This window comes from Streptomyces sp. NPDC001933 (genome assembly GCF_042890955.1).
In the GTDB taxonomy this organism is placed as follows: domain Bacteria; phylum Actinomycetota; class Actinomycetes; order Streptomycetales; family Streptomycetaceae; genus Streptomyces.
In genome coordinates this window covers 57,330-112,669 of sequence record NZ_JBIASS010000009.1, presented here as the reverse complement: position 1 = coordinate 112,669, position 55,340 = coordinate 57,330, and the positions used below count along the sequence as shown (strand labels likewise).

General features: G+C 68.0%; 57 protein-coding genes and 9 pseudogenes (1 of these 66 only partly in view). 37 read left to right on the top strand and 29 right to left on the bottom strand.

The window, feature by feature from the left end:
• From ACFYY7_RS22765 to ACFYY7_RS22755, 3 genes are all read right to left on the bottom strand, one after another.
• Positions 1-698: the 5' portion of a septum formation family protein gene (locus ACFYY7_RS22765; RefSeq protein ID WP_388663914.1), read on the bottom strand. 190 nt of this gene lie to the left of the window's left edge; 698 of the gene's 888 nt are visible here — the first part of the coding sequence; its start codon is at positions 696-698; the stop codon falls past the left edge of the window.
• Positions 699-1,083: 385 nt separating this feature from the next.
• Positions 1,084-1,341, bottom strand: a complete 258-nt coding sequence (locus ACFYY7_RS22760) for a hypothetical protein (RefSeq protein ID WP_388663912.1) — start codon at positions 1,339-1,341, stop codon at positions 1,084-1,086.
• Complete coding sequence (locus ACFYY7_RS22755) at positions 1,338-2,873, bottom strand: bifunctional phosphatase PAP2/diacylglycerol kinase family protein (protein ID WP_388663910.1); 1,536 nt, start codon at positions 2,871-2,873, stop codon at positions 1,338-1,340. The genes ACFYY7_RS22760 and ACFYY7_RS22755 overlap by 4 nt, the downstream gene beginning before the upstream one ends.
• Positions 2,874-3,946: 1,073 nt before the next feature.
• Here ACFYY7_RS22755 and ACFYY7_RS22750 point away from each other — a divergent pair.
• From ACFYY7_RS22750 to ACFYY7_RS22710, 9 genes are all read left to right on the top strand, one after another.
• On the top strand, positions 3,947-5,347 hold the full coding sequence (locus ACFYY7_RS22750; protein ID WP_388663909.1) for a sensor histidine kinase: 1,401 nt from the start codon (positions 3,947-3,949) through the stop codon (positions 5,345-5,347).
• Between the two features lie 2 nt (positions 5,348-5,349).
• A complete protein-coding gene (locus ACFYY7_RS22745) occupies positions 5,350-5,781 on the top strand; it encodes a roadblock/LC7 domain-containing protein (RefSeq protein ID WP_388663907.1) in 432 nt (143 codons plus the stop codon).
• Positions 5,778-6,161 (top strand): DUF742 domain-containing protein, encoded by a 384-nt coding sequence (locus tag ACFYY7_RS22740; RefSeq protein ID WP_356086005.1) that lies wholly within the window; start codon positions 5,778-5,780, stop codon positions 6,159-6,161. The genes ACFYY7_RS22745 and ACFYY7_RS22740 overlap by 4 nt, the downstream gene beginning before the upstream one ends.
• Positions 6,133-6,753 carry an ATP/GTP-binding protein gene (locus ACFYY7_RS22735; RefSeq protein WP_383722193.1) on the top strand — a complete coding sequence of 207 codons (621 nt, stop codon included), beginning with the start codon at positions 6,133-6,135 and terminating at the stop codon, positions 6,751-6,753. The genes ACFYY7_RS22740 and ACFYY7_RS22735 overlap by 29 nt, the downstream gene beginning before the upstream one ends.
• Positions 6,750-8,042, top strand: coding sequence for a cytochrome P450 (locus tag ACFYY7_RS22730; RefSeq protein ID WP_388663904.1), 1,293 nt, complete (start codon positions 6,750-6,752; stop codon positions 8,040-8,042). The genes ACFYY7_RS22735 and ACFYY7_RS22730 overlap by 4 nt, the downstream gene beginning before the upstream one ends.
• Positions 8,043-8,206: 164 nt before the next feature.
• Positions 8,207-9,286: a polyprenyl synthetase family protein gene (locus ACFYY7_RS22725; protein ID WP_388663902.1), complete on the top strand. Its 1,080-nt coding sequence runs from the start codon at positions 8,207-8,209 to the stop codon at positions 9,284-9,286.
• A 50-nt stretch (positions 9,287-9,336) separates the two neighbouring features.
• Complete coding sequence (locus ACFYY7_RS22720) at positions 9,337-10,935, top strand: prenyltransferase/squalene oxidase repeat-containing protein (protein WP_388663900.1); 1,599 nt, start codon at positions 9,337-9,339, stop codon at positions 10,933-10,935.
• The gene (locus ACFYY7_RS22715) at positions 10,932-12,311 is read left to right on the top strand and encodes a cytochrome P450 (protein WP_388663898.1); all 1,380 of its coding nucleotides are present in this window, start codon (positions 10,932-10,934) and stop codon (positions 12,309-12,311) included. Before ACFYY7_RS22720 ends, ACFYY7_RS22715 begins: the two co-directional genes overlap by 4 nt.
• A complete protein-coding gene (locus tag ACFYY7_RS22710; RefSeq protein ID WP_388663896.1) occupies positions 12,308-13,273 on the top strand; it encodes a terpene synthase family protein in 966 nt (321 codons plus the stop codon). The genes ACFYY7_RS22715 and ACFYY7_RS22710 overlap by 4 nt, the downstream gene beginning before the upstream one ends.
• A 162-nt stretch (positions 13,274-13,435) precedes the next feature.
• Here the strand turns inward: ACFYY7_RS22710 and ACFYY7_RS22705 are convergent, their stop codons facing one another.
• Positions 13,436-14,194, bottom strand: a complete 759-nt coding sequence (locus ACFYY7_RS22705) for a DeoR/GlpR family DNA-binding transcription regulator (RefSeq protein WP_388663894.1) — start codon at positions 14,192-14,194, stop codon at positions 13,436-13,438.
• 125 nt (positions 14,195-14,319) lie between these two features.
• Here ACFYY7_RS22705 and ACFYY7_RS22700 point away from each other — a divergent pair, with 125 nt between their 5' ends.
• Positions 14,320-14,994, top strand: a complete 675-nt coding sequence (locus ACFYY7_RS22700) for an NUDIX domain-containing protein (protein WP_388663893.1) — start codon at positions 14,320-14,322, stop codon at positions 14,992-14,994.
• A gap of 195 nt (positions 14,995-15,189) precedes the next feature.
• Positions 15,190-15,696: a GNAT family N-acetyltransferase gene (locus tag ACFYY7_RS22695; RefSeq protein ID WP_388663891.1), complete on the top strand. Its 507-nt coding sequence runs from the start codon at positions 15,190-15,192 to the stop codon at positions 15,694-15,696.
• 28 nt (positions 15,697-15,724) lie between these two features.
• On the opposite strand, the gene ACFYY7_RS22690 is transcribed toward ACFYY7_RS22695, so the two are convergent.
• The 4 genes and pseudogenes from ACFYY7_RS22690 to ACFYY7_RS22675 form a co-directional block, all read right to left on the bottom strand.
• Positions 15,725-15,949, bottom strand: coding sequence for a hypothetical protein (locus ACFYY7_RS22690; protein WP_388663890.1), 225 nt, complete (start codon positions 15,947-15,949; stop codon positions 15,725-15,727).
• A complete protein-coding gene (locus ACFYY7_RS22685; RefSeq protein WP_388664235.1) occupies positions 15,933-16,070 on the bottom strand; it encodes a hypothetical protein in 138 nt (45 codons plus the stop codon). The genes ACFYY7_RS22690 and ACFYY7_RS22685 overlap by 17 nt, the downstream gene beginning before the upstream one ends.
• An 80-nt stretch (positions 16,071-16,150) precedes the next feature.
• Positions 16,151-16,696 (bottom strand): annotated as a pseudogene (locus tag ACFYY7_RS22680) (helix-turn-helix domain-containing protein); the annotation flags it as partial.
• A gap of 71 nt (positions 16,697-16,767) precedes the next feature.
• Positions 16,768-17,631, bottom strand: a complete 864-nt coding sequence (locus ACFYY7_RS22675; RefSeq protein WP_388663888.1) for an NAD(P)-dependent oxidoreductase — start codon at positions 17,629-17,631, stop codon at positions 16,768-16,770.
• 117 nt (positions 17,632-17,748) lie between these two features.
• Between ACFYY7_RS22675 and ACFYY7_RS22670 the strand changes: the two genes are divergently transcribed.
• From ACFYY7_RS22670 to ACFYY7_RS22655, 4 genes and pseudogenes are all read left to right on the top strand, one after another.
• Positions 17,749-18,303 carry a CGNR zinc finger domain-containing protein gene (locus ACFYY7_RS22670; protein WP_388663886.1) on the top strand — a complete coding sequence of 185 codons (555 nt, stop codon included), beginning with the start codon at positions 17,749-17,751 and terminating at the stop codon, positions 18,301-18,303.
• Positions 18,304-18,468: 165 nt separating this feature from the next.
• A pseudogene (locus ACFYY7_RS22665) lies at positions 18,469-18,603 on the top strand (IS481 family transposase); the annotation flags it as partial.
• A gap of 248 nt (positions 18,604-18,851) precedes the next feature.
• Complete coding sequence (locus ACFYY7_RS22660) at positions 18,852-19,220, top strand: hypothetical protein (RefSeq protein WP_388663884.1); 369 nt, start codon at positions 18,852-18,854, stop codon at positions 19,218-19,220.
• Positions 19,221-19,299: 79 nt separating this feature from the next.
• A pseudogene (locus ACFYY7_RS22655) lies at positions 19,300-19,464 on the top strand (IS6 family transposase); the annotation flags it as partial.
• A 49-nt stretch (positions 19,465-19,513) separates the two neighbouring features.
• On the opposite strand, the gene ACFYY7_RS22650 reads toward ACFYY7_RS22655, so the two are convergent.
• Positions 19,514-19,882 (bottom strand): VOC family protein, encoded by a 369-nt coding sequence (locus ACFYY7_RS22650; protein WP_388663883.1) that lies wholly within the window; start codon positions 19,880-19,882, stop codon positions 19,514-19,516.
• A gap of 62 nt (positions 19,883-19,944) precedes the next feature.
• Here ACFYY7_RS22650 and ACFYY7_RS22645 point away from each other — a divergent pair, with 62 nt between their 5' ends.
• Positions 19,945-20,403 (top strand): MarR family winged helix-turn-helix transcriptional regulator, encoded by a 459-nt coding sequence (locus ACFYY7_RS22645; protein ID WP_388663881.1) that lies wholly within the window; start codon positions 19,945-19,947, stop codon positions 20,401-20,403.
• 51 nt (positions 20,404-20,454) lie between these two features.
• The gene (locus ACFYY7_RS22640) at positions 20,455-20,706 is read left to right on the top strand and encodes a hypothetical protein (protein WP_388663879.1); all 252 of its coding nucleotides are present in this window, start codon (positions 20,455-20,457) and stop codon (positions 20,704-20,706) included.
• A 155-nt stretch (positions 20,707-20,861) separates the two neighbouring features.
• Here ACFYY7_RS22640 and ACFYY7_RS22635 read toward each other — a convergent pair.
• The 4 genes and pseudogenes from ACFYY7_RS22635 to ACFYY7_RS22620 all read right to left on the bottom strand — a co-directional run bounded on the left by ACFYY7_RS22635 (position 20,862) and on the right by ACFYY7_RS22620 (position 23,943).
• Positions 20,862-21,675: pseudogene (locus ACFYY7_RS22635) on the bottom strand (IS5 family transposase).
• Between the two features lie 43 nt (positions 21,676-21,718).
• Positions 21,719-21,973, bottom strand: coding sequence for a DUF6332 family protein (locus ACFYY7_RS22630; protein WP_388663877.1), 255 nt, complete (start codon positions 21,971-21,973; stop codon positions 21,719-21,721).
• A gap of 263 nt (positions 21,974-22,236) precedes the next feature.
• Complete coding sequence (locus ACFYY7_RS22625) at positions 22,237-22,902, bottom strand: nitroreductase (RefSeq protein ID WP_388663875.1); 666 nt, start codon at positions 22,900-22,902, stop codon at positions 22,237-22,239.
• A gap of 312 nt (positions 22,903-23,214) precedes the next feature.
• On the bottom strand, positions 23,215-23,943 hold the full coding sequence (locus ACFYY7_RS22620) for an SDR family oxidoreductase (protein ID WP_388663874.1): 729 nt from the start codon (positions 23,941-23,943) through the stop codon (positions 23,215-23,217).
• A 361-nt stretch (positions 23,944-24,304) separates the two neighbouring features.
• On the opposite strand from ACFYY7_RS22620, the gene ACFYY7_RS22615 reads away from it, so the two are divergent.
• Positions 24,305-24,598, top strand: coding sequence for a hypothetical protein (locus ACFYY7_RS22615; RefSeq protein WP_388663872.1), 294 nt, complete (start codon positions 24,305-24,307; stop codon positions 24,596-24,598).
• Between the two features lie 73 nt (positions 24,599-24,671).
• Positions 24,672-25,070 (top strand): hypothetical protein, encoded by a 399-nt coding sequence (locus ACFYY7_RS22610; protein ID WP_388663871.1) that lies wholly within the window; start codon positions 24,672-24,674, stop codon positions 25,068-25,070.
• 111 nt (positions 25,071-25,181) lie between these two features.
• On the opposite strand, the gene ACFYY7_RS22605 is transcribed toward ACFYY7_RS22610, so the two are convergent.
• A complete protein-coding gene (locus ACFYY7_RS22605) occupies positions 25,182-25,898 on the bottom strand; it encodes a TetR/AcrR family transcriptional regulator C-terminal domain-containing protein (protein ID WP_388663869.1) in 717 nt (238 codons plus the stop codon).
• Between the two features lie 99 nt (positions 25,899-25,997).
• Between ACFYY7_RS22605 and ACFYY7_RS22600 the strand changes: the two genes are divergently transcribed.
• The 4 genes and pseudogenes from ACFYY7_RS22600 to ACFYY7_RS22585 all read left to right on the top strand — a co-directional run bounded on the left by ACFYY7_RS22600 (position 25,998) and on the right by ACFYY7_RS22585 (position 30,820).
• Positions 25,998-27,683 (top strand): CocE/NonD family hydrolase, encoded by a 1,686-nt coding sequence (locus ACFYY7_RS22600; protein WP_388663867.1) that lies wholly within the window; start codon positions 25,998-26,000, stop codon positions 27,681-27,683.
• 323 nt (positions 27,684-28,006) lie between these two features.
• Positions 28,007-28,204, top strand: a pseudogene (locus ACFYY7_RS22595) (MFS transporter); the annotation flags it as partial.
• A 334-nt stretch (positions 28,205-28,538) separates the two neighbouring features.
• Positions 28,539-29,147: an ATP-binding cassette domain-containing protein gene (locus ACFYY7_RS22590; protein WP_388663865.1), complete on the top strand. Its 609-nt coding sequence runs from the start codon at positions 28,539-28,541 to the stop codon at positions 29,145-29,147.
• Positions 29,144-30,820, top strand: a complete 1,677-nt coding sequence (locus tag ACFYY7_RS22585) for a hypothetical protein (protein ID WP_388663863.1) — start codon at positions 29,144-29,146, stop codon at positions 30,818-30,820. Before ACFYY7_RS22590 ends, ACFYY7_RS22585 begins: the two co-directional genes overlap by 4 nt.
• A 166-nt stretch (positions 30,821-30,986) precedes the next feature.
• Here the strand turns inward: ACFYY7_RS22585 and ACFYY7_RS22580 are convergent.
• Positions 30,987-31,196: pseudogene (locus ACFYY7_RS22580) on the bottom strand (Tn3 family transposase); the annotation flags it as partial.
• A gap of 147 nt (positions 31,197-31,343) precedes the next feature.
• Here ACFYY7_RS22580 and ACFYY7_RS22575 point away from each other — a divergent pair.
• Positions 31,344-31,540, top strand: a pseudogene (locus ACFYY7_RS22575) (IS3 family transposase); the annotation flags it as partial.
• A 371-nt stretch (positions 31,541-31,911) separates the two neighbouring features.
• Positions 31,912-32,871 carry a DUF5996 family protein gene (locus tag ACFYY7_RS22570; protein ID WP_388664214.1) on the top strand — a complete coding sequence of 320 codons (960 nt, stop codon included), beginning with the start codon at positions 31,912-31,914 and terminating at the stop codon, positions 32,869-32,871.
• Positions 32,872-32,927: 56 nt separating this feature from the next.
• Here ACFYY7_RS22570 and ACFYY7_RS22565 read toward each other — a convergent pair whose 3' ends face one another.
• From ACFYY7_RS22565 to ACFYY7_RS22540, 6 genes and pseudogenes are all read right to left on the bottom strand, one after another.
• On the bottom strand, positions 32,928-33,161 hold the full coding sequence (locus ACFYY7_RS22565; RefSeq protein WP_388664233.1) for a hypothetical protein: 234 nt from the start codon (positions 33,159-33,161) through the stop codon (positions 32,928-32,930).
• Between the two features lie 205 nt (positions 33,162-33,366).
• The gene (locus tag ACFYY7_RS22560; RefSeq protein WP_388663861.1) at positions 33,367-35,508 is read right to left on the bottom strand and encodes a PQQ-binding-like beta-propeller repeat protein; all 2,142 of its coding nucleotides are present in this window, start codon (positions 35,506-35,508) and stop codon (positions 33,367-33,369) included.
• Between the two features lie 124 nt (positions 35,509-35,632).
• Positions 35,633-35,934, bottom strand: a pseudogene (locus ACFYY7_RS22555) (response regulator transcription factor); the annotation flags it as partial.
• Between the two features lie 431 nt (positions 35,935-36,365).
• Positions 36,366-36,629: a hypothetical protein gene (locus ACFYY7_RS22550; protein ID WP_388664212.1), complete on the bottom strand. Its 264-nt coding sequence runs from the start codon at positions 36,627-36,629 to the stop codon at positions 36,366-36,368.
• Between the two features lie 96 nt (positions 36,630-36,725).
• Positions 36,726-36,962 (bottom strand): hypothetical protein, encoded by a 237-nt coding sequence (locus ACFYY7_RS22545; RefSeq protein WP_388663860.1) that lies wholly within the window; start codon positions 36,960-36,962, stop codon positions 36,726-36,728.
• The gene (locus tag ACFYY7_RS22540; RefSeq protein WP_388664211.1) at positions 36,904-37,236 is read right to left on the bottom strand and encodes a helicase associated domain-containing protein; all 333 of its coding nucleotides are present in this window, start codon (positions 37,234-37,236) and stop codon (positions 36,904-36,906) included. Before ACFYY7_RS22540 ends, ACFYY7_RS22545 begins: the two co-directional genes overlap by 59 nt.
• 155 nt (positions 37,237-37,391) lie before the next feature.
• On the opposite strand from ACFYY7_RS22540, the gene ACFYY7_RS22535 reads away from it, so the two are divergent.
• The 9 genes and pseudogenes from ACFYY7_RS22535 to ACFYY7_RS22495 all read left to right on the top strand — a co-directional run.
• Positions 37,392-37,562, top strand: a complete 171-nt coding sequence (locus ACFYY7_RS22535) for a hypothetical protein (RefSeq protein ID WP_177328114.1) — start codon at positions 37,392-37,394, stop codon at positions 37,560-37,562.
• 96 nt (positions 37,563-37,658) lie between these two features.
• Positions 37,659-40,724: a lantibiotic dehydratase gene (locus tag ACFYY7_RS22530; RefSeq protein WP_388663858.1), complete on the top strand. Its 3,066-nt coding sequence runs from the start codon at positions 37,659-37,661 to the stop codon at positions 40,722-40,724.
• Positions 40,721-42,022: a lanthionine synthetase C family protein gene (locus tag ACFYY7_RS22525; protein ID WP_388663856.1), complete on the top strand. Its 1,302-nt coding sequence runs from the start codon at positions 40,721-40,723 to the stop codon at positions 42,020-42,022. Before ACFYY7_RS22530 ends, ACFYY7_RS22525 begins: the two co-directional genes overlap by 4 nt.
• A 66-nt stretch (positions 42,023-42,088) precedes the next feature.
• Entirely contained in the window at positions 42,089-42,934 is an 846-nt protein-coding gene (locus ACFYY7_RS22520) for an HTTM domain-containing protein (RefSeq protein WP_351264509.1), read from the top strand.
• Positions 42,918-43,907, top strand: a complete 990-nt coding sequence (locus ACFYY7_RS22515) for an alpha/beta fold hydrolase (protein ID WP_388663854.1) — start codon at positions 42,918-42,920, stop codon at positions 43,905-43,907. Before ACFYY7_RS22520 ends, ACFYY7_RS22515 begins: the two co-directional genes overlap by 17 nt.
• Positions 43,904-44,437 carry a hypothetical protein gene (locus tag ACFYY7_RS22510; RefSeq protein WP_376631077.1) on the top strand — a complete coding sequence of 178 codons (534 nt, stop codon included), beginning with the start codon at positions 43,904-43,906 and terminating at the stop codon, positions 44,435-44,437. Before ACFYY7_RS22515 ends, ACFYY7_RS22510 begins: the two co-directional genes overlap by 4 nt.
• Positions 44,438-44,492: 55 nt before the next feature.
• Positions 44,493-45,467, top strand: coding sequence for an LLM class flavin-dependent oxidoreductase (locus tag ACFYY7_RS22505; protein WP_388663853.1), 975 nt, complete (start codon positions 44,493-44,495; stop codon positions 45,465-45,467).
• A gap of 207 nt (positions 45,468-45,674) precedes the next feature.
• Positions 45,675-46,361, top strand: coding sequence for a GNAT family N-acetyltransferase (locus ACFYY7_RS22500; protein WP_388663851.1), 687 nt, complete (start codon positions 45,675-45,677; stop codon positions 46,359-46,361).
• 176 nt (positions 46,362-46,537) lie between these two features.
• Positions 46,538-46,834, top strand: a pseudogene (locus ACFYY7_RS22495) (transposase); the annotation flags it as partial.
• A gap of 154 nt (positions 46,835-46,988) precedes the next feature.
• On the opposite strand, the gene ACFYY7_RS22490 reads toward ACFYY7_RS22495, so the two are convergent.
• Complete coding sequence (locus ACFYY7_RS22490; RefSeq protein WP_388663849.1) at positions 46,989-47,624, bottom strand: TetR/AcrR family transcriptional regulator; 636 nt, start codon at positions 47,622-47,624, stop codon at positions 46,989-46,991.
• Between the two features lie 128 nt (positions 47,625-47,752).
• Here ACFYY7_RS22490 and ACFYY7_RS22485 point away from each other — a divergent pair, with 128 nt between their 5' ends.
• Positions 47,753-48,691 (top strand): alpha/beta fold hydrolase, encoded by a 939-nt coding sequence (locus ACFYY7_RS22485; RefSeq protein WP_388663847.1) that lies wholly within the window; start codon positions 47,753-47,755, stop codon positions 48,689-48,691.
• A 43-nt stretch (positions 48,692-48,734) separates the two neighbouring features.
• Here ACFYY7_RS22485 and ACFYY7_RS22480 read toward each other — a convergent pair whose 3' ends face one another.
• From ACFYY7_RS22480 to ACFYY7_RS22455, 6 genes are all read right to left on the bottom strand, one after another.
• Positions 48,735-49,007: a hypothetical protein gene (locus ACFYY7_RS22480; protein ID WP_388663845.1), complete on the bottom strand. Its 273-nt coding sequence runs from the start codon at positions 49,005-49,007 to the stop codon at positions 48,735-48,737.
• Positions 49,008-49,191: 184 nt separating this feature from the next.
• Entirely contained in the window at positions 49,192-49,422 is a 231-nt protein-coding gene (locus tag ACFYY7_RS22475) for a hypothetical protein (protein WP_388663843.1), read from the bottom strand.
• A gap of 258 nt (positions 49,423-49,680) precedes the next feature.
• The gene (locus ACFYY7_RS22470; protein ID WP_388663841.1) at positions 49,681-51,024 is read right to left on the bottom strand and encodes an endonuclease domain-containing protein; all 1,344 of its coding nucleotides are present in this window, start codon (positions 51,022-51,024) and stop codon (positions 49,681-49,683) included.
• A 470-nt stretch (positions 51,025-51,494) separates the two neighbouring features.
• Positions 51,495-51,725 carry a DUF6480 family protein gene (locus tag ACFYY7_RS22465; RefSeq protein WP_388663839.1) on the bottom strand — a complete coding sequence of 77 codons (231 nt, stop codon included), beginning with the start codon at positions 51,723-51,725 and terminating at the stop codon, positions 51,495-51,497.
• Positions 51,726-52,315: 590 nt separating this feature from the next.
• Entirely contained in the window at positions 52,316-52,660 is a 345-nt protein-coding gene (locus tag ACFYY7_RS22460) for a hypothetical protein (protein ID WP_388663837.1), read from the bottom strand.
• Entirely contained in the window at positions 52,615-52,917 is a 303-nt protein-coding gene (locus tag ACFYY7_RS22455) for a protein kinase (RefSeq protein ID WP_388663835.1), read from the bottom strand. Before ACFYY7_RS22455 ends, ACFYY7_RS22460 begins: the two co-directional genes overlap by 46 nt.
• 467 nt (positions 52,918-53,384) lie before the next feature.
• On the opposite strand from ACFYY7_RS22455, the gene ACFYY7_RS22450 reads away from it, so the two are divergent.
• Positions 53,385-53,996: a tetratricopeptide repeat protein gene (locus tag ACFYY7_RS22450; RefSeq protein ID WP_388663833.1), complete on the top strand. Its 612-nt coding sequence runs from the start codon at positions 53,385-53,387 to the stop codon at positions 53,994-53,996.
• A gap of 267 nt (positions 53,997-54,263) precedes the next feature.
• Here the strand turns inward: ACFYY7_RS22450 and ACFYY7_RS22445 are convergent, their stop codons facing one another.
• Positions 54,264-54,347, bottom strand: coding sequence for a hypothetical protein (locus tag ACFYY7_RS22445; protein WP_388664209.1), 84 nt, complete (start codon positions 54,345-54,347; stop codon positions 54,264-54,266).
• Positions 54,348-54,633: 286 nt separating this feature from the next.
• On the opposite strand from ACFYY7_RS22445, the gene ACFYY7_RS22440 reads away from it, so the two are divergent.
• Positions 54,634-55,311 carry a hypothetical protein gene (locus tag ACFYY7_RS22440; protein ID WP_388664207.1) on the top strand — a complete coding sequence of 226 codons (678 nt, stop codon included), beginning with the start codon at positions 54,634-54,636 and terminating at the stop codon, positions 55,309-55,311.
• Positions 55,312-55,340: the final 29 nt, after the last annotated feature.

The following is a 55,340-nucleotide window of genomic DNA, read 5'->3' as shown; positions in this document are numbered from 1 at the left end:
AGCTTTCCGACCTCGGTGCCCTCGATGCCGTCCAGACCCTTGACGTGTGCGTCGAGGGCGGCCGCGACGGCCTTGGCCTGCGCCTTGTAGCCGGCCAGGTCGTCCTCGACGGAGTCCTTCTCGGACTGGTTCGCCCACAGGGCGTCGTAGACCGCGTTCGAACCCTTGAGGTACGTGGTCTGCTCGGGCTTGAGGGACTTCGCGGTGCCCAGCGAGCCGCGGAACGTGCTCTTCTCCACGGTGTAGGTGCAGCTCACCGCGCGGTCACCCGTCGCCCAGCTCTCCTTGGTCGGGGTGTAGTAGAAGAGGGCGACGCCCTTGGGGAGCGCCCAGGTGTCCGGGGCGTACTTCTGCGCCTCGACCAGGCAACGCTTGTCCGCGATCGCCGAGACCCCGTCGTCGCCCGGGTACTCCTTGCCCTTGTCGACCGCGAAATCGCCGACGACCTGGCCCTTGTGCGCCTCTTCGCAGGGCACGATCTCGACAGCGTACGCCGCCCCCTCGGCCTTGCCGTTCGGGTTGTAGCAGTCGCCGACGTCCAGCGAGAACACCGAGCGCTGACGAGTCACCTTCTTCGCGCTGTCCTTGGCGCTGTCGACGGCGTCGGAGACGTCCGAGCATCCCACCGCACCGATCGCGAGCAGAGCGACAACGGCAGATATGCCGCGAAGGGAACGATACGGAGCGGAGATTGCCATGACGCGTACATCCTCTTAAGTGATCTTTATGTAGCCGCGCGCATCCTATGTCATTCCTGTGACCCGTTACGCGAAGGCCCTCACCTCATCGCGGCGTCAACGACTCGCGGCGGCCGCGAGGGGGTATCCGGGCTGCTTGCAGGTGACCTGCCTCCGCCGCTTGAGGACGGTGAAACGGACCTCAGCGGTGCGGTATCCAGGCGTGCGTGCGGTACACACAGGAGACCAGGGCCGGGCAGTCGCGGGTGCCGTACGACTACGCCGCCCCCATGACCGGGTTCCGGCCGGGTTCCCGCTCGGGACATGGCTCGCCAGCGGAAACCCCGCAAGGCGGGGCGTCTGAATGCGCCGGCCAACCCCGTGCCCGCAGCGGCCGGAGGCCGCCTTACGGGGCATCGCGCCAGGCACAGACTGACGCGGTCCCGTCGGCCGCTTCCCGCAGTGCGGCGGCCGTGCCGCGCCGGGGAACGGGCGGCAACGGCGTCGCTCCGTCCGTCCGGCCGCTGCTGCGCCACCTGGCGGTCGCCGCCCAGGACGCGGTCAGGTTCCCCGCGCCGCCGACCTCTGTACCGAGGCGTTCGACGACCTCAGCGGGGAACGCCGTGACGAGGATTCCTGGTCCGCCGCCCGGTCCCTCTGTCACAGGGGCATGGGGCAGTAGACCGTCAGCGCTTCTGTCAGCTTGTCGATCGTCAACTCTGTTCCTGAATAGGCCACTTCACCGTCGTACGCATACGGCGTCCCCGGTGCCAGGCCGGTGATCCGTACCCGGTGCCGGCGTACCGCCGCATGGACGGGGGAGCGGGTCAGCGGACCGGCCACCGCTGCCGCCAGCAGTCGCAGCCCTGGAGTCCGGCCGCCGTGGACCGCTCTGAGGTCCAGCAGGCCGTCCGCCAGGTTGTGCCGCCGCCCCGGAGCGGGCCCCACCCGCTGGAAGAGCCCGTTGCCCACGAACAGGAGCCACAACGGCCGCCGCTTCCCATCCAGTTCGGCCGCCAGTGGGTGTCGACCACGCAGTACCTCGAAGGCCGCGAGGACTCCGGCGGGCCAGCTGCCGATGCGGGCTGCCCAGTGTTCCCGAATCCGCACGAGCTCCGGATAGACCCCCAGGCTGAAAGCGTTGAGGAAGTAGCCGTCCGCCCCGCTAGGCCCCTCGGCACCGGGCCGGAACCGGCCCAGGTCCACCCGGACCGCGCCCCCCGAGGTGAGGGCGGCCGCCGTGTCGTGGACCGTCTCGATGCCCAGGTCGTACGCGAAGTGATTGAGCGTTCCGCCAGGAAAGACAGCGAGCGGCATCCCGTGCGTCGCCGCGACGGACGCCGCCAGATTCACCGTGCCGTCACCCCCGCAGACCCCCAGAGCGCGGCCCCGGCCCGCCGCCTCGGCCAGCGCCCCGGACAGTTCGCCGGGCGCGCACTCCACGACCTCGGCCAGCGGAAGCGCCTCGCGCACCAGCGAAGCGGTCGCGGTGGCGGTGCCGGACTCCTGGTTCACCACGACGACCAGGTCCTTGCCGGCGGGCAACGGCGGAGCCGCCGCCGGTGGACGGCCCGGTGCGGGCAGCTGACCCCGCGTCGGTACGAGCCCGCGCAACGCGAACGCCGCCCCTGTGCCGAGCGCCACACCGGCAAGCACATCGCTCGGATAGTGCACACCCGTGTAGACGCGGGACGCGGCAACGGCCACCGCGACCGGGGCGACGACCGCGCCCCAGCCCTTCGACTCAAGGGCGACACCCGTGGCGAAGGCGGCAGCGGACGCCGCGTGCCCGGACGGGAACGACGTGGTGAACGGCTGCCGCTTGAGCTGCCGCACCACCGGAACCAGGTCCAGTATCGGCCGCTCCCGGCGCACCGCCCGCTTGCCGACGGTATTGATCGCGGCCGAGGCGACGGCCAGCGACGCGACCCCGCGCAACGCCGCCCGGCGTGCCCGCGCGCTGCTGCCCAGTGCCGCCATACCGGCCGCGGCACCGAACCAGAGAAGTCCGTGATCGGCGCTGCGGCTCAGTCGGGGCAGCACCTGATCGGCGCCCCGCCAGCGCCGGCCGGCGACCCTGCGGAACAGGGCGAGGTCGCGGCTGTGCAGCAGGCCGCGCAACCGGGCGGGGACGGCAAGGGAGACGGAACAGGAGGCGGAGAAGGGAAGGGAGCGGCTGCTGCTGGCAATAGACATGAGTCAGCGAATACCCGGCCCGGACCCGATGAAGCGGCAGACGCGCCGAGACGCGGGCGGCGCCATCGTGACCGGGCTCGCCTGGTGGGGTGGGTTCAGGGGTCCTCGATCCTGTTCAGCAGGCACCACTCCGGATCGCCCCCCCAGCCCGTACGAGGACCAGCCGGTGGTCTTTTTCACCGCGGCCATCGGCTCCGGCTCAGCTGGTCCTGATCAGCAAGGTGCCGAGGGCCCCGTCGGCGGCAAGGCCACCGAGGCACGACGGGCATGGGGGTGGCGAACTGGTCGAGGCTCAGCTGGAGCGTGAGTCGTCAGGCAGCCGCTGATTCACCATGCTGAAGAGAACGAACTGGCGCGGATCGTCTCGTACCAGTCCGCGGAGCATGTGCGGACGGGACCTCTTCTTGTGCTGCGCGACTCAGTCGCGGACATCTGAAGCCGCGCCGCTCACCCTGCTCCTCGGGCACCTGACCTCCATGGCGTTTCGCGCCGAGGCCACCGGAGGGCGTGCTCGGCGAGTTGCTGGAGGTTGCCATTGACCACGCCGTGCGCGATCAGCGAGAACCCAGCAGGCGAAGATCGTCCGGTTCGTAACTGTGCGGGTCCACCAATACCGAGTGAACAGATCAACTCCAGTAAGCTGACCGCGTTTTAGGAAGTGGCAAGGCCGCCAGTCGCCTCGTGCGACGGCGGGAAGCACCCGATGCACCCGACGTTCGTAGTCCTCGACGGAGCTCTGATGAACCTGTTCATTCGCGTTCAGCAAGCTTCGCCCCACGATCGCTTCGGGGGGTCGGAGTCGCGCGAGGGCCTGCCGGGCGACCGTCGACGCATGTGGGGATCGCGGTGTCGGGACGTTGGCCGACTCGGGCGATTCACCGGGCCGCGCCGCGGCCCGGCAGTCGCTTGTCCGCGGCGGCGCTCTTCCGCCGTACGAACGGCCCACGCACTACTGACTTGCCACATTGTTCTTCCTGTCCGCCAGTTCTCCGGAGACCGCGCACACCCCCTGCGGGGGAGTGAACCGCTGCGCTGTTCTTCGAAGGCTCGATCGACCTCTAGGACCACCCTCCGTGACCTTGTCCTCAAAAATCGCCATTGCCTTTGGCGTCTTGTCTCTCCTCCTAGCAGTCTGGGCGCTGCTCCTGGCACGCTCGCGCCGCAAACACGTACGACAGGGCAGAGAGTTGTCCGCGGAGGCGCAGGCCGCCAATTCCCGTGTGCAGGCTGCCGAGGGCCGTACCCGGACCGAGGTGCAGAAAAGGCAGGCCGCAGAGTCGCGCACGCAGGAACTGGCTACCCGCGAGGCGGAGATTCTTGACGAAGTGCGTCACCTCGTCTCCGACAGGCTCCCCGCTCTCGCACTGCACCTGATCAGCTCTCATCACCCCGTCCCCGGACTTCTGCACAAGAACCTCGCGGGGTCCGAGGCCGCCCAGCTCCTCGACGCCCTGCCCGAAGCGGTTTCTGGCATCGTCCTCAAGGAGCGGCGCCGCATCGACGCCGCTGCTCGGGCTGCACTGCGTGGTGCGACTCAGGAGTCCCAGGCCCTCTCCTACCGGCTGCAGACGAACATCGTGGGTCTGCAGCACGAGTTCAGCGCGCCGCCGCGTCTGACGCAGAGTCTGCTTGAGTCCGACCACATCAATGAGCAGAACCTGCGCCTCACGCAGAGATCCGCCATCGTGTGCGGTGGCTGGCCGGGTCACGTCCGTAAGGACACCTACGTGAGCGAGGTCGTCAGTGGCGCCTCCTCACGACTGCGCGGCTTCGACCGCATCAACATCGTTTCGCGGCTGGGCCTTTCCAACATCGGCGTGGTCGGGCGTGCTGCCGAGCCAGTTGCTGTGGTCTGCGCCGAGCTGATGGCGAACGCGCTGGAGCACTCCCGTGACGACCTCATGGTGGACGTCGGGTTGATCCAGACCGGCAACGGCAGTGTGTGCATCACGATCGACGACGCCGGCAAGGGCATGACCGCAGAAGCGCTCGCCCGCGGCCGAAGCCTGATATCGGGTGAACAGCAAGAGGTGATGCTCCTCGAACTCGGCGATCCGCCGTCCATGGGCTTCGCCGCCATCGGCCGTCTCGTCGCCGACTACGGCCTCCATGTCTCCATCGACACTTCCTCTCCCTATGGCGGGGTGCGCGCTGTGGTGTCCGTTCCCGAGAACTTGTTGACCTCGATCGACGAAAACGCCACACCTCCGTCGGTCATGGCTCCCCAACCTGCCGTGGCGCCACAGGCCCACAAGCGGCCCGCCGCCGACGACTCGCCCGCACACGCGCCCGCGCCGACCGGCGCGTCCGCGCTGCCGCAGCGCCGCCGCCGTTTCTCAGCGACAGCCACCAACGACGAGACCGCCGCAGCGCCCCGCCCCTTGAACCCGGAAGACACCGGTGCCATGTGGAGCGATTTCCAAAGTGGCCTCACCGGCGACCGGTCCGTCACCGATTCGGAGTCAACACTGTGACCATGCCTGAAACCCACGACGAGACCGGCCCGTCCTCCTGGGTCCTGAAGCCCATCACCGAAATCCGTGGTGTCCGGCACGCCCTGACGATGACTCTCGACGGGATGGTCCAGGCCATCTCCGAGGATCTCACCAAGGACGAGGCAGACGGCATCGGTGCGATGACTGCCGCGCTGCACTCCGCCTCCCGCGCCGCCACCAACGCCGTTCTGGGAGTCCCTCGAGGCACTCCGCTCAAGACCGTCACCTCACACAACGACCGGGGCATCTACATGGTCATGCCGGTCGGAGAAGGAACCAACACCCTGATCGCGGCAGCGGGCGACGAGGACATGCCCATGGGAGTGGTCGCGGCCACCATGGCCCGCCAGGCAATGAAACTCGGGGAACAGATAATGTCCGTTCCCGCTCGTACCAACGACGGGGCGTCATGAGCCGCGGCCAGGAACAGCGACGGCTGCTGCCGGCCTACCTCGCCACCGGGACCAACCCCGGCGCCGGCCTCTCGGGCACCCTCGATTCGCTGGCCGCTCTGCGTGCCAGCGGTCTGCCCCTCGCGAGGTACCACACAGCGGTGCACCAGCGCGTGATCGAGCTCCTTACCGACGGGTCTCTCAGCGTCGTCGAACTGGCCGGCTATCTCGGCCTCCCGGTCAGCGTGACTCTGGTGCTCGCCGAACAACTCGTCAATGACGGTCAGTTAAAGGCCACCGTCCCGATTCCGGACGCCCTGCGCGCGTCGAACGATGGCCGACCGTCGAAAGAAGTCCTGGAAGAGGTTCTGAGTGGACTCCACGCTCTCCTTGCCGCCTAGCTCGCCGCCTGTCTACCTGCCCGAGGGAGAACACCGAAGGATCAAGATCCTCGTTGCCGGCCCGCTCGGCATCGGCAAGACGACCGTGGTCAAGTCGCTGTCGCAGATTCCGACACTGCACACCGACGAAGTCATGACGAACGCGGCGGTCGCCACCGATGACCTCAGCCACGATGTCCTGCGTGACAAGACCACCACCACGGTCGCCATCGACTTCGGCCGTCTGACGCTGCCCGGCGACAAGATCGTTCTGTACCTGTACGGAACTCCGGGGCAGCGGCGCTTCCTTCCGCTGTGGGAAGGCATCGCGTTCGGAGCGCTCGGTGCCCTCGTCCTGGTCGACACCCGGCGGCTCAAGGACTCCTGGGAAGTGATGGAACTCATCGAGGAGCGCGGTTTGCCGTACGCCGTCGCTGTCAATGTCTTCCCTGACTCACCCAAGTACGACTTGGCGCTCATCCGCTCGAAGCTCGACCTCGCCCCGGAGACACCACTGGTCACCTGTGACGCACGAGAGAAGAACAGCGGCCTGCACGCCCTCGCCCAACTGACCGCCCATTCCATATCCGTTGCCGGAGTCAAAGCCTCGTGACGCTCACACCAGCCGAAGCCCCCGTGTCCCTGCACGGGGCCGAACACGCCGCGAACCCGCAGCGCAGCTATGAACTGCTGCGCAGGCAGGGACCGGTCGGCGTAGCCGAGGTGGCCCCCGGTGTCGTGGTCAACCTGGTCACCGACTACCGAGCCGCGCTCGACCTCCTCCAGGACACCGATACGTGGACCAAGGACACCCGGAGCTGGCTGCCACAGGTGCCGGAGGACAGCCCGATCCGGCCCCTGGTGGAGTGGCGGCCGAGCCTGTTCTTCGCCGACGGCGAAGAGCACGCACACCTGCGACGTGTGATCACGGACAGCTTCAGTCTCCTGGATCCCCATGATGTGCGTGCCCTGACATTCCGCTTCGCCGACACGCTGCTCAGGGAATTCGCCGATGCCGGGACTGTCGACCTCGTCGGCCAGTACGCGCAGCAGCTGCCCCTGATGGTCTTCAACGCTCTGTTCGGCATGCCGGACGAGGACGGCCCGCGGCTCGTGTGGGCGCTCGAAGCGATGATGGACAGCGATCCGGAGAGACAGGCACTGGGCGGGCAGGCGTTCGGCGCCTACCTCGAAACCCTCTACGGGACCAAGGCGGCACAGCGCGGCCACGATCTGACCTCCTGGTTCATCGATCATCCCAATGGGCTGAGCCAGGAAGAGGCCGTCAACCAGATCCTGATCACCCTGGGGGCCGGGAACGAGCCGCTGTGCAACCTCATCGCCAACACGCTCGTCCGCTTGCTCAGTGACGACCGCTACTTCGGCACCCTGACCACCGGGAGCCTGCCCATCCAGCACGCCATCGACGATGCGCTCTGGCACGACGCGCCGCTGGCCAACTACAGCGTGCACTTCCCCAAGAAGGACGTGACCTTCCACGGCGCTCGCATACCTGCGGGCTCGCCCGTCATGGTGTCGTACGCCGCCGCCAACACCTGCCCCCACTCGGGCATCCCGTCGGACGGCTACCGCTCCGGGAACAAGGCCCACCTGGCCTTCGCCGCAGGACCCCATACATGTCCTGCCCGTGACGTCGCCACACTGGTCGCCACCGCCGCCATCGAGAGGCTCCTGACCTACCTGCCGGACATCGAACTGGACGTTCCCGCAGACAAGCTGACCTACCGCCCTGGGGCTGTTCACCGGACGCTCACCGCGCTCCCGGCCCGATTCACCCCGTTGACCCCCGACGCCAACGGGGCCACCCCCTGGAGCCGGAGCCCTTCCCGCCCCGAGCGGGACACCCCATTCTCCCCGACATCAGGCGGCACTGAGGCGTAGAAGCCGTATCACCTGCCGTCGATCGTCATGTAGCGGTGGTGCCGTCCGGGAGCTGGCCGGCACCACCGCTACAACCCCAGGGATGAGACGCGGGTCTGTTGACCCGTCCTCTGCAAGAACGGAACCGCGACGACGGTTCCCGAACGAAAGAGGATCAATTGCCGGTGACACAAACCCTTCCCACAGGACTGCCCGACCTTTCTCCCCTACGACAGAAGGTGGGCGCGGCTCTGACCGGATTCCTTGACACCAAGGAACGTGCTGCGCCAGGAATCGAGCTGCTCTACCTGACCTCCGCCCTGCGCGGACTCCTGACCGGTGGAAAACGACTTCGGTCCTTGCTGTGCCTGTACGGATGGCAGGCCGCCGGAGCAACAGGTGACATGACCGCTGCCGTTCGCGCTGCCGCCAGCCTCGAACTCTTCCAGGTGTTCGCCCTGGTACACGACGACGTGATGGACGACAGCGATATCCGCCGCGGGCGGCCGTCCGCCCACCGTGCACTGGCCACCGCGTACACCGACAGCGGCGGCCCGGGCAGCAGGGCCGAGGCGCACGGTCTGGGCGCGGCCGTCCTTCTCGGCGACCTGGCCCTGGTGTGGTCGGATGAACTCCTCCGAACAGCGGACCTCAGCCCGGAGCGGCTGGCGCAGGTGCTGCCCCTGGTGGCCGAAATGCGGAGCGAGGTCATGTACGGCCAGCTCTTGGACCTGCAGACCACCGGCCGCCTTACCGGTGATGTTGATACAGCACTCCACGTTATCCGATACAAGACCGCTAAATACACCATAGAACGGCCCCTGCACATAGGGGCGGCAGCGGCCGGAGCGACCCAGCCCGTTCTCGATGCTTGCACCGGTTTCGGCATACCACTAGGAGAAGCGTTTCAGCTGCGGGACGACCTGCTCGGGGTCTTCGGCGACCCTGCCAGGACAGGGAAGCCAGTGCTGGACGACCTGCGCGAGGGCAAGGCCACCGTCCTGATGGCGCTCGCGGTCCAGCGAGCCTCCACGGCCGAACTGAAGACACTGCGCGAGCTCGTCGGGCGAAGCGACCTCAACGAGGAACACGCAGCCGCGGTCCGCGCGATCCTGAACTCCACCGGCGCCCGGCAGACCGTGGAGGAAATGATCGCCACACGACGGGTCGCCGCCCTCGCCGCCCTGGACGACGCCCCCTTCCCAGGGGATGCCACGGCCTCCCTGCGCCGGCTCGCCCTGGACGCGACGGCCAGACAGACATAGGGCGTCGCCGCACACCTGCCAGTCAGAACCCCGAAGAGGAAGTCGCCCCCATGAGCATCAGCACGCCCATCGGCACGTCCTACGCCGAACGAGCCACCAGCCTGGTAGTCAGGGTGGACCAGGACAGCTGGGGAAGCGTCCGTCCCTCCCTGTACGAGACGGCCCGTGTCCTCTCGGCGGCGCCGTGGCTGCCCGAGGAGCCACGGCGGATCACGTACCTGCTGGAACAGCAGGCGTCCGACGGAAGTTGGGGGGAGGGACCGCTGCCCTACCGGCTGCTGCCGACACTCAGTGGAGTGGAGGCCGCACTGGCTGTCCTGCGAAGGGGCACCGCGTCCGCAGAGGTCACCGGCCGGCTCACGGCCGCGGTGAACAGAGGCCTCGACGCACTGCGATCACTGCCATCGGCGGGCCCGTGGCCGGACACGGCTGCAGCGGAAATACTCGTACCCAGCCTGGTAGCCAAGATCAACGAGAAGCTGGACTCCCTGATCACCGGCGGTGACATACCCGGTTTCGGTGGCCCCCGGCTGCCGGTTCCGGGCGGCTTCAACGCGTCGGCACCTGCTTCCGTGGCCAGGCGGTACGAGTCGGCGGGCAGCCTGCCCGTCAAGTTTCACCACACGTTCGAAGGCATGGACAGCTACATATCACCGTCTCTCGTCCCTGACGTCGACGGCCTGCTGGGCAGCTCGCCGGCCGCCACCGCGGCACGGGCAGCGCGGTTCCCCGCCACTACCGCTCAGGCCGTCGATGACCTCACCGCAGTGGCGCAGCGCTACGGCGGTCTCTTCCCCGAGGCTGCGCCCCTCCTTGTGGTCGAACGGCTCTGGGTCGCCGCCGCGCTGGCGCGCGCCCACCTGCCCGCTGCCGCTCTTCCCACTGTCCGTGGGTGGGCCGAGGAGATCTACGATCCGCAAGGCGTACGCGGTGCGCCCGGCCTCATGACCGATGCCGACGACACTGCCATGGCCGCCCTGGTTGCCTCGCTCGTCGGCCTGCAGTACGACCTGGCACCGCTGGACCTGTTCCACAACGGCAGCCACTACGACTGCTACATCGGTGAGGACACCGGATCGGTCACCGCGAACGCCCACGCCCTCCAAGCCCTCGTGAGCTACCTGCGGCGCTGCCAGACCGCAGAGCTCACGTACGGCCCCCGAGCGGCGAAGCTCTGCGACTGGCTGACCGGCCAACAGCAACCCGAGGGGCACTGGACCGACAAGTGGCATGCCTCCCCCTACTACGCCACCGCGCGAAGCGTCACCGCGCTCGCACAGTACGGCGGCCATCACGCGTCCGGGGCAGTACGGAGCGCTGCCGCGTGGACCATTGACACTCAGCGCGCCGACGGCTCCTGGGGAGTCTGGGGCAGCACCGTCGAAGAGACCGCATACGCCGTCAAAATCCTGCTGAGCGCCGCCACACCCACACCGCAGCCGCAGCACACCCGGGCCCTGGATCTTGCTGAAACGTATCTGCATACCGCCTCGCACCCCGGCCACCAACACCCCGCCCTGTGGCACGACAAGACCCTGTATGCGCCCACCGCAGTGATCGAGGCCGAGGTGCTCGCTGCGCGGGAGTTGCTGCGGGCACGTCGCGCAGCCGCATGTACAGAAGCAGATGTGGAAAGGACGGACGCGTGACACCTGACATAGATGTGACTGCCGACATGGACGTTCCGCCGACAGCTCCGGGGAGACTGCCGCTCATCGGACACGTCGTGCCCCTGCTCAAGGACCGTCTGGAGTTCGTCGAACGCCTGCGCACATACGGGCCGATCGTCCGTATGTCGGTCGGCCTCAAGAAGGTGACCGTGGTCAACTCCCATGAGCTGATCCACGAAATGCTCACCAGCAAGTCCGGCTCCTTCTCCAAGGGGTTGCTGGGCGAGAAGCTCAAGCTCTTCGGTCAGTCGGCCCTGCCGGTCGCGGAGGGGGAGCCCCACCTGCGTAGGCGCCGCCTGCTCCAGCCCGCCTTCCACCGCGAGCGGATCAGCGGGTACGTCGACACCATGCGGGAAACGGTGGAGCCGTCCATCACGGGCTGGCGTGAGGGGGAACTGCTGGACCTGAAAACCGTAATGGGGCTCATGGCCCAGGACGTGGCCATGTCAGTGCTGTGCTCCTTCCGCGCGGAGCAGGAACGAGCGCGCGCGATCCTCGACGCCGTCGACACGGTCTTCACGGCCGCCATCTGGCGCACCATGGTGCCCGTGTCCTCGCTGGAACGGCTGCCCACCCGCAGCAACCGGCGACTCAAGGCCGCCCGCAGCCTGCTGCGCAGCGAGGTGGCGGACATCATCGCGGAGCGCCGGGCGGCCCCCGACGCCCACGACGACCTCGTGACACTGCTCCTGGAAGCCCGGGACGAAACCGGTGCGCCACTGCCCGACAACGAAATCCTGTCGGAGATCATCGGGCTGCTGGCCGCGGGCTCCGAGACGACGGGAGTCATGCTGGCCTGGCTGTTCCACGAGCTGGGCCGCGACCCCGAGCTGGAGCGCAGGCTGCACGAGGAGGTCGACTCCGTGGTCGGAGAGGGCCCGATCACCGCCGAGCACGTCCCTCGACTCGCCTTCACCCGCAGACTGGTCAGCGAGACCCTGCGCCTGCACCACGCCGGATGGCTGGTGACCCGGCAGGCCACCAAGCCCGTGTGCCTCGGGCAGGCCAGCTTGCCGGCGGGGGAGCAGGTGCTGTGGAGTCCCTACGCACTGCACCGGGACCCCGCCCTGTACCCCGACCCGCTGCGCTTCGACCCCGACCGCTGGCTGCCGGAGCGCCCCCAGCCGCCGAGAGGGGCCTTCATCCCCTTCGGGTCAGGAAAACGCATGTGCATCGGCGACGCGTTCGCCTGGACGGAGGCGATCGTCATCACGGCGTTCATCGCGTCCCGCTGGCGGCTGCGGCCCGTTCCCGGCGCCACCGTGGAGCCGGTCGGGCTGCTCACCGTGCACCCGTCGGACCCCCGTATGGTCGCCGAAACCAGGCAGCGGGCCGTCGCGGGGACAGCCGCATGAGCCACACCCGCAGCTCGAACGCGCGTACCCTGCCGATGCCCGACCTCCAGGGCTCATTCCCCGGCCCCTTCGCCACCAGCCCGTATGCCGACGCCATCGAGGAGCAGACCGCCCACTGGCTCCGGACCTTCCCCCTGACCGGTTCACCCGGCGAGGCGAAGGCCCTCTGCAACATCACGGCCCAGGGGGTGGCTCGTCTCCTGCCCACGGCGGACCGGGACGGCGTGTTCCTCTGCGCCGATCTCTTTCTGTGGCTCACCGCCTTCGACGACGTACACGGCGAGGCCGAAGGAGGCCGTGACACAGCCCGTCTGGTCCGCCGCATCAGTCACTGTGTCCACGTGCTGGCCGGTCACGACGAGCCGGCGGCCGATGACGACGCCTGCATCGCGGCCCTGCGGGAGCTCCTGCACCGGTTCCGGGAACGGGCCACGCCCACGCAGTATCTACGGCTCACCGCGCACCTGCGGGACAACCTCTTCGGCATCCTCTGGGAGGCCCATCACCTCGACAGGCCCGACCAGGTCACTCTGAGCGACTATTACGCGATGCGCCCGCACACGGTCTTCGTCCGAACCGTCATGACGACCGCGGAAGTCGTGCTCGGATACGAACTCACCGAGGATCAGCGAGCCTCGGCAGCAGTGCGGGAACTGGAGAAGGCCGTTGCCCACCTTGCCGGGTGGATCAACGACCTTGCCTCGTACGTGAAGGAGACGGATCACGGCGGCCGGACTCCTCTGAGCCTGCCGACACTGCTGATCCGACACCGCGAGTGCGACCTCGAAGGGGCGTTCCGCCTGGCCTCCGGCATGTGCGAAGACCAAGCCTCAACCGCACGCCTTCGACTCACCGAACTCGCCGCTACCGGCAGGAACGCACTCGCGGATCACGCTCACGCCATGGAAGCCGTCGCAGCCTCCTACGTGTGGCACATAGGGCACGCCCGCTACCGGCGTTAGCCACGCCGCCGCGCGTCACCCTCCGTTTCGCCATGATCCGCACCGTACTGAGCGCCGATCGGTCCAGCCGGGACTTCGAGAGAACCTGGTTGTCCCGGTCGGCGAGCACGACGGCCGCGCGGTTGGGCGCTTCTGCCCGTCCGAGAACCTGGGTTCGGCTTTTCATCTGGCTACAAGGACCTCCACGCCGAGTGTCTTGAGCTGCTCGATGACTGTGTCGTGGGGATCGGCGTCGGTGATCAGCCCGGTGATCTTCTCCCACGACAGGACGCGGTACGGCGAGGCCGTCCCGATCTTCTCGGAGGAGGCGAGGATGTAAGTGTCCGCGGCCCGTGCGGACAGGGCGCGTTTCATCGCCGCCTCGTCGGCGTCTGCTGTGGTCAGTCCGGCCACGGGGTGAACGCCGGTGACGCCGAGCAGGCAGAGTTCGGCGGAGACGTTCTGCGCGGCCTCGACCGCGGCGGCGCCGCAGGTGACCGCCGAGTGCTTGAAGACGCGCCCTCCGAGCAGGAAGATCTCGGCCCGTGGGTGGTCGATCAGAGCGGTGGCGATCGTCGGGCTGTGGGTGATCACAGTGCAGGCGAGCTCCTTCGGGAGCGCCCGCGCCACGGCTAGGGCGGTGGTGCCGCCATCAAGGATCACCGAGCTGCCGGGCCGCACCAGTGCGGCGGCCACTGAGGCAACCTTCCGCTTGCCGCCCCGGGCCACCGTCTGCCGGGCGTCGTAATCCACCACTGCGGGAGACGCGGGCAGCGCGCCGCCGTACACCCTCTGGCACAGCCCCTCTGCGGCGAGGTCCCGCAGGTCGCGCCGCACGCTGTCCTCGGAGATGCCCAGGTCGGCGGCGACATCCTTGGCCACGATCTTTCCCGCGCGGGCGAGCAGATCGAGCAGGTACTCACGTCGTTCAGCAGCCAGCATTCACGTTCCTTCCTGTTCTTGCACGATTCTGCATGTATTCTAGCCATCATGATCGACAAGCCCCTGCTCATCCTGATCGCCGGCCCGTACCGCTCCGGCACCGACGGCAACCCGCGGGAGACAGTGTGACGAGCCGCCCGGGTGTCGACACCCCCGATCACCGCGGGCGCACCGGTCTCCACCTCGCCGGACGCGACCTCGACCGCAACCCCGACGTCCGGATACGCGACGTCGAACTCACTTCCCAGGGCTGGCACGTCCTTCGCCGCACCACCTTCGACTACCGGCGCCGCGACGGACGGTGGGAGACCCAGCAGCGTGAGACCTACGACCGCGGCAACGGTGCCGTCGTCCTGCCCTACGACACCGAACACGGCTGTGTCCTGCTCACCCGTCAGTTCCGCTACCCGGCCTACGCGAACGGCCACCCCGACGGCATGCTCATCGAGGCGGCGGCCGGACTGCTCGACTCGGAGGACCCGCATACCGCAATCCGCCGCGAGAGCGCCGAGGAACTCGGCGTCAGACTCGGCCCGCTCACCCATGTGCTCGACGCCTACATGAGCCCAGGCTCCGTCACCGAGCGCCTCCACTTCTTCGCCGCCCCCTACACCGCGGCCGACCGGTTCGGCACAGGTGGAGGACTCGAGGAAGAAGGGGAGGACATCGAGGTCCTCGAGCTTCCCTTCGCCGAGGCCCTCGCCATGACCCGCGACGGACGCATCACCGACGGCAAGACCGTCCTGCTCCTGCAATGGGCAGCCCTGTACGGGCCCTTCACCCAACAGCAGAACGCCTGAAGGACAGCCTTCGTCGGTACGCCCAGGAAGGCAGAGCGTTCGATTCTCGTCTCGGGACGGCTCGGTGCCTCCCAAGGTGGTGAGCGTCTGCTGTCCGTTCTGGGGCTCTGGTCCACTTCTTGTGGTGCGTTCACGCTCGGTGATGTGGCTGAAACTGCGTCGGTTCGGTTGACGCTGAGATCTACGCTCGGACGCATGATCGAGACTGAGCGGTTGCTCCTGCGACCACTTCGTGTTTCTGACCTCGACGATTTCGTCGAACTTCATGCCGACCCGCAGGTCAACCGCTTCGTCGGAGCCTTCTCGCGGCGACAAGCGCTGGAACGACTCACTGGGATCGAGCGGCAGTGGGATGAACGAGGCCATGGTCTGTGCGCCATTGAGTCCAAGTCGAGCGGCGCATTCGTCGGTCGAAGCGGTCTGCAGTACTGGGAACAGTTCGATGAAGTGGAACTGGGTTGGACCCTCCGAGCGGATCACTGGGGGCACGGGTATGCGACCGAGGCCGCTCAAGCGTGCCTGGACTGGGGTTTTGCCACACTTGATAACGACTACTTCACGGCTCTCATGCGGCCGGGCAACGAGGCATCGGTGAGGGTGGCCGAGCGTCTGGGATTCTCGCCGCGTCGCGAGGACCAGCTGCAGGGCAGCCCGGTCACGGTGTATGCCCTGGATCGCCCAGCCGGTCCACCCTCTCGTTGATCCTCCGCATGAGTCACAGGAGCAGGACTCAAGGACAGCCGGCTGACGGCCGCCCGGGCCCGCCAGATGTGGTCCAGCCGTCGGCGCCGGGCGAGCTTTTCCTGGGCTCGATGACGAAGTTGGTGGTCACCACGTAGATCTGTTCGTCGGCCTCCCGCTGGCGGGCGAGGGCCAGTTTGTTCGCGTCCTGAATGCGGCGGGGCGCGTCGTCGTCGAAGTTCCGTGCCATGGGCAGGTCAGCGGGCGAACGCATCGGTCAGGTGCACGCTGTAGCCGCCTTCTTCCATCAGCGCGACGGTGGCGCCGAACGGGTCGGGGTGATTCAGCTCGAAGGGGGTGAAAGCGAATTCCACCGCGGCCTGGATGGACGGCACCAACTCGCCGCCGCGTTGCGGCGCGGGGGCCGGCCTCCAGTCCGGGGCGACCGACGCCCAGCCCTCACGGCTACGGGACAGGAGCGTGCGCCCTTGTTCTTGAGTCGCTCGACGGTTTTGGCCTGGTGGCTCCCGCGTCCATGGACTCGCCAGCCACCACCGTCTGGGATCCTGCCGACCTTTTTCACGTCGATGTGGACCATGTGTCCCGGACGGCGAGCGGTGATCTTCCGCGGTTCCCGGTTCGTGTCGCCGCTGGGATCGATGAACCGGCGCCGGTTCAGGCCGAGGGCGAGCAGATGCCGCGACACGGTGCGGCGACTGAGCGAGATCCCCTCGGCCTGGAGCTCAAATGCGATCCGGGTTGCCGACCACTTCTCGGCACGGCGGAGTGCCTCGATCCTGGCCACGACGTCAGAGCTCGTCGCCGTCGGCTGGCATCGGGGTGTTGAGGAACGGTCCAGCAGGCCGAGTTCACCGTGCCGACGGTAGCGGTTGACTCATTTCGACGCGCATGCGCGGGAGACGCCCATCTCGGCCGCCACGTGGGCGATCGGGCGGTGCTGACAACGCTGCACGAGGCGCAGCCGCCCCTCGGGGGACAGCGGAGCATTGCGATGAAGCACAGACGGTCTTGGCGCCAGGGATTGAGGGCGAGCTTGCCCCGGGTCTGGCCCGCGCCGTTGGTCGTCGGTGGTCACCGCGGCTGCTGTTCCGCGATGACCGCCCAGTCATCCGCCCCGCGACCGCCGGCGATGGCCTCATCGAAGACAGCCCGCAGAAGTTGACCGATCGGGAGAGGAGTGCCTTGGTCGGTCGCTGCATCGAGTGCGAGGTGGAGGTCCTTGCGGCCCAGGACTGTGGTGAATCCGGCTGGCTGGTAGCGCCGTTCAGCGATCATCGACCCGTAGCCGGTGTAGACGGCTCCCGGGAAGAGCGTTGAGGTCAGCAGCTCGACGAACTGCCCGGAGTTGACGCCGGCGCCCTCCGCGAGGCTGACGGCCTCGCCCAGCGACTGGATCGCGCAGGCGATCAGGTAGTTCCCGAGGATCTTCACAATGTTGGCCTGCTCCGGACGGTCGCCCAGTCTCCAGGTCCGCGAGCCGATCACGTCGAAGAACGGCTGCACGCGGTCGAGCAGCGCGTGCTCACCGGCCGCAAGGACGTTGAGTGCCCCGGCTTCGGCGACCGGAACACGGCCGAAGACCGGTGCCGCGACATATCCGACGCCATGCTCGGCGTGCGCTGCGCCGACCCGGCGAGCCAGGCCCGTACTCACCGTGGCGAGGTTGACGTGAACAGTCCCGCCCGGGGTCTGAGCGAGGACACCGGAGTCGATGAACGTCTCAGCGACGGCCCGGTCGTCGGACAGGACCGAGAAGACCACGGACGAGTGCATGGCCTCGGTCACCGAGGCGGCACGACGGGCACCCACTGCGGCTAGTTCGCTCGCGGGCCCGTCGGAGCGGTTCCACACCACGAGGTCGTGGCCGGCCTTCAAGAGGTTGCGTGCAATGGGTCTCCCCATGGCTCCCAGACCGATGACCGCGATGCTGCTCACGCCGAGTACCTCTTCCCTTGAACTGTCTGAAGCGGTTCAAGGGTGCCATGGAGTTATGATCGCAACGAACCGTCTGAAGCGGTTTGGCGCGTGTTGTTGCTCACTGCGGAGGTTGGAATGACCGAGGACGTACGTCGTGTGTTCCGGATGGACAACGAGGTCCTGGCGTTCCGGTTCACCGCCACCATCAGCGATCGCGCCAGCCGGACGCCGAGGGAGCGGCTGACCGATACCGCACGGCTGAAGATGTGGCTGGGGGCGACGGGGCTCGGCGTTCCAGATGTGTCGCCGGCCGATCTGGAGGGCGCCGTCGAACTGCGCGAGGCGATCTACCGAATCGGGTCGGCGATTGCCGCGGGTGAACAGCCGGAACCCAAAGATGTCCGCACCCTCAACACGATCGCTGCCGCTGGGCACGCGAAGGCTGCGCTGGAACACGAACGCGCAGGATGGCACCTGACGGAGACGGCCCCTGTCAGTGACGCCCTCGGGGTCCTGGCCACGGATGCCATCCGCATCCTCGGGGGCCCCGACCGTGGCCGCATCAAGAACTGTGAAGGCCCCGGATGCGCGGGGCTGTTTCTCGACACCAGCCGCGGAGCCAACCGCCGGTGGTGCTCCATGAACACCTGCGGCAACAAGGTCAAGAAGTCACGAATCACTGCGAGCTGACCCGGCGGAGTCGAGATCGGGCCCGTCAACAACGTCATGACCCGCAACATCTAGGTGTGTTGTCCCGGAACGTTGGTGACACGCGTGTTGGGTGCTTGAACGGGTGAGGGCCTTCTGGGTTCGGTGTGGATTGCGACATCTACCGCCGACCGCCAGGAAGCCCGCGTGTCCCACCGTAATGCCCCGCTGACTCCGACGGGCCGGCTACGTCTGGCCCGGTGCGTCGTGGAAGTCGGCTGGCCGTTGCGGCGGGCCGCAGAATGTTCCCGGGTCGGCCACACCACCACGGCCCGGTGGGCCTACACCAAGAACACCTGGCGCCAGACCTGCCACGACCTGGGCATCAGTCCACGCTGGAGGCCATGGGCAGCCTGCTGATCACTGGCAGCCAGGTGTCGCGCAGCTCCATCGCAGGGCGACAGCGCCCGCCATGCCGTGCGAGCCCTGGAAGCCGGCGAGGTCAAGCAGGTCGTTCCGGACCTGACGAGCATGCCCTCCGGTTGGGAGAGATCCAGGTCCCTCGCGGCCGGCAAGGACGGGGGGAACGGGTGCTTGCGGCCCAGGCGCGCTTCACCACGAACAACTGGAACGGCGGCGGCGCGAGGACGGTCCGGGCCGAATTCACGGTGCGGTCCTGCCCCAGCGCGGCGCTGACCGCGAAGGTTTACGAGGAAACCCGGCCGGGCGTCAACGAGGCGAGGGAGATCTCCTTCCCGGCGCTCGGCGACCAGCGCGCCGCGATCACCCAACACAACCTCGACCTCGATGAGACGACAGCCCTCGCCGTGCTCTGCGTCGGCACTGTCCTCGTCGAGCCGGAATACGAGCCGGTGCCCGACGACTCGGGCTGGTCCAGGGAGTTCGAGCAGTGGGTCTCGACGATCGCCGCCCGTGCCCAGCAGGTCCAGAACGCCTGACCCGCGGCCTCGTCCATCCGAGAGTCGGTTAGGTCCTGGAAGCCTTTGATCGGCGCCGCCACGTTGGCTGGCCCGTGGGATGATCTTCGGGCTGATCACGTTGGGGGAGCCGTCCGTGGTGGGTGCACCGCCGTCGTACAAGGGGCACCGGCACCCGGTCGAGGTCATCTCGCACTGCGTGTGGCTGCACTTCCGGTTCCCGCTCAGTTTCCGTGAGGTGGAGGAGCTGATGCTCCAGCGCGGCGCAACCGCGGTCCTTGGGGATCGGTGATCGTGCGGTGGCGTTGAGCCGATCAGGCGCGGTCGTGGAGAGTGACTCGGTAGCCGTCGGGGTCGGCGAAGGTGAATGTCCGGCCGAAGGGGCCGTCGATCGGTGCGGAGACGATGGTGTGACCGTCGGCGACGAGAGCATCGTGGATGGTCTGGACGTCGGTGGCGTGGAGCCAGATCGCGGCACCGATGCCGGGCTGGGCAACGGATGCGAGATCGGTGCCGGGAACGACGTCGCGGAGTGCGAACGCGATCGGCTTCGTCTCGAAGACGACGGCGTGCGGAGGTCCGGCCTGCGAGCGGACGAGGCCGAGGTACTGCTCGTAAAACGCCTGCGAAGCGTCGAGGTCGCGCGCTTGGAGCGAGATGAAGTCGGGGCCGGTGGCGGGCATGAAATGCTCCTTCTTTACATGTCAGTTTTCTGACACAGCTCAATCTATGTCAGAATACTGACATGAATCAAGACGGTGTCGGCGTCGACCTGGAGACGTCACTGGGCTACCTGCTGAAAGAGGCTTCGAGCGCCCTCCGCGCAGCCATGGAGGAAGTACTGCGGCCGCTCGGGATGAGCGTGACGCACTACTCCTGCCTCGAGCTGCTGGCTCAACGACCGGGCTTGTCGAACTCCGAGCTCGCGCGGGGCGCGTTCGTGACACGGCAGTCGATGAACGTGCTGCTCCAGGCCCTGGAACGAGATGGCTACGTGACCAGGCCTGCGGAGGCACCCGTCGGGAAGGTTCTTCCCACGCGGCTCACGCCTCGCGGCCGACGGAGCCTCGAGAAGGCGACCGTAGCGGTCCGGTCCGTCGAGGTCAGAATGCTGGCCGGCATGACCGAGACCGAGCAGTCAGGGGCGTTCCGGATCCTGCAGAGCATGATCCATTCCCTGCGCGATGGCAACGACGGTGGATAGCTCGTTCCCCGGCGTACGTCTCGTCGCGCCCCCGAGCACCTGCTGGCGCATGTGGACCGCATTGACGCCGCAGCCGCGTGGGCGGAGGAACACCGCTCCGGGTGGTTCGACCGTCGTCCCCTGTCGCTCCACGCCTTCGACTGTAACGGCGAGTTGCCGACCTACACCCGGAACGGTGTCCCGGGATCCCCATTGCGGCTGTCCGACGCACCGGCAGTCATCGCGGACGTTGCAATCTTTGTCGAACTGAACAAGGCGGTGGGAGACGCCTGGACGATCTATCTCGACGAGGGATGGGTTTAGAAGCCGCGATGCTCGCGTCGAGCAGTACCATGTCGACGCCTGCCAGTTCTGCGCCACGCAGACCGGCCGGGAACACGGCACGGAGGTGTTCCTCCCAGAGGCGGGGCGCGGTTTGCAACTGCTCTGTTCTGCTCACCCGAGCCATAGTGCTGCATTCAGTGACGGGTTGAGCACGTGTTCAGGCGGCGATAGCAGATGAGGGTGCAGGCAATGCTCGTGAAGGCGAGGAAGTGCTCGGCCTTGCGTTCGTAGCGGTGGTGGAGTCGGCGGCAGCCTGCGAGCCAGGCCATGGTCCTCTCGATGGTCCAGCGGTGCCGTCCGAGCCGCTGCGAAGCCTCGACGCCCTTGCGGGCGATGCGGTGCCGGATTCCGCGCCGCGAAAGCCATTGCCGCAGGTGGCGGTAGTCGTAGCCCTTGTCGGCGTGGAGCTTGCCGGGTCGGCGCCCCGAGGGCCACGGCGGGAGCAGATCGGAGGTATGCCCTTCACAAGTGGGATCAGGGCCTGGCTGTCATGCACGTTGGCGCCGGAGATCGCGACAGGCAGGGGCAGACAAGTCTGATCGGTGATCAGATGGATCTCCGACCCGTACTTGCCCCGGTCGACAGGGTTCGGACCCGTCAGGTCCCCCGTTTCAGAGCCTGCATGTTCACCGAGCCGATCGCGCACCTCGACCAGTCCAGCTCACCGAGGGAGCCGAGTTCGTCGAGGACCAGACGATGCAACTTCGCCCATACCCTGACCTTCGACCACTCAGTGAACCGGCGGTGCGCCGTAGCCCCGGACGGCCCGAACGGCGCGGCGGGCAGCAGCTGCCACGTGCACCCAGAGGTTGCCACGAACACGATCGCCGCCAGCACCCCACGGTCGCCATGCCGACGCCGACCGCCACCCTGAGGCCGCGAGGGTGCCTCCGGCACCACACGCTGGAACAACTCCCACAACTCATCCGGCACCAGCCGCTGAACAATCCCCACGCCGGCAGGCTACCGACCCCAAGGAAGAGGCCCGAAGTCAGTGACCTCTGCGGCGCCGTGCGTCGAACCGACGCAGCACCCGCACCAGACGCCACACTCCGGCCGCCGCTCCGAGCAGCGCACCCCCCACCAACGTGCCCTTCCCCGCTGGACCGGAGACGCCAAAAGCCAGCGCGAGAGCCAGAGCGACGGCAAAGACCGCCGCAGCCAGCACGACGGCAGTCACCAGAGCAAAAACGATCTCCACCGTCATTGCGTCCTTTTCCCACCGCGACTCACGCCCCATATCCATGCTGCAAGTCTCACATCACGGTCAAGCCATTGAGCCTGGACCGAACAGCACCTGGCTCTCACTCGCCGAGGCGCACTCACCAATTGAGATGACGTCTTATGACGACTCGTGCTCTGCCATCCGCTCACGCATCGCTCACGCAGAAGGGCCTGCTGACCAGTTGGAAGCTCAGGGGTGTGAGTTCGCGATCGAGTCAGGAAGCTGGTGTCGTCGCCGATCAGGATCGCGTCCCGGCCGACCGTGATCTTCACGCAGTCGCCAATCTACCCCTCGACGAATGTGACGGTCTCGTCGAGCGGCGCCCGGCCCGTACGGGTGCAACCCACCGTGGCGTCCTCGAACCCGATCGACATGCCGCAGAAGAGGATGAGTTCGTCCGGTGGTGACAGGATCTCCGCGACGGTCTTGCGATACACCGACCACGCCATCTGCGGGCAACTGTGCAGCCCCTCGGCGCGCAGCAGCAGCATGACGGTCTGCAGATACATGCCGACGTCGGACCATTGAGGCCGGCCCATATCGCGGTCGATGTAGCAGAACAGGGCGGCGGGCGCGCCGAAGCAGTCCCAGTTCGCGGCAGCAGCCCTCTGGCGCGCCTCCCAGTCCTCGCGCTCAACACCAAGTGCGCTGTAGCGCTCATGGCCGAAGGCAGATCGGCGCTCATGGTACGGAGACTTCAGTGCGGGCGGGTACATCTCGTACTCCCGCTCGTCCCAGGGGTCGGCTGCCGCCACGCGCTCACCGGCGCGCCTCTTGAGCTCGGCCAGCGGCCTACCGATCACCACGTAGGCGCACCACGGCTGGACGTTCGATCCGGACGGTGCCCAAGCCGCGGCGGACAGGACCCGCTCCAGCACCTGCCTCGTAACGGGCTGGGCGCTGAACCCGCGCACCGCCCGTCGGCTCGTGACCGCCTCATAGACATCCAAGATCGTCTGCCTCCCTCATCTGTTCCGCCTGTCCACTCAGTGACAATCCGGGACGGCTGGGCCCACCCCATCGGCGCATCACAGCACCATGCCGGCGGTCGACCGTTGCGACCTCCACTGGCCCGTCCCACCCCGAGAGCCGTGGCGCGTCCATCCCGGCGGGGCCGAATGGCTGCATGCGAGTCCCCCGCCCTCCGCCTGACCTGGGATCGGGGGACCGCAGCAGGATCCCCATCCGGCTCAAGGCGCGACACCCGGCGCGCGCAACGGAAGGACTGCCGGCTGGGACAGGACACGCGGGAGGCGGGGATGTCAGGAGAGCCAGTCGGTGTAGCGGGTGGGGGCGAGGTGCGCGTTCTTGTCGGTGAGGACGTCGCCCTTGACGGCGGCGAACATGCCGGCGGTGGGGTCGGTGACGACGGTGCGGTTGTCGCCCTTGTGGGAGAGGGTGATCCGGCCCAGCTTGTCCAGGCTGAAGATCTCGGGGCCTGCGATGTTGCGGATGCCGTTCAGCGGGGCGCCCGCGGCGACCTCCGCCACCGCGCTGGCCACGTCCTTGGACGCGATCGGCTGGATCGGAGTGGCGGGCAGCCGGACGGTGTCGCCGTCGGTGGTCCAGGACAGAACGGCGTCCATGAACTCCATGAATTGCGTGGCCCGGACGATCGAGTAGGGGATCGGCCCGGCCGCGAGGATCTTCTCCTGGAGCGTCTTGGCCTGGTAGTAGTCCAGCTCCGGGACCTGGTCGGTGCCGACGATCGAGAGGATGACGAAGTGGCCGACGCCGCCCTTCTGGGCCGCGGCCAGAAGGTTGTCCATCGAGGTCCGGAAGAAGGCCGGGGACGCTTCGTCGAAGGTCGGGGAGTTCGTCAGGTTGACGACGACGCCAGCTCCCGCCACCGCCTCGTCCAGTCCCTGGCCGCTGATGACGTCGACTCCGGTGGACTTCGAGTGCGGTACCGCCTCGTGTCCGGCGGCGTTCAGATCCTTGACGACCTGCGCCCCGATCAGCCCGGTACCGCCGATGACTGCGATCTTCATGACTTACCTTTCGTCAGGATTACGTGCGTAATATGGCATATGAACCGCTATGTGGGTGCGGCATGAAACGGCTCGTTGACGGACCGAGGAGGGGGTGGTGTCAGAGACTGCCGACGAACGTGCCCACTTCGTGTCCTGTGTCCGTTTCACCGGCCGCTCGTCTTCCTGGGCCGGTGTGATCGTGGGAGTGTTCTCCAGGATCCACTGCTGTACAGGCAGAAGCTGTTCCCATCCGGACCGCTGCGCGTTCACCCAGCGTCCGAGGTCCTCGCCCTGAACGACGACGTCGCCGTCGGCCGTGGGGAATCGCACCGCGCCGGTCGCAGTGACTGGGGAGCCCCCAGAACGGCAGCTACCGCCGATGTTCGCTTCCCGTCAGGCGTACGCGTCCCGAAAGAAACGCGCCTACCTGCGCCGACGCGGTATCCGCTGCACGATCCCGGAACCTGCCGATCAGGCCGGCCACCGCAGGCGCCGGGGAAGGTCTGGCGGGCGGCCTCCGGTCTTCGACCGTGAGGACTGCAAGGCCCGGCACGCGGTCGAGTGCGGCATCAACCGGTTGAAGCGGAACCGGGCGGTGGCAACCCGGTTCGACAAGCTCGCGGTCCGTTTCGAAGCAACCGTCCTCATCGCCGCTGTCAACGAATGGCTGTGACCTGCCGGAAGTGTCGGCCCCGCGTGTCATTCTGGCCGCGATCAGGTCAGCGGGTTGAGGGGAGGCAGGGCCAATGGGGGCTGCGTACTACCGGGCCGAGAGCGAGAGCGGCGACCGCGTCGACGACCCGTCCGAGGACGCGCTGTTCATGCTGATCGACGACCTCGACGACCTCGACGACCTCGACGACCTCGACGACCTCGACGACTTGGACAACACCTTCGTCGTCATCCAGCCCGACGAGGACGATCCGTCCTGGTTCACCTCTGTCGCGGTCCTGGACGAAGGCGGCTACGAAGTCGTCCGCCGCGACACCAACCGCCGCGAGCACGACGTCGTCACCGAGAGCAGCATCGATCGGATCGCCCGCGACCTCACGGTCTGGATGGCCGCCCGCGACATTCCCGGACGGCCCACCCATCACATCAGCACCTTCTTGAACACGGCCTGGCCGCAACACCCTCGAGCGTGATGCCGGCCCGGAGTGCGACCTCGGCCCGCCTGCACTCGCGCCGAGAGCACAGGGCCGACGGCTTGTTTCTGGGAGATGCCGTGGACAGGGCGTATCCGCAGGTGGATGGCATCAGCCGGCGTCGAGACCGTCGATCAGGCGGCCCAGGAACCGGGCGAAGGTGGCTTCGGCGGTGAGCGGGCGTCCGGCGGCGGAAAGGGCTTCGGCGAGTTCCGGGTGACGGCCGTCGGCGGCGACAGCGGCGAGGTAGCGGGCTTCGGCTGCGACCCGGCCCGGGGATTGTGACGCTGCGGCCTGCGTGATCTCGTGAGCGACGTGTCCGGCCACGAATGCGGTGAGTTGGGCGAAGACCTCCAGCTTTGCTGCACCGTCCAGCCCGGTGGGCCGCAAGGCGGCGAGAGCATGTTCCAGAAAGGCCAGAGTGTTGGGGCCCGGTACCCGACGGGTGGACAAGGCGGCGGGCAGCCAGGGGTGCCGCAGCATGTGGGCGCGCTGCAGGTGGGCGATGGTCTTCAGGTCTGTACGCCAGTCACCACTGGGTGGGTCCGTGACCGTGAGTTCGCCGCTGACGTGGTCGACCATCAGTTCCAGCAGTGTCTCCTTGTCGGGGGCATAGCTGTAGAGCGACATGACGCCGGCTCCGACCTGGGCGGCCACCCGCCGCATGGTGACCGAGTCGAGGCCTTCGGTGTCCGCCAAGGTGACGGCTGCCGCAGTGACCGCTTCCCGGCTGAAGGAGGGCTTGCGGCCCCTGCGCGGTTCGGTGGTGCGCAGCCAGAGCTGTTCGGGGTCGGCGCCCGCGGCGCCCGACCTTCCGTCACTGGGCACGGTCTCGCGCTCCTTCCCCTGTTTCCAAGACGGCTCTTGCGAAGGTCATCCAAGCATCCTCTATTCTCGTACATCGTACGAGAATAGAGGAGGGGAACGATGCCATCACGAACGCCCGACGCCGTAGCCGGACCGGCATGGGTGCCACCTGCCGGAAAGCCACCGCTGTCCTCACGGATGATGAGAGCGACCTGGCGAGGCCTGCCGGCGAAACGGCACGAGGCCGGGTGGGAACCGGGGCTGGTGGTGCCGGCCGCCGACGGAAGCCCGTTGATCACGGACCACTACTTCCCACGTACGGAGGGCGACTTCCCGACTCTCCTGGTCCGCTCCCCTTATGGCCGCGGCCTGCCATGGTCTCCCCAGTACGGCCTGCTCTTCGCCGAACAGGGCTTTCACGTGGTTCTGCAGAGCTGCCGCGGCACCGGCGGTTCGGGAGGTGCGTTCGACCTGTGGCGCAACGAGGTCGCCGACGGCCGGGCCGCAATTTCCTGGCTGCGCGAGCAACCCTGGTTCGACGGAACACTGGGAACGGTGGGCCCCAGCTATCTTGGCTACGTGCAATGGGCCCTCGCCCTGGACCCGCCGCCGGAACTCAAGGCAATGGTGGTGCAGGTAGGGCTGCACGATCCCTTCGCCCTGTTCTACGCGGATGGTGCGCTGCGCCTGGAGAACGCCCTCGCCGTCGGCGCGGGTATGACCTACCAGCACCAGGGCATGTCACCCTTCCTGAGGGCGACGCTTCGCCTGCAACGCGGCCTGCGCGCCGTCACCACCGCCCAGCCCCTGCGCGGTGCGTACAAGTCCGTCCTCGGGGACGAACTGCCCTGGCTGGACGACGTGATGACACACCCGGACGCCGAGGGCGCCTACTGGGCCGGCGCGTCGTTGGCGGATTCGGCAGAGCGGCTCCGCGTGCCCACTGCTCTGATCACCGGATGGCACGACGCACTGGCCGACCAGACCTTCGAGCAGTACGACCGGCTGCGTCAGGCCGGATGCGAGACCGCTCTGCTCGTCGGCCCCTGGACCCATACCTCGGCCCTGCAGCGGGGATGGCCAGAGGTGTTCGCCGAAAGCCTCGCCTGGCTGCGTGCCCACCTGTGCGCCGACCCATCCGGCCTGCGCCCCACCGGGGTGCGCGTGCACATCGGCGGCGAGAACACCTGGCGGGACCTCGACAACTGGCCTCCAGCCCTTGCTGCCACCTCGTGGTATCCCGCCCCGGGCGGGCACCTCACCGAGCAGACCCCCACGGACTCCGCACCACTGACGACGTTCCGCTACGACCCGGCCGACCCCACCCCGTCCATCGGCGGCCCGCTGCTCTCCCGCACCGCCGGCCCTCGCGACAACAGCAGCCTGGAGGCCCGAGACGATGTCCTGACGTTCACCGGCCCACCGCTGACCGAGCCCATGGACATCCTGGGCCAGGTCTCCGCACGGCTGAGCATCTCCACGGACACCGGGTACGCCGATGTCTTCACCCGCTTGTGCGACGTGGACGCACAAGGCCGCTCAGTCAACGTCTGTGACGGGCTGGGCCGACTTCGAACGACTGGACATACGCCCTCGCAGGTCAGCGTGCCGATGAGCTCCACCGCCCATCGCTTTGCCGCGGGTCACCGCATACGCTGGCAGATCAGCGGAGGCGCCCATCCGCGCTACGCCCGAAATACCGGCACCGGGGAATCGCCGGTGGACGCCACCACCTTCACGCCAGTGCACATCACGGTCCACACGGACTCGGCGCTGATGCTCCCTTTCAGCTCTGGGCTCGCGTAATTCCTCTGCTCTCCGGGAAACGGACTGATGCTCTCCGGGAAACGGACTGACGAGCCGGGCCGTCCGGCCCGGCTCGCTCCTCGGCGACCAACTGCTCGCGCGCCCCGGCGGCATGGGACATCACCTCGACCAGGTCCCTCCAGCGGCCGGCTTAGTCCACGACTCTCGGTTCTGGCTCAACATGGCGAACGGTTCGCACAAGGCCATCCGCGATGTGTGCGTGGGCGAGGTGGTACACGCCACGGACCCGGAAACCGGGCAGCGGACACGCCGATCGCCGAAGCAGGCGCGGGCGCACCGGCCGAGGCCGGTGGCTGCTGCCCGTGACCGAACTCGACGCCCACAGGGCCGCGACCGGAACAGGGGACCGGTCGCGGCCCCGCGCCGTACATCCGGCCCTGTGCGTCACACAGATCACCAGCTGGGGAATCGTCTACTACGCCTTCCCGGTCCTGAACCCGGCCATCACCACCGACACCGGCTGGCCCGCCGGCGCAACGACAGCCGCGTTCTCCGCAGCTCACTGATCTTCAAGATTCGTGCGAGCAGAACGGACATGATGAGCGTCGTGAGGCCTCCTGCAACGAGGCCCAGAACCGGTGTTCATATGATCGACGTGACGCTGGTGGGGCGTGAGCGGGCCACCAGCTCAGCATTCTTCCGCGAGAGCAGTGAAAGTCTGCGTGGGTCAAAAGGCGGGAGCCAGGGTCGCCTGAATCCGAAATTCACTGAACCAAGCAACTATCGGCTGAGCCATCGAGGGACAACCGCACAATGAAACAACTTACAGCTGAGGCCCAGAGTGCGCCTCTGCTAGAACTGAACGATGTTGCGCGGACGTACGGCGACCGCGTCGTGCTCGACGGCGTGAGTCTTCGCCTGCACCGGGGGGAATGCATCTCGCTGGTCGGGGAGAACGGGTCCGGTAAGAGCACGCTGCTGCGCATCGCCGCAGGACGCGACACTCCCACTGAGGGGTCCGTGTTATTCGACGGGCAGCCCATCGACGAGGACTCTTCCGAGGTTCGCAGGCGCGTGGCGTCCGCCATGGATATAGGTGCCTTCTATCCAGACCTGACCGTACGCGAGCACCTGCAGCTGGTTGCGCTCTCTCACGGCATGGGGGACGCTGCTGAGGCCGCGGTGGAGCGGGTGCTCACGGCACACCGTCTCGAAGCCCAAGCGAGCCAGGTGCCGTCCGCGCTTTCCTCCGGGCAGACCCAGGCACTGCTTCTGGCAGCCGCCTTCGTCAGGCCGCACGACCTGCTCATCCTGGACGAGCCGGAACAGCGTCTCGACTCCAGTGCCCGGCGGCAGTTGGCGGAGTTGATCGCCGCCCACCGCGACAGTGGAACGGCGGTCCTGATGGCCACCCATCACCAGGTACTGAACGACGCGGCCGACCACATCGTGGAGCTCGGATCCGGAACCATGGCCGAGGTGGACCGCGAGTCGGGCCGATGAGCCGGCCGAGCAGGGCGGCGCCACCGCGACCCAACACCGCCCCCGCCGCGATGGCCGAGGACTCGGCGCTCGAGGCGCTGCGGTTCCTGCACAAGGCCCGCTCATCCTCGCGTGAGGAGCAGCGCCGCAGCTTCTGGTTCGTTCTCTACACGATCGTCCTGGTCGGTGGCTTCTGGGGTGTGCCGGCCCTGATCGTCTGGTCACGAACGGTGCAGGCGGACGGTTCCGCGGCCCGGATGTCGGATCTCGCCTCCGAGGTGTCACTGTTCCTTGTGCCCACGGTCCTGCTTCTCGTGCTGCTTCTCTCGGCCCGTGGGGCGATGTGGCGGGGACCGGTGGTCCTGGACGGGCCCACCGTCCATCTGCTGCTGCCCTCAAGGGTCAGCCGCCGCGCCCTGCTGCTGCCCGGACTGCGGGCCTCCGCCGTCTTGTGGTCCGTTGTCGGCGCGGCCGTCGGCGCCCTCGCCGGCTTCTTGCTGCAGGACATCTCGGCCCGCCCGTGGACCCTGCTGGCTGCCGCGGGAGCGGTATCAGGCGTCTGTGTCGCTCTCGTGTCGTGCGCAGTAGGCGCACTGGTGGAACGGCATGCAGTAGTCCTGGCACGACGAGCCGGCGCCCTCTTCGCAGCCGGCTGGGCCGTGGCTGTGGCTGCGGCCGTCGCCACCGTCCTCTCCTGGCGCGGGTGGGAGATCCACTGGCTCGCGCAGGTGCTGCTGTGGTCCGGCCCGTGGGGATGGTCCGCTCAGCCACTGCTGTGGGCGTTGGGAGTTGTGGGTCCGCAAGCGGCCGTCGGATCGGTTCTGTCCTTGTGTGCCGCGGTACTCGGTCTGCTGCTGAGTGTGCGGGAGCTTCCCAGGATTCCGCAGTCCGCACTGCGACTCCGGGCGACCGTTGCCGCGCGGGTGGGAGCCTCGGTACTCATGCTCGACCTGCGGCAGGCCAGGTCGGGAGTGCCTGCCCTTCGGGCGCGGCGTTCCGTACCGCTGATGCGGCTTCCCATCCCCCGGCACGCGAGTCTGCTGGTCCCGTGGCGCGATCTCAGCTGCCTGCTGCGCCATCCCCGCAGGCTCGGCTGGGCGCTTGTGTGGCTTGTGCTCGCGCTCGGCGGAGTGTCCAGCGCTTCCTCCCTCGTGGCGGCGCCGCGGCTGCTGGCCGTTCTCGGTTCCCTTGTGGCGCTCTACTTGGCCGCCGCTCAGCTGACTGAGCCGGCGCGACTGGAGAGCGACGATGTCCGCCGCTCGACCAACCTGGGGTGGAGCTTTCGCACGCTGGCACTTCTGCACGCCGTCGTTCCGCTGGCAGTGCTGCTGGTTGGCGTAGCTGCGGGAGCGGCCGTGTGCGTCTTGGCCGGAGCTCCGGTCGGCTCGATGGCGTCTCTGACCGCGTGCGTGCCCGCGCTCGTCACGGCCGCGTTGGTGAGCTCGTACCGCGGGGTCATGCCGATGAACCTGCTCATAGGGGTGGACACGCCGATGGGCAACACCGGCCCGTGGCAGGCTGCCTTCTGGTACGGACGCGGTCCGCTCGTGGCGATCTGCTTGCTGCTACCGGTCTGTCTCGCGGTGGCAGGTGGGCAGTCCTGGAGCTTCCCACAGCTGCTGTGGCAGGTCTTGGTTGCCGCTGCCGGCGCGTGGTGGGCGCGGCGTACGGCGCATCGGCTGAAGACGAAGTAGCGCCACATGAACGCCACTTCGTCCCCACGGTGCTGGGATCAACTGTGGTACCGGCACCGGCACAGAGTTTCAGCGCGCCGGCGATGAGCAGGACGTGGCAGGCTCGGGGAATGGGATCCGGGCCTCGGGTCATACACGAAGCAGGTGCATCAGGCCGGGAACGTCGTCACTGGTCGGTGGCGTCTGGATCGCGTAGGGGCCGCAGTCCGCCGGGCAGGTCGGGAAGCTGGAAGGAGTACCGGCCCAGCATGTTGATGTGGTGCCGTACGAAAGGCAAATCCGCCAGTTGCGGCGCGTACGCGAACCCGGAAAGCGTGAGCAGCCCGAACACGACGTCACTGTACGACGCGGTGTCGGTGACGATCACCGGTACGCGCGCCGAACACGCCGTCCACACTCAACGTGTGACCGTGAGCATTCAACGCACTCTGAGGATGATCCTGTGGAGTGGACACCCTGACAATGGATCTCGACGGTCCAGGGAGGGGCCTCGCCCGGGGGCCGCGACGGCAGCGTGAGCGTGGCCGAGGAACTGGCTCGGCTGCGGGTGGTGAACGCCCGGCTGTTCAAGGCCGAGCAGGAGTGGCAGCTGGAGCGCGAGATCCTGTGCCGGGCAGCCGCCCATTTCGCTCGGGAGGCGAAGTGAGCTCCCGCCGCTGGGACTTCATCTCCGAAAACCGCGCCGACTTCGACGTCAAGCGGATCTGCCGGGTGCTCGGGGCGTTATTGCCGGCTACTGCCGGCGTCTGGGACAGCTGGCCGGAGGGCGGTAACGCTGGCTGACGATGTTCTGGTCACCATCGGCCACGCATGACGTTCCAGGGCCGCCGTGTCATGGCCAGTGAGTTGCCCGCGGCCACCGTACTGTTCTCCTACTGGAAGGACGGTGCGAGCCTCGCCACGGCCCCGAGCGATGCCTTGGGACGTACGCACTCGTCCGTCAGACCGCCGCGATGGTCTGGTGAAGGTGGGGCAGCCCGATCCGGGAAACGCCGGGGAGGGTGGCAAGCGACCCCGGTAACGGGAAGGGACGCGCCAGGACTACCGGACGGTGCGGGTCCGTTCAGCAAGGCCAGGGAAGGGTGATGACCATGGATCTGTTCCCGCCGATCCCGCTCGCCGAGTGGCGGGACACCAAGGAGACGCTCCACCGCTTCGCGCAGATCGTCGGGAAGATCCGTCTCGCCGCCAGTGCCCGGCGCAACCACTGGTGGAATGTCCCGTTCCACCTTGCGGGGCGCGGTATCACGACGCGCCCGATGGGGCAGGTCGACGGCAATCCGATCTTCACGATGGACTTCGATTTCGTCGCGCATCGGCTGGTCATCTCGACGCTGGACGGCCGGGAGATCTCCCTTCCGCTCGTCGGTCAGTCCGTTGCTTCCTTCCACGACGCGGTCATGGAGTCGCTGGCAGCATTGGGCATCCGGGTGCGGCTGGATGTGCCCAGGCCCTTCGACCTGCCCGACTCCGCCCGGCCGTTCGCCGAGGACGCCGAACATGCGACATACGAGCCCGCGCAGGCCAACCGCTACTGGCGGGTCCTCAGCCAGGTGGCGTCGGTGCTGGAGGAATTCGCCGCAGGGTATTCGGGAAAGGTGAGCCCGGTGCACCACTTCTGGCACACCTTCGACATCGCGCACACCCGGTTCTCCGAACGTCACATCGAGCAGCCTCAGCAGGTGGACCCCGTCACCCGGGAGGCATACTCCCGGGAGGTGATCAGCTTCGGCTTCTGGTTCGGGGACGACACCTTCCCCGCGCCCGCGTTCTACTCCTACACCGCTCCGGAGCCGGAGCATCTGGCCGAGGAGCCGCTCGAGCCCGCGGCGGCGCACTGGGTCGCCCGGAACGACAGCCACCTGGCCGTACTGCCGTACGACGAAGTCCGTGCCGATGCCGACCCGCGTGGCGCCGTACTCGCCTTCTACGAGAGCGCGTACCGGGCCGGTGCCCGGCGCGCCGGATGGCCGATCGACCCGCTCGCATGCCCGGGCGGGGTGACGGACCCGAAACTGCGATCCCACAGTCCCCACCCGGCTTCCGACTGAGGCCCAGCAGCAACCGCGAACCCCACGTAGGCAGGGCCACCCGGCTACCGCCCCGGTCAGATATTGGTGCGCACCAGCTTGCCCTGCGCAGACCCTCGCGGGCGGATCTGGAGCGGGACTTCTTCCTGGACGACGCGGACCGGGAGGCGGTGCAGGCCAAGCGCAGGGGCGATGCCGTGACCCCGCGCCCAGGCCAGAACGAGGGTGTGCAACGCGCCGGGATCGCGTTCATGCCTGATCTGGACAGCCAGGTCCCGCATCCGGTGCAACTGCGCCGCGGTGCCGGTCATCGTGTCGCTCCCTGTCTCGACCGCTTCACCGCCGGATCCTGCGTCTCCGCCGCAGGCGCGCCCCCGCTCGCCGGCCTGCACAGTGGGGGCGCCGTTGCCATTGTCGGCGGGCGCGGGACGGGCCGGTACGGATACGGAGGCACTTGACGGGATAGCACGGGGTACACGGACCTGGAGGCATGGAGGGCGGCGAAGCCGCGGCGAGTCAGGAATCGATGCGGAACGAGTACAGACCGAGAGCGGTGAAGTACGCGTTGCGGCCGCTGATGTGGATCTCCGAGGAAATCCGGGCTTCGTCCTCGCTCCACGGCAAGGCGGACGGATCCCTCAGCGGCACCTCCCAGCGCGGTTTGCCCGTACGGGAGTCGAGAGCCAGGAGCTTGCTCGGATGGGACCTCCCCGCGTAGACGGTGTTCCCGACGACGGCGACTCCCTCGGTGCCCGCACCGATCTCGCACCGCCAGCGCTGCTTGCCCGTCCCCGCGTCCAGGGCGTAGAGAAACCGGTCCTGACAGTGGACGTAGACGGCGTTGCCCCGCACGTGGACGTCATTGATGCTGCCCCCGAGCCGGCGCTTCCAGCGCTGCCGGCCCGAAGCGGTTTCCAGGGCGTGCACCCAGTGCTCCTCAGTGCCCAGGCAGACCGTACCGCCATGGACGGCGGGCGAGCCGGTGGTCGTGTCGCCGATGCCGGAGAATTTCCATCGGGGCCTGCCCGTGGAGCCGTCCACGGCGTGCAGCACGCCATTGTTGGTCATGGCGAAAACGGTGCCTGCCGCGACGGGGGTCCGGCCCGTGGGCATGCCCTCCCCCGTCTGGAAGCGCCAGCGGTGGCGGCCGGTGGCGGGGTCGAAGCCGTACAGGTAGCCGTCTGTGGCGCGGGCGTAAACGAGTTTGTCGCCCGCCGCCACTGAGACCCCTCCGAGACTGGGCAGCGGTACGGACCAGCGGTGGCTGCCGTTGGCGACATCGATCGCATGGAGTTTGCCCTCCGAGCTCGCCGCGAAGACCGTGCCACCGAGGACCGCGGGGCGGTCGGCCATGCGGCTATCCGCGGTGTAGGCCCACCGTTGGCTGCCGGTGGCCGCGTCGACCGCGTACAGGTTGCTGTTCTTGTAACTCCCGAGATAGAGCGTGCCACCCGCCATCGTCGCGTTGCCCATCTCGCCCCCCGGTGCGAAGCGCCAGTTCTGCCGCGGGTCCGGCTGCTCCTCCTGGAAGACTCCGGCCAATGTGTAGGCCCCGGCTCCGGTCGCCGACAACGCCGCGAGCCCGAGCAGCAGCTTTCGGCGGGGCAGCCGCCGGCGACCGGAGCCCGTCGGCGGAGAAAAGCCCTGCAGGAGGGGCGGGTCCGGCCGAGGACCCCGCTGCGACGACGGTTGCGGTCGCGACACCGGCGGCGCGGGCCGTGCTGCGGTACGGGTCCGGGCGCCGTGCAGCGGATCGGCGGCCGGGTCCACCACCGTCGGCTCATACCTGACCTGCTCGGCGGCCTCCCTGGTCCGGCGGGCGATCTCCGCGGCGAGCGCGGGCGGCGGCCAGGGCGGCGCACCGCCGGGCAGACCGGCCAGCGCGGTCTCCAGCCCTGCCGGTGTGGGGCGTTCGGCGGGGTCCCGGGCCAGACAGGCGCGCAGCAGATCGGCCACGGGCGGATCGATACCCGTCAGGTCCGGGTCCTCGGACAGGACCCGGACATCGACGGCCGCCGGGTGGCCCGTCCCGTACGGTGACTGCCCCGATGCCGCGAACGCCAGCACCGCGCCGAGCGCGAACACGTCGGAACGGGCGTCGAACCGGCCGTGCTGCAGGTACTCCGGAGCGATGTATCCGGACGTACCGATGACACCGGTCCGGGTCAGCCGGGTGTCCTCGCAGGCGCGGGCGATCCCGAAGTCGATGATCACCGGGCCGTCGCCGCCCATCATCACGTTGGACGGCTTGAGGTCACGGTGCACCAGTCCGGACACATGTATCCGCCGCAGGGCCGCCGCCAGGAGAAGACCGAGCCGGCGCACCTCCAGCGGCCCGTACGCACGGACGGCCTCGCCCAGTGAAGGGCCGGGGACGAACTCGGTAGCCAGCCACGGCGGATTCTCGTCCACCCCGTCGGACAGCACCGACGCGATTCCAGGGCCGGAGACCCGTGCCGAGGCCCGCGCCTCGTGGGCGAACCTGCGCCGGAACTGCCGGTCCTCGGCATACTCGGGGCGGATCACCTTCACGGCCGCGAGACCGTGGGCGCTCCCCGTTCCGCCGACGCCGAGATACACCAAACCCATTCCGCCGCCGCCGAGCCTGCGCAGCACCGTGTACGGACCGATGTGTTGTGGATCCATATGCCCGGTCATCGCCGACCCGCCCCCCATGCATCACAGATGACTCTATGTCACCCCGCTTCATGCCCACCAGCTTTTCGTGCCGCCCGGCGACGGGAGACGACCCCTGCCACCGCGGTGCTGTCGGTGTGGGTGGTCAGGTTCGCAGGTAGGTGAGTACGGCGAGGACTCGGCGGTGTCCGTCGGTGGTGGTGGGCAGGTCGAGCTTTGAAGATGTTTCCGATGTGTTTGTGCACGGCGGCGGGGCTGATGAAGAGTTGGCTGGCGATGGTGCTGCTGGTGTGTCCTTGAGCGATCAGGCCGAGGACTTCGTGTTCGCGGGGGACCGAGTGCTTCGAGAGGGTCTTTTCGGATCCGGACGAGTTGCTGGATGACCTCGGGGTACACGACGGTGCCGCCGTTGGCGATCTGGTCGATCGCGGTGGTGAACGCGGTTACCGCGGCTGGGTTCTGTCCGGCCGATCTTGGGCTGTGGGAGGATGCCATCCATGACTTGCATCCGAAGGGGCCGTGCCGCGTAGAAGACCAGCTTCACTTCGGTCGCGGGAACGCGGCTGGGGAAGACCCTGGGTGCGGTATCGCGATGTCCCAGGTCTGTCGGGAGCGGCGAATGCCGCCGTCCGTGTGCTCGAACGGGAGCGATTGTCTCCGGGCATCGTGGCAGTGGCGTTGAGCGTGTGGTCTGTGCGCGTCCACGGCACCAAGCGCCGGTGGAGGCAATGGGAGGCCGAGTTCACCTGCCCGTGCTGTGGTGAGGGGTGGGCCCGGGACAAGCTGCAAGATGCTCTGTTCATGCTTCCGCCAAGAGCCGCGGGCGAACTCCGGGTGCAGGTGGAGCGCCTGGACGTGGTGCTCCTTCGGCGAACGCATCACGAGCCGATGGCAGACCCGGAGTTGGCATGGTGGCATCGAAGGTGCTGACCGCACCCATGCCCAACTGATTCGTTGACTCTTGTATGACTGGTAGGGGGGATCTGACAGAAGCGGAGTGGCGACGTCTGGGGCCTCTCGGTTGACTCCACCTCGATCCGTGCCCACCAGCATGCGGCCGGAGCCCGGAAGGCCCCACCACCCGTTGACCGGACCACCTGGAACCAGCAGGCTAGTACGTCATGGGTAGCGCCGTGTCTCAGGTGAACGAGTGTGGCCAGGAGCCGGTCGACGAAGAGCAGCCTGTACTTCGCGCCCGCTCCGACTGCTCGCTGACGTGGTGAACCGAGCCGTGCTCCTCAGGCAGTGGCGGGATATGTGACCATGTCGATGTCCATGGCGGCGTACTCGTTGACCAGGTACAGCTGTGGGCCTGTGAAGGTCGTCCGGTCCTTCCCCGTCTTGGCGTCGAGGATGACGCCGTCGGGGGCGGAGCCGTAGACGGCACCGTGCAATGTGCCCAGGATGGTCGGCACCTTACGGGTGGGGTCGTCCTCGGAGATGTCCCACAGCACCTTGCGGCTGCTGGTCTCCACCCCCACACGTGCTCGTCGCCCTCGCACACCACCACAGACTGCTGGTCGTAGTAGCAAGTGACCAGGCTGCTTCCTGTTCGGACCACACCGTCCCGAGCTTCTCCAGCTTCACCACACGCTTCGCCTCCAGCACCCCAGCCCCGTAGGCGCGGTGTTGCTCGGCGACCCACCGCCCGAGCGGGTACCCGCCGATACAACCCCCGTGATCGATATTCGCATATGGGGCATAGTCCAGAGAATCTCTCCTTCCTTTCGAGGGGCTGTTGACACGCATGATCATCGGCACTTAGGTTTTTGAGCGGTAAGTTCTGGCGTTCGGTGTGGAAGCCTGTAGCAGATATTTCTTCCTCACAGGAGCACGGGCCATTCGGGCACGGGAAATATCCGTTACTTTCCATGCGCGCCCTGACTATGAACGGGAGTTGCATCATGAGCACGGATCTCCTCATCGCAGCGGCTGACGAGGAACTGAGCGACCTCGACCTCGACGTCCATTTCATGTCGAGTGGCGACGTGGCTGACCAGATGTACAGCTGTGCGGTCGACAGCATGGGCAACGGGTCCAGCACCTCCAACGGTTGGCGCACCTGCTGCGCTTAATCATCCCGTGAGGGATATTCGGAAATGCCAGGCCTGTGAAAAGAGGCTCAGTCCTCCTTTCACGGGCCTGGCGGCTCGTTCTTATGGAGGCAGGGGATGAAGGCGGGTTACTTCACGTCACGGGAACCGCTGATGCTTCGTGCGGTGGCCACTTCTCAAAGCCCGGCCGAAATTCCCTCGCCTCCGGCGAGCGAAACGTACGACTTTTGCGACTTGGATCTCCTGGCGCAGATCCGGCTCCTGGCATCGGACCGACGCCTCCGTGACGCCGTGGCGGTGTCGAGCCCGTCTCTCGACAAGACGCTGGAACGGCTGCTCGAGGGCGCGGAACTGCCGCGGAAGCGCTTGATGAAGATGGCCGTATCGCTCACCAAGTACGCCCTGCGCATAGCCGGCCGGCCAACACCTTTCGGCCTGCACGCCGGAGTCTCCGTACTGGAGACGGCGGGCACCGCGCGCGTGGAGCACACGGAGCGCCGTGTGAGAGCACGGTTCGACGAGGCATGGTTCTCCGAGGTGGCGCGGACCCTGCTGACGTACCCGAGCGTGCGTCACGCGCTCACTGTCGTCGTCACCAACCTCGGCTACGTCCGCGGGGACAGGCTCGTGCTGCCCAGCACGAAAGCCCCGGACGGCACGGGGGAGAAGGGCAGCGGCCAGGCGAGCATCCGCATGACCCCGCTCCTGGCCACCGTCCGTGAGACGGCGGCGAAGCCGATCCGGTACGCGGAGCTGGTCGACCGGCTGGCCGACACCCTGCTCGATACCCCGGCCGAGCAGGTCGACCGCTACCTCCTCGGGCTCGTGCAGAACGGTGTCCTGCTCACCTCGCTGCGCTCCGACCGCCTCGACGAGCTGCCGCACGACGGTACCTGTCCGGAGTCCGACACGATGCGGGAGCTCCGTACCCGCCTGCGGCGTTACGAGGAGCGCCCGGACTCGGCGGAAGGGATCGAGGAGCTCAGGGCAGCCTCCCGTACGGCCAAAGGTCTTGCCGAGACGACCAAGGGTGCCATCCAGGTGGACTTGGACCTGGGGATCCGGGCCGCTGTCCCACCCGGCGTGCTCGCGGAGATCGAGTCGTACGCGTCCTCGATGTGGCGCATCACCCCTGACGAGCCCTCGCACCCGCACATGGTGTCGTACTTCTACGCGTTCATGGACCGCTACGGAAAGTACGGGGCGGTCCGGCTCGAACAGCTCATCGACTCGCACCGAGGTCTGGGCTTCCCCACCGGCTACCGCCACCCTCTCGTCAACTCCCGGGTCTTCCTCGACGTCACGGGCACGAAGGACGAGCTCCGCCAGGCGCGGCGCGAGGAACACGTGGCCGTGCTGCTGCACAGCGGACTGACGCATCCGGACGGAGAGGTCGTCCTGGACGAGTCCGATGTGGAACTGCTCGCGGACAGCACACAGGCACCCCCGTACGACATGGATCTCTGCTTCCAGCTAAGGGCCCGGGACACCGACGCCCTGAACGCCGGTGACTTCGAGCTGGTCTCGTCACCGCTGGTGGGCGCGCGTGTCATGGGCGCCACCATGGGGCGGTTCGCGGAACTGACCGGCAGTGTGGACCGGCTTGCCGCGCTCTACCCGTCCGGCCACTCCTCCGGTATTCACGCGCAGGTCTTCTTCGAGCCGACCTCGATGCGCGCCCGCAACGTGATGCGCACGCCGCGCCTCGTCCCCTTCACCCTCCCCATCGGCACCTTCGTCGACCGGGAGGACGGCGGCCGTCCCATCGACTGGCGAGAACTCGTCGTCCACTCCGACGGAACGAGGCTTCGCCTCCACTGGCCGCGTGAGGACACGGAGGTGCATCCCTTCGTCCCGCACATGCTCGCGCTGCAGGGGGGCGCGCCGAACCTGGCGAGGTTCCTCAGCGAACTGCGCTACACGAGCGGCCGGAAGGCCTGGCGCGAATGGAACTGGAAGGGGTACGACGCGCTGCCCATGCTGCCGCGCGTCCGTATCGGCAAGGTCGTCGCCTTTCCCAAGACCTGGCGTGCAACCCCTGCCTTGCGCCAGGCCGCAGGGGACCCTTCGGCCTGGCACGAGGCGGTCCCGCGGTGGCGAGAGGCGTCACGCGTCGACCGACGGGTGGGCGTCGTGGACCAGGACCGCGTCTACGCGCTGGACCTCGACGACGCCTTCCACCGCGAGATACTCCGTCGCGACCTGCTCAAGGGCGGGATCACCCTGGTGGAGGGGCCGGGCACGGGCGAGGAGAACTTCGGCTGGCTCCAGGGCCGGTCCAACGAGATCGTGGTTCCGCTGCGCGGGAGGGCCGGCACGGAAGATCCCCGGCCTCCGCACCCGCCGGCAGTGATCGAACCCGTGCACCACGATCTCGGCGGCGACTGGGCGTATGTACGGCTGTACGCCGACCTCGACACCCATGACGAGCTGATCGCGCGCCATTTGCCGCAAGTGGTAAGGGAGATGGCCGATCTGGCCGACCAGTGGTTCTTCATCCGTTTCAACGATCCGGAGCCGCATATCCGCCTGCGTCTGCACAGCGCCGACGCGAGGACGACGGGACGGATGCACGAGCGGCTGCACGAAAACCTGCGGGCACTCATCCGCAAGGGTCTCCTCCGCCGTGTCAGTGCCGAGTCCTACGAGCCGGAGACCGAGCGCTACGGCGGGCCCGAGGCGCTGTCGCTCGTCGAGAGGATCTTCTGCGTCGACAGTCAGGTCGCCGTCAACCAGATCCGTCTGTTGAACCGTGGCCAGGCCCTCGATGTCGCCGCGAACACTGTCCTGGTGGCCGACTACGCGTCCCTGCTGGAGGCCCTCGGGGTGGACTGGACCACGTGGGCGGCGGAACGGTTCATGAAGTCCAGGGACGGGGCCGTCGGGCGTGACCAGATCGACGAGGTGTGCCGGATCGTGACGGCAAAGGACGTCGCACGAAGCGTCACCGAACGCCTTCCGGCGCTCGACCTGGTACGGGCCTGGGGAGACAACGCTGCTGCACGCGGCTACGGCGAGAGCATCTCGTGGGATCCGTCCCGGTTCTCCGAGAAGCAGCAGAACTACGCCATCTCCAGCCTTCTCCACATGCAGCACAACCGTCTCGTCGGTGTGAACCCGGAGAACGAGGAACGGAGCCTCATCCTGCTCGGCCATGCGGCGCGAAGGCTGCGACACCGATGACCGACAGAACCAGCCGTGTGCGCCGAGTCTGCCAGGACGTCTCGGCCAGGCTCGTTGACCCCGCGTCCGTCATGAGGACGTTCACGGACTCGCTGGGCGACGGCGCGACCCCGGCGCAACTGGAGGCACAGATGCGGAGCCTGGGCAGCGGGCTGCCCGGCGTGGCCCTCCTCTTCGGCGACTGCGCACCTGCCGGCCTGCGGATGGACCGGGTGTCACACCGGCATTTCACCGCGGCCGTCCAGTTGTTGCAGCGCAGTCCGGCCAGTGACCCCGGCCTTCACTCCGGGGTCAGCGGTCTGGCGTTGTCGCTCCTTCTGTGCCGTGGGAGCGGCAGTGGGTACGGAAGCGCCCTGCAGCGGCTCGACGCTTCCCTGGGCTCCATCGTGGCAGCGGTGTACACCTCCGTCGAACACGATCCCATCGGCGACCGGGCCCGCTTCGACGCCATCAGCGGTCTGGCGGGCGTGGGCCGGTACGCCCTGTTGAGGGGCGCCCCGATGCGGGACACCCTCGTGTCGGTCCTGAAGGCACTGGTCGCTCTCGGAACGAGTCGTTCCGTCGACGGCCACCACATCCCCGGTTACTGGACGTTGACGAGACCGCGCGGTGGGCTCGTCGCCTCGCCACACGCCGGCAACCTGAACCTTGGCATGTCGCACGGCATCGCCGGCCCGCTGGCACTTCTGGCCCTCGCCCACAAGCAGGGGGTGTCCGTACCCGGTCAGCTGAAAACAATAGAGATGCTGGCCGCCGTCTACCGGGATCGTGCCCGGATGGGGGAGCACGGTGTCTTCTGGCCCGACTTCATCTCGTGGGACGCGTGGCTCTCCGGTGACGGCGACGAGGAGAGCGGAAGAACGGCGTGGTGTTACGGCAGTCTCGGTATCGCCTCGGCGCTGCGTCTCGCGGCGGACGCGACAGGTCAGGAGGAACTGCGCCTGCTGGCCCATTCGGCCGTGGAATCCATGGTCCGCGTGCCGCTGAACCGATGGCCGGTGCGCAGCGCCGGGCTCTGCCACGGCTGGGCCGGTGCGCTCAACTGTCTCAAGTTCTTCGCGACGGGGCCACGTGCCGAGGAGGTGAACCGCGTTCGTGACGAGATCGCTGATGTGGTTCTCCGGCTCTACGACGAACGGGAACCCTTCGGGTTCGGATACCCGGACGAAGACGGGCGGACGACGCTCGCGCTCCCGGGTTTCCTCGACGGCGCCACCGGCGTCGTCCTGGCACTGGACGCCTACGCCTCGGGAAGCACCGAGGCAGCGCTGTGGGACGCGGCGCTCCTGCTGGCCTGACAGCAGCCCGGCGGACGATCGGAACAGGTAGGGAAAACAGACATGCGGTGGTCAGGGAGATTCCGAATGCCGCGGCCGGGCCGCGCACGCGCACTGACGACGACCGAGCAGATCAGCGCGATCACGCACCTGGTCGCAGCTCTCGAGTCGCTGACGAACGAGCGCCGGACGCGCAACGCACCCCTCGTGGACTGGGACCTGGTCCGTGAGGAGTTCGCGTGGGCGCCTCCCCCGGTACAACGGGTCCTGGACCTCGTCGGCCGGCCGCGGGCGAGCCGGTCGATTCAGATCGCCCGCGTGGCTGCGGCGGCGACGCTTGTGGTGCCGTCGACCGGGCGCCGGACCAGAGCGGCCGCCGGGGCCTTCCTCGCCCTGTCCTCCCTGGTGGTCAATCCTCGCCAGCACTTCGGGACGGACGGATCCGACCAGGTGGCCTTCACGGTGCAGGGGGTCGCTGCCGTGGCCCGGCTGAGCGAGCGGCAGCCGAAGGTGGTCGACACCTGCCTTTGGTTCATCGCACTCCAGTCGGCCCTGTCGTACTTCGCCGCCGGCGTCACCAAGCTCGCCGGGCCGGGCTGGCGTTCGGGCGAAGCGCTGCCTGGCATCCTCCGGACCGAGATCTACGGCGACGAGGGAGCGTACAGGCTCACGCAGCGTTTCCCGGAGCTGTCGAAGTACGTGAGCCACGGGGTGCTGTTGTTCGAGTGTGCGTTCCCCGTGATCTTCATGGCGAAGGGGAGGACGGCTCCTCTCATGCTGGCCGTCTCCGGCTCCTTCCACCTGGTCAATGCCCGGGTCATGGGGCTCTCGCGCTTCGTGTGGGCCTTCTGCTCCACCTATCCCGCGGTCCTCTACGTGACGCGCCCGAACATGATCGGCACAGCGGAGGGACTCCGTGGACACCAGGGATGACGCGCTGCCGCGCCTGATTGCCGGGGTGTTCGGTACTGCTCTGCTCGCAGGAGCGGTCGCGCAGCGGCGGACGGCCCGCCGTGTCGCGTGGGGAACCGGTTCGGAGCGATTCGTACGCACCGGCAGCGGCAACACCATCGCGTATCGGTTCCGGCGTACACCTCGCCCGGCGCTCGCCACGGATCCCGTGGTGGTGCTTCTGCCGGATCTGGGCGACACCGTGGAGCGATGGAGCGCGGTCGAGGCCGCGCTCGGTGACGACTTCTCGGTCTTGGCGGCCAACCGCGCCGGATATGGCAGGAGCCGTCTCGGGAGCACCGTCGCGTTCACCCTCGACCTGCTCGTGAAGGACACCGTGGACCTAGTGCGGGTGACTTGCGGGGGCTGTCGCGTGGTGCTGGTCGGCCACGGACTCGGTGGGCTCCTCGCCCTGCGGGCCGCAGCGGACGCGCCCCAGCTGGTCGACGGAGTGGTGGTGATCGATCCCCGGTACCCCGGCGAGCTGCATCGGTCGAAGCTGCTTCGATCGCTCTCCGAGCAAACCGGGTTCGGCTTCACCCTGATGCCGCAGTCTCTGCGCTCCGGCCTCTCCCCGCTGCTGCTGGCGCCCCCGTGGATCGAGCAGGTCCCCCGACGTGTGAGGTCGCTCTGCCTGGATCAGTACCGCGCGGCCTCGACCTGGACCGCGGCGGAACGCGAATGGCGGGCCGCACATCGTGAACTGGCCGAGCCAGCCACGATCCCGAAGGTCCCCGTCCCCGTGTCCCTGCTCATGTCGAGCCCCAGGAACGCCGAGAGCCTCGCATACCAGGAGATGCATGCGGAGCTCATGGTCCTGCCCGACTTTGCCGGCACCACGGTCCTCGACGACATCAGGCGAGAAGCAGTGCCGTACCAGGAAGGAGCGAAGAAGATCGTCCACGGGACAAGACGCTTTCTGTATGACCTCTACGAGGCGGAGGCCGACCGTTGAGCCGCAGTGTTCTCGACCGTTCCGTTCGGATCGCTCTCGCGGGCTGGTTCACCGCGACGGTCCTCAGCCAGCATCCCCACCGGGTGTTCGACGGGCTGCGGAGGTTCGACCGTCTCGGCCTCATCCCGAACTGGCGGTTCTTCGCGCCCATCCCCGCACAGCACGACTACGTCGTGCTCTACCGCCTCGTGCGCGCCGACCGCTCGACCGGCGGGTGGCAGCGGCCGTCGCAACCGTACGAGAGGGGCTGGACCTCCGTTCTGTGGTCCCCGCAGCGGCGGCACGTCAAGTCCGTTCTCATGGTTTGCGGCAAGTTGAGCGGAGTCGTCGCGTCTGCAGGTGTCCAGGGGGTCACGGAGAACCATCTGTACCGAATCCTTCGAGAGTACGTCCGCGCCGAGATCGCGTCGTACCCCGCGAGCGAGCGGGAGAATGCTGTGGCGTTCCAGTTCGTCGTCGTCAAGAGCGGTGGCTACGATCCGGGCGTCAAGCCCAAGTTCATCTTCTCCTCGCCGTCCGTTCCGCTGTGATTGCGGCCGGATTTCTCTTGTACGTATGGGAGTTGATGTGCAAAAGAATACGATGATGCCCAACATCGCGCTCATGATGCCCGTCGGAGGCGCGCGGATGCAGGCCGTCCTGCCCTACGCCGCGCTCGCTCAGTCGAGGGGCGGGCGCACGCTCTGGCTCGGCCAGGTACTGAGCGGCGACACACACCATCCGTTCATTCACGCGGCGGCGGCCGGATTTCCGGTTCCCGCGGGCATCGGTGTGTCGCTGATGCCGCTGCGACATCCTTACGACGCGGCTGTCCAGGCCCAGTCGGTGGCCGCCGCGACCGGGCACCCGGTCGTCGCCGGCTACGGTCCCGGCAGCGTCTCGTTCCAGAAGAGGCTTCTGGGCGCGCCCTATCGAAGCCAGCTGGGGGCGGTGCGGGAGTACGTGAGCATCCTGAAAGGGCTGCTGGACGGGGGAGAGGTGGCCATCACGGGCGAGTACTTCTCCTTTCACGGCAGACTCCCCAAGGTCACTCGTCCCCGGGTCGAGGTGGGCCTGGGCGTGCTCCGGCCCGGGATGGCGCGGCTTGCCGGAGAGATGGCCGATGTCGCGATCACCTGGCTGGCGCCTGCCGCATACATCCGTGACGTGATCTTGCCGGCGCTGCGAGAGGGGGCGGCCACTCGCGGTCGTGCGGTCCCGCGCGTCGTCGCAATGGTGCCTGCCGCGCTTGATAAGGCCGGTCGTGCGGCGGAAGAACTCGTCCTGGCCGGAAACCGGGCCCATCTCGGTCTGCCCCACTACCGGGACATGCTGAGGCAGGCCGGCATGGACACCGACGTGGACGCGGACCCGGTGAAGGCGGCGAGGGCCCTCGTCGACGGTGGTGCCTTCCTGTACGGGGACGCGACCGAGCTGAAGGACCGCGTGGCTGAGTACGCGGCGGCCGGAGTGGACGAAGTCGTGGTCAGCGCCGGCGGTGTGGTCGCCCTCGAGGGGCCACGAGCCGGACTTTCGGAGGCGCAGGCACTACTGGCTGCGTTGGGGTATCCCGCGGCCTGACCGATCGCATACGGCTCGGGACGGCAACCAAGGAGGGACATGGAGCGGTCGGGAGATCTCCGTCTTGTGGAGGCGACATCCGAGGGTGCGCCAGGCGTGGATCCGACGGTCGAGGAGTACGTCGTCCGAGTGGGGGCACGGGATGTCGGATCCCTTCGTCTGGCCACGGGCGGTGAAGCACCCGTCGGCAGGATCCACTCGTTCCAGGTGGAGGAAAATGATCACGAACACCGTCTCGCCCTGCGGGCGGTGCGCGCAGCGGAGCGAGTGCTGTTCAGCGCCGGATGCGGTCACGTTCTCCTGACGCTCCCTTCCTTCCGGTTCGGTGATCTCCCGATGCTGTCGCGGGCCGGATACAAGGAGTTCGCCTACGACCTGGGCAAGCGGGTCGGCCTGAGCAACCGGGCCGACCCGGAACTCGGCGAGGGCTATGCGACCGTGTGCACGTCGCAGGCCGGGCGGGAGTCGTGGGAGCGAGGGTTCCTGCGCGGATACGCGGCAGTGCTGCGCGACTTGGGACTGCCCGGCGGCTACGCAGAGTCCAGCGCACGGAAGGCCCTGACTTCCCTCGCGCGACTGGGTGGAGCAGCGGGGTCCTACCAGCTTCAGGACCTTTTCCATCAGGGCGAGCACGTCGGACGCCTATGCCTCGGCAGGAGCGCGGACGGCCGCACGGGATTCGTCCACGACGTAGGGGTCGAGAAGAAGCACCAGGGACGAGGGCACGGGCGAGTGCTGCTCCAGGTGGCGGAAAATCATGCCGCGTCCGCAGGGAACACCGACATGGCTCTGACAGTGTTCAGGGAGAACACACGGGCCACCAATCTGTACCGGGCGAAAGGTTTCAGTCGAACATCCATCCACCTGATGCGACAGCTCCTTCGGGTGCCGTAGAAGCGCCCGTGCACGGCAGCTGCGCTGTCAGGCTGCTCGCCCGTCCGGCCTGGTCGAGACTGCTTCGCCTGCAGCAGGGAGTGCAGGCGGTCGGTACCGAAGACGTGTGGTGCGCACTGGCAACGCAGGTAGCAAATCACGGCCCACACTCAGTGTCAGATCGGGCTATTCGCACCTACCGCCGGCACCTCGTGGAACACGCAGCCGCACTCGGTATCGACATGGAGATCACCGCCCGCACCCCCGGAACCAGGGGCTTCACCCCCATTCCGAAGCGATGGGCGGTCGAGCGGACCTACGGCTGGCTCATGCTCCACCGTCGCCTGGCCCGCGACTACGAAACCCTGCCCACACGCTCCGAAGCCATGATCCACCTCGCCATGACCGACCTCATGGCCCGCCGCCTCACCGGCGGAGCCACCATCTCCTGGCGCGACCCGACACCACAGACCAAACAGCAGATCCCGGGATAAAACACTGGGAGAAAGCGACCTTTTATAGCGGGTTCGATTCCCGTCATCCGCTCTTGAATGAAGGCGGCCCAGGTCAGCGACCTTGGCCTTCTGTGTTGCCTGAATCCTTCAGAGCCGCGCACTGTCCGCGTGCCACAAGTGCCGCAACGGCACGTCAGATTGGGCCCTCCCCAGCCGCCGGCGTCTCGACGGTCACGAAGATTCGGTCCAGGTGGTGATCGAGTACCTCGATGGCCGACTCCGGACTCCGCTGGCCCACGAGGATGCTGGTGCCCATGGTCGCCGTCATTGCGAGCAGACTGATCGCCTCCGTGCGCGCGTCGACGCCGGGATCGGCCAGGCCTGATGCCTGGGCCTGTTCGAGCAAGCCTGTCAGGGCGTTCTCCGCGGCGTCGGGGTTGTCGAGGAAGGGCTGAGCAGCCAGCGCCTCATCGGTCACGGACAGGATCGAGTAGGAGCTGTGGAGGAGGTGAAAGGTGCGGCTCTCCTCGTCGGTGGGGAGGGACGCCAGGAGGATCGCCTCGATGGTCGCGCGGGGGCCCGGGTCCGGGCCGGCGGCAGCCAGGCGGGTGCCCACCCGTGCGGTGAAGCGATCGGTCAGGTGCTGGACCCCGTAGAAGAGCAGCTTCTCCTTGGTCTCGAAGTAGTACTGCACGAGCCGGAGTGACACTCCGGCCTCCGCGGCCACGTCGCGCATGCCGACGGCGTGCAGTCCTCGCCGCCCCGCGACCCGGATGAGCGCGTCGGCGATCTGGGTGCGCCGCTCCTCGTGATCCACGCGCTTTGGCATAAGCCGGTGTCTCCGCCCGTCGGTGGTGGGGTTCGCCGTCCGCTCTCTCCGGACGCCTTCATGGTACCGCCGTACCACCATCATGGTACGGTCGTATTACGAAGAACGGATCTTCCCGGAGGTGCCCCGTGCCCGAGAACACGACCCGTGTGCGCCGCGACGTCGGCCGCTACGTCAACGACACCCTGCGCGACCGCTACTTCGCCGCCAGCGACGTCCTCTACGCAATGGGCGCACCCGTTCGTTCCGAGACGGACGTCGAGACGAGCTTCGGCACCACGCACGTCTACCGGTACGGCCCCTCGGACCCCGCCGCCGAATCCCGTACGCCGGTCGTCCTGATCCACGGCGCGGGCTACTGCTCGGCGATGTGGTACCCCAACACCCCCGCGCTCAGCGGCGAACGGCCCGTCTACGCGCTCGACACCCCTGGCGACGCCGGGCGCAGCGTCCACCGCGAGCCCATGTGGCAGCCCGAGCGTGCCGCCCAGTGGATGGACGAGGCCCTCGACGCGCTCGGCCTGGACCGGGTCCACCTCGTCGGCTCCTCATATGGCGGCTGGCTGGTGCTCAATCAGGCGCACCGCCGACCCGGACGGCTCGCCTCGGTCACCGCCCTCGACCCCGGCGGCCTGGAGAAGGTGGGCCTGCGCTTCTTCGCCTGGGTCTTCGTGAGCCTCTTCGCCAGCTTCGCCCCCAAGGCGCTGCGCCCCCGCCTCGCCTCCTGGCTGGAGCAGCCGGTCATCGCCGTTCCCGAGTTGCGGAAGTGGGTCCAGGTGGGCGCCCGGGCCTTCAGGATCCGCCGCCCCGCACCGCTGCCGCTGGCCGAGGACGCGCTGCGCTCCATCCGGACCCCGCTCTACGTCGTCATGGGCAAGCGCAGCCTTCTGGTACACCCGCAAAGGCAATTGGAGCGGGTGCCGCGCCTGATCCCCGGGGCCCGCGCCGAGATCATCGCCGCGACGGGCCACGGACCGCAGATCGACCATCCCGACGTGGTCAACGCCCGGATGCTGAGCTTCATGGAGGATGTCGACTCCCTCGACCCGGCCGCGGTCGACGCGTAGGACCTGCAGCTGGGGAACACCGGCGCAGGTGTGGCGGCTGCAGTCAGTGCAGGTGCAGCGGTGGTACGACCAGGACCATGGCGAGGAGACGTGGCCTTGTCCGGGGGAGCGTCTGGGTCTCGAACCATCCGCCGAAGGCGAGCATGTGGCGGCGAGTCGTGCCGGGGGTGGAATCACCGAGTTCGGCCGGGTCGATGCCGGCAAGTTCGACGATCTGGTCGGCGACGCCCTTCACCTCGTCGCGCACAGCCTTCGGGTAGCCGACCTCGTCCTCAGCATGGAAGGCGTACTCCCATACCCAACGGTCGTCGGTCACCGGACGGCCCGGCCGACGGTACGGATGCCTGCCCCGGCGACGGCTCTGCGAATGCGGCTGATCTCGGCAGCGACGTCACGCGCCTCGCCGAGGTCGGTGACCTCTCCGGCGCGGGCCTCCTCCCGGACACCGGTCTCGGATCACGCGCGGCAGCACCAGCGCAGCCATGGCAGCCACAGCGAAGCTAGAAGAGCGACGGGCAGGAACCGAGAGGATCAGCGAAGGCCCTTGTGTCCTTGGCCAGTTCGCGTCTGGTGTCGCAACTGTCGAGCAGACCACCCAGTGAGTGCAGTCGGTCCCGGATCCATGGCTTGAGGAAGCGTTCAAGGGCACCCAGCCGGTAGGCGTCCTCGGCAGACTCAGCAGCCAACAGCGCACCACGCGCCAAAGCCTGATATCTGTCTGCGAGATCCATCAGCTCCCCTCCCCGAGATGACAATCACCTCTCACCGTATCGATCAACAAACCGACAGCGAAGGCTGATCGGGCAGAACGCGACGGTCCGTTGCAGTGACCCGTTCCCGGCACCCTTGGGACAAGCAGCGCGCCGATCTTGTGACGCACACTGCGCCGCGGGACTCTGCTGCGCATTTCGCCGGGGCGTGCGGGGTGACCGTGTCGGGAGCCAGCAGCTTCGAGGTGGCGGTGGGGTGTCAGGTCTCCCGGTGCCCGCTCAGAACAGTGCCAGGCCCTCGTCGCTGGTGTCCACGATGACTGGCCGGAACTGGGCAGGGAGGCCGTCCAGGCGGTCAGGACCGGCCGCGGCGGCCACGGCAGGGGCCGTCTCGGCCAACCAGACACGAAACCGCTCGGCGGCTTCGCGGTAGCGGACTCGCGCCAGGACACGGTGCTCGCCGGAGGGACAGAAGTCGACGGCGACAGTGAGCAGGCAGGAACGGGGCGCGTTCTGACTGCCCGCCCAGGACACGCGCAGGACACCGCAGGGCTTGCGCCCGCGGGGGGCGCGGTGGGTCGGACGCAGCGATCGGCAGGCTATGTGGGCGGTCCATGCGGCGAGGTGAGGCAGGGGCAGGGTGGTGCGTGCGCGGCAGCCGGGGCAGCGGTGCCAGTGGCGGAGCCAGTCGTCGGCGTCGGTGTGGAAGAGGCGTGTGTAGCGGTTCGCCACGCGGATGTCGTTGCTGTACAGGTGGTCGGGGCGTTCCTGTGTGTTGCAGGACTGGCAGACGGGGGCGCGGACGTAGCCGTGTTCGTGGCAGTGGTCGAGCACGGTGGCGGGCGCAGTGCGGCAGACGGCGCACACCCACTCAGCCACCCTGCGGGAGGTACCGGGCTTCCTGCTGAGCACCGAGTACAGCTGGCCTTCCAGCTCTTTGTTGTACGGGCGCAGTGAGGCGGCGGGGCCCTCGGGGCTCGTCGTCTGCCGGCTGCCGTCGTTTCGGGCCTGCCGGGGGTGGGAGGGCGGCTCGGTGACGGCTGCGCTTGCCTGGCGTGTCCGCGCGGCTTGCGCCCATTGCGTTTCGGCGTGCTCGGCCGCGTCCAGCAGCCTGACCACAGCGCGCGGCAGCCGCCACGTGCGCTGCGTCCCGTCGCGGGTCTGCTCCACGAGTACCTGCCGCCAGTCGATCCCCGCCAGATGGTACAGTCGGCCGGCTTCACGTCGTGCTGCCCGCTCGGGGCCGCCCAGCTCCTGCAGTTCCCTCATGATGCGCTGGCGCCAACGCAGCGGCGTTTCCTCGTTGCACTCCTGCCTCGGCGCCCCACGAAACGGACCGATACGGACCAGGTCCTGCCGGTCCATCCCAACCGCGTTCAGTTCCGCGGCCGCCCGGCGCACCTCAACCTCCGGAACACTCCACTGACCGTTGCTCGCCCTCACCGTCGCCACCACATGGCTGCCGAGCAGGACGTACCTCACCTGGGCACGAGCAGGAGAGCAGGTGAATGCCCCAGAAGCCGTCGGCACAGCACTGTCGGCGGTCAGATCGACCCACAGAGCGTCCGCGGCAACCAGGGTGATCGGACCGTCCGTGCGACCGGGCATGACACGCTCTGACATACCGACAGGTTAATGGCCTGCAACGCTGCAACGATCCCAAGCGCCTCGGCCTGGCACGCGGTGAAGGTGGGGGACCGGTCACGGTCCTGTCTCCGGAGCCCGAGCTGTACGCGGGTACTGGCGTTACTCCGCTGAACCCCACCTGACCCCGTCCCTCCTCGGGCGAGGCGCCGCGGTGGGTCCCGGTTCAGTCCAGACGGTCGTATACGCCCGGCTCCCAGCCGGCGAACAGCGTCAGTGCCTCCGCCGTCTCGGTACGTTCCAGAGTAGTGGAGGTGGCCGGCCACCAGTTTTACACCTGATGCGCGTCCACGAGAAACCGTCCCCGGCGGGCTCCGTTTTCAAGCACCCGCTCAAAAAACCACGGCGACGCCGCGCCGAGCGCCCACGACGGCCCCGGCCACAGTGCTGCAGCAGCTGCTCCCCCTCAGCCACTCCCCGGTCAGTGCGGTCTCCTCAGGGGTGTGTCCTCACCTCACGGCCGTGAAGATCGCCAGAGCCGCCACCAGAAGCAGGACCAGGACAAACACCGCCAGGACCGGTGTCAGGGGTGTCGGGCGCCAGCTCCTCCGGGGGGCTTCCTGTGGGGGGCCGAGTTCGGAAACGCCTGACTCAGCGGGCGGTGTGGCGCCGGCAGTCATCTGGGTGTCCTCCGGAACGGAGAGACCTTCGTCCGGCAGCTCTTCATGGATTCCGGCCATCACGTCCTCCTCACCCGCCGGAAGTCAGGCCCCTGCTCTCCTTGCCTCACCTGGGGCGAACCTTGAGACGAGCGCGTTCTCCAGAGAAAGTGTCTATGCGAAATGAACGTACGCGCCTCCGGAAAGCGCCGGGCGCGGACGCGAAGAGCCGCACTGCGCCGTGAGAAGAGAATTCGTCACGACTCGCTCGCCGAGTGCCTTGGCGGGGCGTTTCCTCGGTCCGAGTGGCTTCCGATTCGGTGCTCACTTGGTGCCTACCCATGCGAGCCAGATCTATACACCCAGACCCCAGACCGGTGTGGGACGACCGCTATGCAGACGCCGAGCCCATGACAAGCGCCATCGCCTCCTCGGCGGTGTGCAGCAGAAGCAGCGCACCTGCCCATCACTAGACGGGCCTGATGGTTGACCTTGATCACGCGGCCGTTGACGACCAGGGCGCGGGGCGCAGGCCCAGGCGGCGGCCGGTCTCCGCCAGCGGCAGGTGAGCGGATTTCTGGATGTGGTCGGCATACCGGCGCCCGACCGCCCGGTAGGCGCAGGAGCGCGCGGTACGGCATTTCCGTTCGGGCCGAACAAAGTGTTGGTGTTCAACGCTGGTGAGCGGGCGGGGCCACCGCGGTGGGCGGCACCGGCACTGGCCTCGGGGCGGCGGCCGGTGGTGTGGGGGCCTTCGGCGGCGCGGCCGGGGCGGGATCGGGGGACGGGCCGGGGGCCGGGTCCGGTGTTGGCACCGGTACCGGTGCGTGGGCGCGCAGTTCGGCGAGCAGACCGGGCGCGGTGGGCCGGTCCGCCGGGTCCTTGGCGAGACAAGAGCCGACCATCGCGCGCAGCCCCTCCGGCACCGCCGACAGGTCCGGCTCGCCGTGCACGGCCCGGTAGAGCAGGCTCATCGCCGGGCCCTCGCCGAAGGCGCTGCCGCCTGCCGCGTGCACCAGGACAGTGCCGAGGGCGAACACGTCGCAGGCGGGTCCGAGGTGCCCTGCTCGATCCGTTCAGGCGCGAGGAAGCCGGCCGTGCCGATGACGCTGCCGGTGTGGGTGAGATGGGTGTCATGGAGGGCGCGGGCGATACCGAAGTCCAGGACCCGGGGCCCGTCGTCGGACATGATGACGTTGCCCGGCTTGAGGTCGCGGTGCACCACCCCACAAGCGTGGATCGCGGTCAGCGCCTCGGCCGGCGCCGCGCCCACGGCCGTACAGCGCGCCCTCGTCGAACGGTCCGTCCTCGGCGACCGTGCAGTCGAGGTCGCGGCCGGACACGAAGGCCGCGTGCTGCATCAAGTGGGTCACCGGTCACGAACCCCTCACTCCCGCCCTCGATGACGTCGTCCTGGTGACGCCCCCGAACGGTGTCACCGGCCGCACCGACGCGGAATACTGCGCCGGAACATGCCATCCGCAGGACAGGGGAAGCATGAGGGCAACGGCGCGTGGCCTCACGGGAGCCACTACTGAGGGGAAGGGCCGCGACATGCAGGGATGGCCGATTTACCTGGGTCTGCTTCTAGTCGTCTCCCTGTGGGCAGGCCGCCAGTGGTTGGAGCGGCGGCAGGTGCATCAGCTCACGGGAGAGGTGACCGCTGAGCCGCCCGTTCCCACACCTGACCGGCCTGTGCCGGTGCTGCGCGCAGCAGCGGCACGGGGGGAGGCACGGGCCATGCTCGAACTCGGCGACCTGGGCCTGCTCAAGCGAGACGCGCCCCAGGCGCTGTCATGGTGGACGAAGGCATTGGAGGCGGGCGACGATCTGGCGGCCTACTGCCTTGCCGATCTCTACCAGGTACTCGGTGACACAGAGAAGGCCTCGCTCCACTTCCGGCGCGCCGTCGAGGCCGGAGTGCCCGGAGCCGCCAACGACTACGCCATGTTCCTGATCGGTCAAGGCGACGACGCCGGCCATGGACAACTGCTGCGCGCCGCCGAGGAAGGCGACGCGTTGGCCATGTACAACCTCGCCTACCTGGCGGCTGAACGCGGCGACCTGACCGAGAACGAGCGATGGAGTCGAGCCAGTGCCGAGGCCGGACACCCCGGCGGAGCATTCTCCCTGGGCCTCCTCGCCTACGAGCGCGGTGACCTGGAGGCGGCGGAGACCTGGTACCGCAAAGCAGCCGGGGCACAGCACTCGGATGCCATGTTCAACCTCGGAAACCTTCTGCGCGAGCGGGGAGACCTCAAGGGCGCGGAACACTGGTACGGTCGGGCCGCTGCGGCAGGCGTTGCGGAAGCCGCCGAAAACCTCGTCCTCCTGCGCCGCACTAGCGGCTGATCGCACAGTGCCACCGGGGTAGGAGTCGGGTCGGAGCCGGGGCGGCTCGCCGTCGCTGCTCGCGGACCGGCGGGGTACGAGGTCCTTGGTCCGCCACAGAGGTGCCCAGGGGCGGCACGGTCGGTGTCTCTGGTGGTGCCCTTGAGGTATCGCCCTCGGGGCGGGCCCGGCGCCGGGTGCCGGGTGAGGGAACCGGGCGGTGCTCGCGGCGGTCGGGTGCGCTGTCCAGCATCCGCCTCAGGGCGCTGGCGCTCATGTAGGAGGTCGTCACTTCACGATGACCTTGCCCTTCTCCATCGAGATGTGGCCGGGGAAGGTGCAGAAGAACGAGTAGCTGCCGCCGGCCTCCAGCTTTGCGGTGCCGACGGCGGCGGAGGCCTTTCTCCGGGGCGCCAGTCATCTTGGTGGCGGCGGTGATTGCGGTGTTGTCTCCTGATTGCCGGCGCCGACCGGTGTTCCTGACTTGTGGTCAGGTACGGGCTGCTTGAGCTGGGTTCGTGAAACCCAATGCCGTTTCATGGAACCGAATTGCTGAGACAGAACCTGCACACTCGCGGGATCAATTCAGGATCGACGCGGCCCTAGTGTCGTCGGTGTCAGCAGGAAACACCGCAACCGAAAGCCGCTGGAGATCATGATGCGCTCGCGTCTCGCCGCTCGTTCCGCCCGTCTCGTCCTGGCTGCCGCGGCCGTGACGGCCCTCGCGGCCACCACCGCCTGCGACCCCGACGACGTCGCGGACACCGGCAGCTCCGCGGCCCCCTCCGCCGTCGCCTCCGGCGGTAGCGATGGGAGCGACAGCTCCTCCAGCGACAGCCCTTCCACCGGCGGCTCCAGCTCCCGCGGTTCCAACTCCGGCGGCTCCGCCGTCAAGACCGACTCCGGCGACGGCGGGAAGAGCAGCTACGGGCAGTCCTGCGGCACCAACGACCTGGACTTCACGGTCACCTGGGAGGCTCAGCCTGTCAGCTACTACCTCGTCACCGCCAAGGCCAAGTCCGGCATCACCTGCTACCTGGACGTCAACACCCCCAGCGTCTCCTTCGGCTCCGACGCCGACGGCGTTGCCTCCCCCGTCGGACAGGGCGGCGAAGACCCCATCAAGCTCTCCGGCTCCGCCGTCGCTTACACCGGTATCAACCCCAAGACCACCGACGGCGAAGGCGGCACGGAGTTCGGGAACGTCATCATCGCCACCACCGAGGACGACCCCAACCCTGCCGAGCTCGAACTCCCCGACATGGCCACCGTGGACAAGCCCATCGTCACCAACTGGTCCACCAAGCGCAACGAGACGGTCCCCCGCGTCATCTGATCAACCGGATTCCAGCGCCTGGAGCTCGA

Coding starts and splice junctions, on each gene's coding strand:
- ACFYY7_RS22720 (WP_388663900.1), top strand. CDS start 9,337: ATGAGCATCAGCACGCCCATCGGCACGTCCTACGCCGAACGAGCCACC.
- ACFYY7_RS22570 (WP_388664214.1), top strand. CDS start 31,912: ATGGATCTGTTCCCGCCGATCCCGCTCGCCGAGTGGCGGGACACCAAG.
- ACFYY7_RS22695 (WP_388663891.1), top strand. CDS start 15,190: ATGATCGAGACTGAGCGGTTGCTCCTGCGACCACTTCGTGTTTCTGAC.
- ACFYY7_RS22470 (WP_388663841.1), bottom strand. CDS start 51,024: ATGTCAGAGCGTGTCATGCCCGGTCGCACGGACGGTCCGATCACCCTG.
- ACFYY7_RS22740 (WP_356086005.1), top strand. CDS start 5,778: ATGAGCCGCGGCCAGGAACAGCGACGGCTGCTGCCGGCCTACCTCGCC.
- ACFYY7_RS22465 (WP_388663839.1), bottom strand. CDS start 51,725: ATGGCCGGAATCCATGAAGAGCTGCCGGACGAAGGTCTCTCCGTTCCG.
- ACFYY7_RS22755 (WP_388663910.1), bottom strand. CDS start 2,873: ATGTCTATTGCCAGCAGCAGCCGCTCCCTTCCCTTCTCCGCCTCCTGT.
- ACFYY7_RS22530 (WP_388663858.1), top strand. CDS start 37,659: ATGAAGGCGGGTTACTTCACGTCACGGGAACCGCTGATGCTTCGTGCG.
- ACFYY7_RS22630 (WP_388663877.1), bottom strand. CDS start 21,973: ATGGATATGGGGCGTGAGTCGCGGTGGGAAAAGGACGCAATGACGGTG.
- ACFYY7_RS22585 (WP_388663863.1), top strand. CDS start 29,144: ATGAGCCGGCCGAGCAGGGCGGCGCCACCGCGACCCAACACCGCCCCC.
- ACFYY7_RS22645 (WP_388663881.1), top strand. CDS start 19,945: ATGAATCAAGACGGTGTCGGCGTCGACCTGGAGACGTCACTGGGCTAC.
- ACFYY7_RS22535 (WP_177328114.1), top strand. CDS start 37,392: ATGAGCACGGATCTCCTCATCGCAGCGGCTGACGAGGAACTGAGCGAC.
- ACFYY7_RS22670 (WP_388663886.1), top strand. CDS start 17,749: ATGACCGAGGACGTACGTCGTGTGTTCCGGATGGACAACGAGGTCCTG.
- ACFYY7_RS22525 (WP_388663856.1), top strand. CDS start 40,721: ATGACCGACAGAACCAGCCGTGTGCGCCGAGTCTGCCAGGACGTCTCG.
- ACFYY7_RS22745 (WP_388663907.1), top strand. CDS start 5,350: ATGCCTGAAACCCACGACGAGACCGGCCCGTCCTCCTGGGTCCTGAAG.
- ACFYY7_RS22490 (WP_388663849.1), bottom strand. CDS start 47,624: ATGCCAAAGCGCGTGGATCACGAGGAGCGGCGCACCCAGATCGCCGAC.
- ACFYY7_RS22620 (WP_388663874.1), bottom strand. CDS start 23,943: ATGAAGATCGCAGTCATCGGCGGTACCGGGCTGATCGGGGCGCAGGTC.
- ACFYY7_RS22440 (WP_388664207.1), top strand. CDS start 54,634: ATGCGCTCGCGTCTCGCCGCTCGTTCCGCCCGTCTCGTCCTGGCTGCC.
- ACFYY7_RS22505 (WP_388663853.1), top strand. CDS start 44,493: ATGCCCAACATCGCGCTCATGATGCCCGTCGGAGGCGCGCGGATGCAG.
- ACFYY7_RS22540 (WP_388664211.1), bottom strand. CDS start 37,236: ATGCGTGTCAACAGCCCCTCGAAAGGAAGGAGAGATTCTCTGGACTAT.
- ACFYY7_RS22560 (WP_388663861.1), bottom strand. CDS start 35,508: ATGACCGGGCATATGGATCCACAACACATCGGTCCGTACACGGTGCTG.
- ACFYY7_RS22475 (WP_388663843.1), bottom strand. CDS start 49,422: ATGGATCTCGCAGACAGATATCAGGCTTTGGCGCGTGGTGCGCTGTTG.
- ACFYY7_RS22690 (WP_388663890.1), bottom strand. CDS start 15,949: ATGCGTTCGCCCGCTGACCTGCCCATGGCACGGAACTTCGACGACGAC.
- ACFYY7_RS22710 (WP_388663896.1), top strand. CDS start 12,308: ATGAGCCACACCCGCAGCTCGAACGCGCGTACCCTGCCGATGCCCGAC.
- ACFYY7_RS22450 (WP_388663833.1), top strand. CDS start 53,385: ATGCTCGAACTCGGCGACCTGGGCCTGCTCAAGCGAGACGCGCCCCAG.
- ACFYY7_RS22565 (WP_388664233.1), bottom strand. CDS start 33,161: ATGACCGGCACCGCGGCGCAGTTGCACCGGATGCGGGACCTGGCTGTC.
- ACFYY7_RS22705 (WP_388663894.1), bottom strand. CDS start 14,194: ATGCTGGCTGCTGAACGACGTGAGTACCTGCTCGATCTGCTCGCCCGC.
- ACFYY7_RS22650 (WP_388663883.1), bottom strand. CDS start 19,882: ATGCCCGCCACCGGCCCCGACTTCATCTCGCTCCAAGCGCGCGACCTC.
- ACFYY7_RS22610 (WP_388663871.1), top strand. CDS start 24,672: ATGGGGGCTGCGTACTACCGGGCCGAGAGCGAGAGCGGCGACCGCGTC.
- ACFYY7_RS22520 (WP_351264509.1), top strand. CDS start 42,089: ATGCCGCGGCCGGGCCGCGCACGCGCACTGACGACGACCGAGCAGATC.
- ACFYY7_RS22600 (WP_388663867.1), top strand. CDS start 25,998: ATGCCATCACGAACGCCCGACGCCGTAGCCGGACCGGCATGGGTGCCA.
- ACFYY7_RS22615 (WP_388663872.1), top strand. CDS start 24,305: ATGTTCGCTTCCCGTCAGGCGTACGCGTCCCGAAAGAAACGCGCCTAC.